The following is a 57,671-nucleotide window of genomic DNA, read 5'->3' as shown; positions in this document are numbered from 1 at the left end:
GAAGCTATGTGCCGGGAAGACGCGGTCATCCGTGTCGGCGGTCGTAACGAGCGTCGCGGGATACTTGGCGCCCGCTTTGACGTTGTGAAGAGGGGAGTAACTGTAAAGAACCTTAAATTCATCGGGCTTTTTCGGGTCGCCGTAGTCGGACTTCCAGAACGCTCCGACTGTAAATTCGGTAAAGCGGACCATGTCCATCACACCGACCGCGGGAAGCGCCGCTCCGAATAGTTCAGGCCTCTGATTGAGCACCGCACCGACGAGCAAGCCGCCGTTCGAACCGCCCTGGATGGCAAGCTTCGGCGAGCTTGTGTATTTATTGTCGATGAGGAATTCCGCCGCGGCAATGAAGTCGTCAAACGTGTTCTGCTTTTTCAGAACTGCTCCGTTCGCCCACCATTCTTTGCCGTATTCGGCACCGCCGCGGATGTTCGCGAGGGCAAAGATGCCGCCCATTTCCATCCAAACTGCACGCGTGACCGAAAAGCCCGGCGTCTGATTGATGTTGAAACCGCCGTAGCCGTAAAGGATCGTCGGGTTGGTGCCGTCGAGTTTTAAGCCTTTCTTGTGAGCGATGAACATCGGGACGCGTGTGCCGTCCTTGCTGTTGAAAAAGACCTGCTTAACCTCGTACTGTGAACCGTCAAACTTCACCGGGGTCTTGCGGAACACAGTGCTCTTTCCCGCCTTCATGTCGTAATGATAGATCGTTGCCGGGGCGTTGAAGCTCGAGAAGCTGTAGAAGGTCTCGGTCGCGTCCTGTTTGCCGCCAAAGCCGCCCGCAGAGCCGATGCCGGGCAGTTCGACGTCGCGAACGTGTCTGCCGCTCTTGTCGTAGATCTTGATGTTCGTGTAGGCGTCCTTTAAGTAATTTGCGACAAACTGATTGTTGATCATCTGCACGCCATTCAGCGTGTACGCCGACTGCGGGATCACATCTTTCCAAACACGCTCACGAGCCAAGACGTTTACGCTGACCAGCTTGCCGCGTTCGGCATCCTTATCCGTACGAAAGTAAAATACAGGCCCATCGTTACCAACAAATCCCCAGCTATTCGTACGCTCGCTTATTAGCGGGATGATCGGCGAATCGGGCTTCGATAGGTCCTTGAAATGAACCTCGTTCATCCGCTGCGTTCCTTTCGAGGTCGAGATAACGTAAAACCTGCCGTCCTCAGTTACACCGCCGCCGGACGTCAGTTCGCCATCGTCGTTTCGTTCGTAGACTACTCTGTCTTCGGAGATCGGGGTGCCGAGTTTGTGAAAATAGATCTTCGGAAACCGGTTTGCGGCACGAAGTTCCGCACCCGATTCAGGTGCAGGATACCGTTGGTAATAAAAACCGGAATTATCCTTTGCCCACGAGACGCCGCCCTGCCGATTTGGCGGAAGCGTGTCGGCAAGGTGCTCACCCGTCTCCGTGTTCATTATCCGCCACTCGGTACGGTCTGAGCCTGAGCGAGAAACGCCGTAGGCCCATAGCTTGCCGTCGTCGGTAAACGATGAACCGCTAAGGGCGGCTGTTCCATCGGCCGAGAGCTTGTTGGGGTCGAAGAAAACTTTACCTTCATCTTTGATCGAGGAAGCCCGGTAAAGCACACTCTGATTCTGCAATCCGTCATTTCGCGAATAGATATAGAACCCGTCGGCAACTTTTGACGGGGCCGAGATCCGCTCGAAATTCCAGATCTCTGTTAAGCGTTCGCGGATGCGGGCTCGCTGCGGGATGGTCTCAAAGTATGAGTTGGTAAGCTTGTTTTGTGCTTCGATCCAGCTTTGGGTTTCGGCAGAGCCGGTGTCTTCCATCCAGCGATACGGGTCAGCGACTTTTGTACCGTGGAAGTCATCGACCTGATCAGCCTTACGGGCCTTCGGGTATTCGAAATTCTTCTGGGCCGGAATAGTGAGGACAAGAACCGAAAGAAGGGTTACAAAGGAAAGTGCTTTTCTGAACATTTTGAACGTTCGAACCTCCGAGATGATTTATATCTCGAAATTATAGTTCGTACGCCCGGTGGAAACAATCAGCGGGCTAGAAAAGAGGTATGTGCGGCTGCGTGTCCGAGTCCGAGTGAAGCTCGATGGCTGCATCTTTCTGCGAGGGAAGCCAAGAGTGGCGTGCGTAAAGAAGCTTCTCCATTTCCTCCGCCGGTTTTGGCTTGGAGAACAAATAGCCTTGGCCGAAATCGCAGCCAAGATTCCGGAGCGTCGCAAGTTGGGTTTCGGTCTCGATACCCTCGGCGACCATTCGCATCTTGAGGTTGGTACCGAGTGAAACTATGGTTTGCAGAATCCCGGAGTTCTCGCCCCGCTCGCCCGCTCCGCTTACGAAACTGCGGTCGATCTTGAGCGTGTCGAAAGGTAGCCGGTGGAGATAGCTGAGCGATGAATAGCCTGTGCCGAAGTCGTCGATGCTGAGCTTGACGCCAAGCGACTTGAGCCGATTAAGCAGCAATATGGAACGCTCGGCGTTTTCCATCGCCGTGCTTTCTGTGATCTCGAGCTTTAGCGTTTCCGGCCGAATGCCCGAGTTTTCCAGAGCGTCCTCGACCTGGTCAGAGAGGTCGTCGCTCGAAAGATGCCGACCAGCTATATTCACGCTCATTTCGAGATCTCCGTAATCAGGCGAGATAGCCTGCCACGCGGCGAGCTGTTTTGTCGTCTCACGCAAGATCCAATATGTGATCGGCTGGATAAGGTCTGAGCTTTCGGCGATCGGGATGAATTTGTTTGGCGGGATCATTCCAAACTCGGGATGATGCCAGCGAAGGAGAGCCTCAAACCCGGCTAGACGGCCGTCGATCAGCGAGACGATCGGCTGGTAGTGCATTGACAGCTCGTTCCGCTCGACTGCGTGGCGAAGGTCCATCTCGAACCGAACCCTTTCGAGGAAGCGATGCCTGAGCTCCTTGGTAAAGACCGCGGGCCCGTCCTTTCGCTCCTTGGCGTAGTGCATCGCAATGTCAGCATCACGGAGTATTTCTTCAGGCGAGTCGTACTCAGTATCGCACGGGGCAATGCCGATGTTTACGTCGATCGAAACGCGGTTGCCGGCGAGCGAAAAAGGCTGGGTGATATTGCGATGTATCTTGCGGGCGACCTTTTGAGCCTTGCCGGCGGTCGCAAGGCCTCGAAGCACGATGGCGAATTCGTCCCCGCCAATACGGGCGACCGTGTCTTCCGCATTAACAACTCTCGAAAAACGCTTTGCGGCGACGGAGAGTACCTTGTCGCCGATCGAATGGCCAAGAGTATCGTTGATGTTCTTAAAGCTTCGTATATCTAGAAACAGGACCTGAAAAGTAGCTGCGGAGTCTTGTTTGTATGCGGCGATCAGTTCGCGAAGTACATCGCCCAGATGCTTCCGGTTGGACAGGCCTGTGAGCGAATCGTGGCTTGCTGCGTGCTGAAGTTCCCGTTCGCTTTTCCTTAAGGCATCATTTGCCCGAGCTTCTTTCTCCAGCGATCGGCAGAGTTCCTCGGCGTAGCTTTCAGCTTCTTTTCGACGTGTTTTTTCGACCTCAGCCCGCTGACGCTCGGCATCGGCTTTTTGCCGCTCCGCCTCTTCGACGCTCGCGATCGAACGGTTTATATCGTTTATGAGTGTCCGGTAGTTAATGTAGGCGACCGCAACGACAACGAATGAGATCACCCCAAGAGCTACATCACCGTAGTTGAATACCTTGTAAGTGGCTCCGGCAACGCCGGCACCGGTGAAGTGGGTCAACGCTGACGAAACGCAATGTGTTTTCCAGATCTCAAGAAAGCTTCCATGTGTCCGGAGCTTTTGATAAAACGCCGCAAAAGCCGATGAGAAGAAGAAGTGCGTGAGGGCGATGAGTCCGAGGACGGCCGCAAGGGTACGAGTATCGGTGAGCCTTAGGTCGATAAAGGCCGAGCCGTAAACCGCCCGGGAGAATAATTCAACGACGCCATAGGTTGCCGCAACGATGAGTGCCGACAGCGACGCATTGAAGAGAACGAAAAACTTCGGCGATTCCTTTCTGCGCCTTTTTAGATAGACGCAGTTCGCGAAGGTCTCGACGAACGCGGTTATCACGGCAAGTTCGCCGCCATACACGATGAACGTGAAGAAAACCACCGCGTCCGAAAAACTGAGAGTGAGATTCGACCCCGAAAGTTGAAGCGTCATCCGCGGAGCGACAAAGACCGCGAACGCGAGAACAAATACATATCCGACACCGATCGGCGTGAACGGAGCTGCCGCCAACGCGCCGGCAAGCGCGATAAGCCCCAGTGCGGAAACCGCGATCTTAACCCTATAGGGGAGCGCGGTGCCGGAGGGCCCTTCGGCCGATGTAGTCAAGGAATTCTCCATCCGGGAACGTGGAAGACTCGGATTCTCGATAATGCTCGATTCGGGAAGGTCAGGAAAACGACCATAGGAATACTAGCATTCAGCGACAAAAAAATCCAGCAAAATTTACTTGGCAAGAGTTTGTTGTGGATACCTGCTAAACACATCGACTGCGTATACAGAATATACAGTGCCGTAACTGTTGCAATAACAATGAGTTGCGGCGAATGCCCGCCTCGATGTGTATTAGGTATCCATTCTTTAAGCCGAACTAATGTAATGATCCCATTGATTCGCTGTCGCCCCAACTCTAATTCTCGCAACGACTTACACTTACTCGGGACCTTAGATAAAGCTGTGGCACATCGGTTGTACTAAGAAGAGCATCGAGAGACAGGGACTCTCAGAAAAAGTTAGGAGAAAAGAGAGGATAAAATGAAAAACTTTAAGAACATCGCAGCAACGATCGCACTCGCAGGAATGATCATGATCGGTAGCTCAGTAGCAAACGCCGGCATCATCATCGACAACGGGATAATCATCGATAACGGAATCGGTAAAGAAACCAAGACCAGCCAGCAGTGTTCAGAGAAGTCTGAAAAGCCGGATTGGGGCATCATTATCGACAACATAGTCGGCATCATCATTGACAATTTCGGCGGCATCATCATCGACAACGCGGCCGAGCGTCAGGATTGCGGCATCATCATCGACAACGGGATCATAATAATGGACTAGGTTGTTGATGAGAAGGGCTTAAATCCCACACCTTGAGGCGGCCGTTTTCCCGCGACGGTCGCCTCACCTCTATTTGGGGGCGAGTCCTGCAGAGAGCGACCGAAGGGTTTCGACCGAACGAGGGAGCGCGGCTAGGAGCCTTTCGATGTCTTCGGCAGTAGTGAATCTGGAAAAGCTGAATCTGACGGCCCCGCGGGCATACTCATCATCTCTGCCAAGTGCAACGATTACCGGTGACGGTTCAATTGAGCCGCTCGAACACGCCGCTCCGGTCGAAACAGCAAACCCTTGCATATCAAGGTTTATCAACAGCCCCTCGCCCTCAACTCCACTAAAAGAGAGGTTTGAGATATTCGCCACACGCCGGCTGCGATCGCCATTTACCAGCGTTCCCGGAATGATCTCCAGCACTTGGTCCTCGAATGCGTCCCTCAGCTTTTGAAGACGGTTTGCTGTTGCCGTCACTTCTCCGGCAGCTAATTCAGCGGCGGCTCCAAAACCAACTATCTGAGCTACCGGTTCGGTACCGCCTCGATTTCCGCGCTCCTGACGGCCACCAATGTTCTGCGGATGTAGGCGAACGCCGCGGCGAATGTAGAGCGCTCCGATACCTTTAGGGCCGTGGATCTTGTGTGCTGAAAGCGAAAGCAGGTCACAGCCAAACTCTTCGATATCGACCGGTATCTTTCCCGCGGCCTGCACGGAATCAGTATGAAACCAGATACGACGTCCATTCTCGCGAATTTCACGGACGGCTTTTCCGATCTCGGCAATCGGTTGTATCGTCCCGATCTCATTATTCACAGCCATTACTGAAACGAGTATCGTGTTCTCACGAATGCCATCGATCACACGCCGGTGATCGAGAACCCCGCTCTCATCGACCGGCACGACCGTGATCTCGCATCGTCCGGCGAGGTCGTCGCATACCATCTTCACTGCGGGATGTTCGATCGCAGAAATAATGATGTGAGGTAGCGATTCACCGGCGACGCGGGGCTTTCGTAATTCAGACTCGATGAGCCCTCGTATTGCGAGATTGTTTGATTCGGTTCCGCCCGATGTAAAGACGATTTCTGCCGGGCGTGCGTTGATCAGGCTTGCGACTTGATGCCGTGCACGATCGACCGCCGCCCGTGCTGTCTGGCCGAAAGAATGAATACTCGAGGCGTTACCGTAGTCGTCGGCCAGAAACGGCAACATTTCTTCCAGCACAGCTGGGTCAAGCCGGGTGGTCGCGGCATTATCAAGATAAACTCGCTCGAACATAGAGCCAGTCTAAAACTTTTTGTGCCGGATGTGCAGTTGTAAGAGATCGAGTTTATGGGACCGGATCAGAACTGATCGTCTTCGCCAATAAAGACGATATCCGTGACATCTGTCATGACCTCAATAACATAGGCTGGGAAGGCAAATAGGTATTTCCTATGTTGGACGGAAACTACATAGGTTTCATTCGGCGCTACATCATGGAAGGCAAATTGTCCGAAGGTACCGGTGCGGGCATACCGAAGGCCGTTTTCGTCATCCATTAGAATGACGACAGAGTTCGCTATCGGAGCTCCATTTGCGTCAGTTACGCGGCCGGCAACTAGTACATTGTTGCCGATAGGAGCAAACATTGAAAGTATCTTGCCTATCGGCTTTTTGAACTTGGTCCGAGCAGCGGGGAACTTTTCAGATCTCTCCGCGGTTTGCGCGGCAATTTGGGCCGTAAAGAAAACAGTCGAAAAGATAACGATCATCGACGCCAAGGACACTGCCGATGGGATATGAAGTTTTAATAATTCAGACCGCATACAGGATATGAGCCGCGATTGATACCGCGATCAGCGACCGAACCAAAGACCGAATAAAAGGAACTTTCAGAAAAACGTGAGACAAACGACGCTAAATTAACCGAATAATAACACTTTTAGGTTTCAATGCAAGATATTTTTATTGCTTCTTGTGACGGAATAGGGGCCGAATTGATTTCCTTTGTTCGACGAATAAGATAAATTAGAGATGGACGGCCTTTAGGAAATTGCCGCTGGCCGTCGGAGTGTGTACAAAACATGGACTTTACGACTAAAGAGATTTTCAAGCGGTACGCGAGTATTTTGGTAGGGAAGCCGATCTCGCCGATATTTTTAAACATACTTGTTACGAGTGTGTGCGATATGCGTTGCACGCATTGTTTTTTTACCGAGGAACTCGATGATCGCCCGCGCAAGAAGCTCCAGATGAAAACGGACGAGATCGCGCGGATATCCGAAACGCTCGGCGGAAACCTTGGCGTGCTGGTTCTTGCCGGCGGCGAGCCTTTTACAAGGAAAGACCTTCCGGAGATCGTTCGCGGGTTTTACGAAAACAACAAGCTCGATTCGGTTTACCTGATGTCGAACGGACAGATCCATCCGCGGATCTTTCCGGACGTCACTAAGATCATGGATGAGTGTCCCGATCTAAACGTAACCGTCGCGCTTGGCATCGACGGGATGAAGGAATCTCACGAGAAGATCCGTGGGAAAGAGGGAAGCTGGGATAAGGCGATCCATACGGCTCGAACGCTTCAGCAGATGAAGCGTGAGCAATACCCGCGATTGGATATCCAGACCTGTACCTGTGTGATGCGTTCGAACCAAGACACGATTTTTGACTGGTACGACTTTCTGAAGCATGACTTGAAGCCGGATAAGGTGAACATCAACTATATCCGCCCGCCCTCGGCTGATCCGACGGAGCTCGAATTCGACCCCGAAAGGTATACTCAGCTTTCTCATATGATCCTTGAAGACACGAAGAACGCTGCGCTCAAGAACATGTATGGCGGAAAGTCCGGTGTCTTCAAGGCGGCTGTCGATATCTACATGCACGACGTCATCACAAAGACCAAAGAGGAGAACAAGGCACAGCTTAAATGCTACGCCGGGAGCGCAGGTGCGGTGATTTACGATAACGGCGCTTTGTCATCGTGTGAAAATAAGCCTGACGTGCTGAATCTGCGTGATTACGATTGGAACTTCCAGACGGCCTGGCAAACAGACCTAATGAAGGCTCGGAGGAAAGAAGCGGGGGCAGGCTGCTACTGCACTCACGAGTCGAATTGTTTTTATCCTTCGTTGCCATTCAACGCCGGGCATCTCATTAAGATCAAGAAGCTTGAGCGAGACATTCGAAAAGCCGCAAAGGAGTCCGGCTTCTCGGTCGGGCGTGAGGTCGCTCTCAAGGCTTAACGACCGCGGCCTTACTACCTGCAATGCAGTCAACGGCTCCAAAGATCCTAATAATATCGTCTGACACGGGCGGCGGACATCGCTCCGCCGCTAAAGCGTTGGTCGACGGCGTGGAACGTTTTTGGCATGGCGAATCGGCCGTGGTCCGGGTGATCAAGGCGGTAGAAGACAGCCATCACATCACCGAAAAGCTTGTTAACACATATAACTGGGTACTGCGGCACAGGCAGAGTTGGATGAAATATGTTTACTGGGCGGTCAATCGGTTCCGCCCGGAGACGCGTGAGTTTTTCCAGCGGCGTTGCATGATCTACCTTCGTGACGTTTTTGAGAAGTGGTGTCCGCACATAGTTGTTAGTGTCCATCCTCTGACCCAGCACATCTTCGCGCGAATTCTTAAAGAGCTGAACTTGCTTGGGCAGATACCGCTCGTTACGGTCGTAACCGATCCTGGCTACGGCTTCTGGAAAGGATGGGCCTGCAACGACGTGTCTTTGTATCTGGTTGCGAATGACGACGCAAGGCGGCAGTTGATCGACTACGGAGTTGAACCCACGCGTATCAAGGTCTCAGGGATGCCGGTCCACTCGAAATTCAGGGAAGTGAATGAGGCCGATGCACAGACAGCTCGGAAGGCCTTTGGGCTGGACCCTGAAAAGTTTACCGTCTTTGTCAACGCCGGTTGGGTCGGGGGCGGCAATATACCCGCCATCTTTAAGGAGCTCGTCCGCGGCGAACTTGATGTTCAAGCGATATTCTTGGCCGGAAGGAATGAAACTCTCAGAGCCGAAGCGGAAGAGATCGCCAAGCACGCCAAATTCCCGGTGAAGGTGATCGGTTACTCCGATGAGATCGAGAAGCTGATGCAGTCGGCTAACGTCATGGTCTCAAAACTCGGCGGGTTGACGACCTTTGAGGCTCTCGCTTGTCGCTTGCCGATCATTGCCGACGCGACAACGCCGCCGATGCCTCAAGAGGCTGGGACGTTCGACCTTGTTGCAAATAACGGAGCCGGTATCATTCTTGAACGCTCAGCCGACATTGTTCCCGCGATACGCTCGCTTATCGAGGACGAGACAAAATATCGCCGAATGAAGGATGCAACAGCCAATGTCACTCTACCGGATTCGACCGAGCGGATAGTCCGTGAGATAGCTGCATTGCTTCCGGCACAATTTGCCGAGCAGCCCGAACTTGCGGCCGCTTAGTCTTCTCGCCCTCATTTCACACCTACGCTTGCCAGATAATCTGCGGTAATTTAACCTTATGTTTTTGCATCGAGTACTTGTTTTTGAGGAGATCCCTGCTTGACCCTGTTATTGGAAGGAAGAACGGCGTTCGTATCCGGCGGCACACGCGGCATCGGCGCCGCATTGTGTGAAATTTTCGCACGCGAGGGCGCGGACGTCGCTTTCAATTATCACACGAGCGATGAACTCGCCGAGACGGTGAAAGCCAAGATCGAGGCCTTTGGCCGCAAGGCTGCGGCCTTCAAGGTATCAGTTACCGATCGAGTGGGAATGAAGCGTGTGGCAAGAGAGGTTGTAGAGGCCTTTGGACACATCGATATTCTTGTCAACAACGCTGCTGTAAACAAGGCGGATAATTTTGCTACAACCACGGACCGCTCGTGGGACTGGGTCGTAGATACCAACGTCAACAGTCTCTTTGCCGTCACAAAACCCTTCTACAAGCAGATGATACGCCGCCGGAGCGGAGGCACGATACTCAACATCACGAGCATCGGTGCGATCCGGGCTTTGCCGACCGCAGTGCATTATGCAACCTCGAAAGCGGCGATGATCGGGTTTACGAAGTGCCTTTCACGCGAGGCGGCGAACTTTGGCATCACTGTTAACGCGATCGCGGCCGGTATCTTCGACACAGATCTCGGAAACACGCTTCCGGCTCGATTGCTTGAGGCTCATGAAAACTGGGTCTCGCTCCGAAGGCTCGGGCGGCCGGAAGAACTCGCAGAATTTGCCGCTTTCATCGTCAGTTCGCGAAATTCCTATATGAACGGCGAGATAATCACCGTTGACGGCGGAACGATAACCTAAGGCCGGTTGAGCTTCTTCTCCTCCTATCTTCGATCAGCAAATGAAATTGCAATTCAATACTAACTGTTGCAAATAAACGAGTTAGTTTGACAGTTGGGGGCATCGCCGCTAAACTCTCGAATAAGGGTTAAACCCAAAGGAGAGATATGGGACGACAAGAATTGATCGAAAATCTGAATAAGGCGTTGGCCTGCGAACTCGCCGGCGTTATCCAGTATTCTCAACACAGCTATTTGGTAACGGGTACGGACCGGGAAGTCTTCAAGGGCTTTTTCCGGGATCAGGCCGAAGAGGCTCAGGACCACGCGGAGGTGCTCGGCGATAAGATCGTTGCTCTCGGCGGCATTCCATCGGTCGAACCGGCAATGATCCGCCAATCGGTCGAACTCAAGGAAATGCTCTCGCAGGCACTTGAACTTGAGAGGGAAGCGATGGCGGCTTACATGGCGGCTTGGGCCGCTTGCGACGACAACGACCTGCCGCAGAAGTTCTGGCTCGAGGGGCAGATCTCTGATGAGCAGATGCACATCGAGGAACTCGAAAAGCTGACATCTGAACGAACGGCAAAGGCCGGTACCGAGCGGATAGTGCTTCGCGAAGTCAGCTAGGCTTCGTTAGATCAAACGAAAAATAGCCGGGCTCTTTCGGGCCCGGCTTTAGTTTTTTCAGGGGGAAGAAACTATGATGCGGACGGGAAACTCAGGACACGAGCGGAACTATCCGACTCCTGTAAACTTTCAGCAGAACGAAGGCGAACCCGAGCACTGGCTAATGCACGATGCAGATCTTCGACAAGTTCCGTTTCAAGGGCCATCGTCTTTTGCGTGCTCCAACCGAGTCCGTCGATCCATGTGGCCATTTTGATCACTGCTCTGCCATCTTCGAGAGAAACGTCAATTCGTTTCTCATCGTTGGCTATAGGTGCGAACTGTTGTCTTAATTGGGTCTGCATTTATTTGCGAAACTGAAAGCCAATTTCAATAAGAGATTACTTCAAAAAAAGTATCCCGTCAATTCTAAAGACGCAAGAATTGACGGGATACGGCAAAAGGTTAAAATGAGCGGCTAGTTAGTGCCTCTCCACCCCTTTATTTGATTCTCAAGGGCGGTCAAGGCATTCTGGCTTGCAGGAGGCGTCGATGCCCGGCCTGCGGCAAGCGCGGCCTCACCGGCTGCGATCGCATCCGGTCTGCGGCCCATCTCGGCAAGCAACCGAGCCTTGAGTGAGAGAACACCGAAGGTCTTATTCGTTCGCTCAGCTTCCTCTACCCAAGAAAGAGCATCTGCGTAGCTTCCGGTCATTTTCTGCGAGAGGACGTAGCTTGCCAGCGTCATTCGCTCGTTCAACGTTCGGCGGCGATTGTCATTTACCCAACGGGCATTGAAATCGCCGACGTCGACAGTGAACGGCACGGCTACGTTTTCCCAACGTATATTGACCTCAGCGGTGCTGCCTACTACCTTTTCGAACTCGATGGCCATGGTTTCATGAAACTCCGATTGCCGCGGGGTTACCTCGACCTTCAACACATCGTCCTTGGGTTCGTGGGTAAAGGCCCCCCACTGGTTCCAGTTCTTGTTAAAGATAACGGTCCAGTTACCGGTGGTCGGCAGGGTGAACAGGGCATATTTGCCCTTGGCAAGCTTTTGACCGTTGATCATAACATCGACCGGCGTTTCGAAGACGGTGGCATTATTTGCACCCGTTCTCCATACCTCATTGTACGGAACGAGTTCTCCCCATATCTTGCGTCCCTTGACGTTAGGCCGATGATAAGAGATCGAGATCTTCGCGTCCCCGATGATCTGCGAGGTCTCCTGGAAATTGCTTTCTCGCGGAATTGTGACCTGTGCGGAAACAGCAACCGCGAAAGCGGCTACAAGCATAAAAAATAGCAACCCTTTTGTTCTCATTTTTCTAGTTTCTCCTTTGCTCGAGTTATGAATGTTTGGATCATTTCCGTCACCCGGCGAGTCATTTCATTGCTGATGATTGTCTCACCGGCGAGGCCGGCAAGCGTGTGCAGGTCGCGGGCATTCTGGCGCCGCATTTCGACCATTTGAGTAAATTGAACCATCGTACGAACCGAGGACCGCGCGAGGAAATCGGCCGAGAAGCGAAGAAAATTCCGCGTCTCTTCCCGGATTGGGAACCACTCGATGCGATCTTCCGTGTCCTCGGCGAGTTCGAGCATGAACCGCTGCCGCATCGAACCGACGACCGGTATCATCGTTTCGATATCCCAATGGGCGATTCCTTTGCGGTCAATAACAACCTGAGAAACGCCCGGCATGAGGGCCGCAAAGTTCGTCAGGTCTGCAAAGAACTCTCGGACACGCTCGAGCGGAGCCTCAAGCTCGATCTGATCGCTGTAACCTGCCTTGATAGTGAACATAAAACCTTACATCAAAAGATACCATTGAAGAGTATTGAGTTAAAAAACTGCCGCGTCGTCGAGCGCGTCATTCCTCGATAAAACGGGTCTTCAGCGAAGAGTACGACCCGCCCGCCGCCCAAAGATTCGTCAATGATGTAGGACGTGCCCTTGAGCAGGCGTTCGGTGTTTCCTTCCCAAACAAAACCCGAAATGGTGATCGGCTTGGCCGGGTTAGTGTCGAAAACCACAGCGTTCGTGCCTTCCTTTGAGTAACGGAAGAAGTAGCCCGTTTGGAGCAGCACCGGAATCTCATTTTGGCTGACTCCGTAGTTTATGTAGTTAGTTCGGTCGACCGTTGCCCGGAACATCGCACCGGCGAGTGCCTCGGGAACCTTATTCGCATTGGCCGAGGGCGAGGCAATAGGCGGAAGCGGCTGGCCTACCTCCGGCATTTGATCGTTCGGCGTTGGAGCCGGTGTCGGTGAAGGTGACGCGGAGGCGGAGGTCGCCGGCTTTTCTTCCGGTATTTTGCCCTTTTGTTCATCTTCTTCAGAACCGACCATCTTGGACGATGTCAGTCCGACGTCCTTGAGAGTTGCCCAAACGGCCGAGCCGGAAATCGTAACGACCGTCCCGCCCTGCTGGGCAAACTGCTTGACGGCGTTCACGCCGCCGGGGCCTAGGTTTGAAAATATCGCTCCCGGGTTTCCTGAGGGGATAATGAGGACGTTGTAGTTTCGGAGTGCCCCGCGGGAAATGGCGGCAAAAGGCATCGGCGTGAACTTAACGCCGTACTTTTCGAATGTCCACCAGATAGCTCCGTACGATTCCTGCGTGATGCCCTCATCTGCCGCGATCGCGATCTTCGTTTGGCGAAGAGCGTTGACGTTTTCACCGCCAACTCCGGTGTCGCCCTCGTCAAAATATCCGGTGTTCACGGCCGTTACATTCACACCCATCTCGCGTGCGTATTGGCTGACCGTGTCGTGGATCGACTCGGGGTTTCGTGAAATGCGAATTACGAACGTGCCCGACGGGTAGTTGCGTCCGCCGGCATTCAGCGGGCGATTTGCGACATTGACCTTGTAGCCCTTTTGAAGAAGCCGCATCATCATCGCGCTCGTAGTATCCGTTTCATAAGGAATGATGTAGGCGATCGCGGCCCGGCCGGAAACGGTTCCTTGGCGGGCGTTGTCGAGATAAGCCTGATCGACCATCGAGCTTTGGATGGACGAGTTTTCTTCGGTCCAGTGGGCCGTTACGCCAAAGCCGAGCGGCAGCGACCATGCGGTCACATCGTAGAAGCCATACTGCTCCTTCGGCTGGCCGGGTCCGCGCATCTGATTGCGGCGGAAACGGGCCATGTTGTCCTCGACGAATGCCTTGTCCTGCGGTGTATCGGGCTCGAGGATGGCCTTGATCAGGATCCGCTGCGGCTGGTCGAGGTCGATGACGTACGAGCCCGCAGGGAATGTCCGCCTCATCGGCCTGGAGCTCTTATCCATGTAGGTGTGCGCGGTGTTCGATGTAAACGGGGCGGTGGCGACCTTTACTTCGATATTCGAGAGCCGAAGTATCTCAACAAGGTCGGCGGTCTTTACGCGATCGGCGGCCGGTTCGAGCACGATCCGCTTCATCTTCGCATTGGCGTGGTCGGCCATTCCTCGCGAGCGGAAATCGTAGAAGTCTTTGATGCGTTCGGTGCGGTTCTTCGCCGTTGTCTCGAGCGTCGTCAGCGACGCGACGTAGTGCTTCGCGATCGATGATCGAAAGGTAACGATGGTGCCGTCCTCGCGAGTGTAGTTAAGACCCTTCGGGCCGCCGCCATCGGTCTCGTAGGTCATGCCGGAGGCTCCGTTGAGCGACGGATACATATCCCAGTATCCCGGATAGAACGCGTCGAAAATATCGCGGACGTAGTAGTCCCATTTGTTACCGTCAAAGGCGGCCGCATTTGCCCGGCCATAAACATCGAGCCATTTATTGTATTGCGGCTGCGGAAGGTTCGGGTTGATCGGTAGTGCGACGGGCGGGAAAAAGTACTGTTCAGGCTGGCCGTGGAGGTCAACAGCGACCTGAGGGTTCCACTCCATGAATGCCTTTTGCATATTCCGGCTTTCCTTTTGGGTGAAGGCGAGCGTATCGCGGTTGAGATTGAACCGGTAATGGTTAACGCGACCCCAGATGGACCAGGGCTCGCGTTTCTCGATTGCAAATCGGTCCGGGCTGCCGACGTTGACGGAGTTGTACCAGGTGACAAATCGCTCGTGGCCATCCGGGTTTTCCCCGGCGATGACGACGGTTACGACGTTCTTGAGGACGTCAAGCGTTGCGGGGTCGTCGGACGCCGCAAGCTGATAGACGACCTGCATCATTGCCTCGAACGAAGATGATTCGTTGCCGTGGATCGTATATGCCATCCAGGCGATAGCCGGGTTATTTGCAGCGATCTGATCGGCCTCGGCCTTTGATATTTTTCGCGGATCCGTGAGGCGGTTATTTGCCGCGCGTATCTCGTCGAGCCGCTGCATATTCTCGGGTGCCGAGATCGCGATCGCGTATTGCATCCGGTGCTCCGGCGTGGTCCCTATCTCGAATATCTTAACGCGCTCGGGAGCTGCCTTGGCGATGGCGAATATGACCTGCTCCATTTGTCCGTAGGTCGTGTGGTGCGTTCCGACGTCAAAGCGAAGTATCGACTGCGGCCTCGGAACATTGTCCCGATAGGGGCCGCGAGCGTAAAAATCATATGGGGCTTCAACCTGGGCACTAGCTGCGAGACCCGCAACGAGAACGACGACGGCAGCGAGCAAGACGAACGATTTTTTCATTTTAAGTTTTCCGGTAAATAATTGATTTGGTGGAGCGAATTACCTAGATATTAAACCTAAACGACTTAAACGTAAATTTCGCACTTTCAGTTTCATGCGTGAAGCCGAGAAGAAGTCGCGGAGCCGCCCAAGAAAAATACGGCCGGAGCCAGTGGTTTTTGATATGCTGAGTTTCGAAGTATGACAGAAAATGGAACCGACGAGAGGCGATGTCCTAGTTGCGAGAGCCTACGGCTCCGGCTTCGCTCCGAACTCGATGCAGAGGAAAAGCTGATCTTTGACCGAATGCCGGCCTCAGCCGAATACACAAAAAAAGAGCGTGAACAGCATCTCTACTGTTCACGCTGTGGTTTTGAATCGTCCGGCTGGCAGCCGTCCGCGGCCTGAACGTTACTTCTTGCCTTCCTCTTTGAGATCGCTGACTTCAACGCCTTTTGCTTTGAATTCGGCGACGATCTGTCGGTGGTTGTTGGTCCCAAGCCGCAAAACAGCGAAATCATTCTCAGTCTGAATCACGGCCCAGTGACGCTTTTTCTTAATGAAAAGAAACGGCAGGGCAAAAATGAAGCCCACGAGCAGAGCGGTTGCGACCGCGCCGCCGCCCGAAAGCATCGGCTTTTTCGCGAACGAATAGTCAATATTCTTGATGTCCGAATAGGCAAACTCCTTTGCCGATTCACGCATGCTTTGTTTATCAGGAACGATGGAAACCGTTGTTTCGTTGAAAGTAAGATCAGCGTCCGTTTCGACGGACTTTTTGCCTTGCGAGACGGCCATCTCGATCGAGTACACGGTCGGCTGCTGGGCCTGTACGGTTGAGACGATCGTCAACGAAAAAACGACAAGAAACGCGCATGTGCGCTGCAAAATGTATCGGGAAGCGTGGGTCTTTCTCATAAAAGTTTTTCTCCAAGTGGGCTCAGGTCAGCGAAAGTGTAAATCCGTCTGCGATACAAGTCAACACCTAGGCCAGGGCTTGGCTATATTAAATCGAATGCCCATGGAAGCGCTCGATCAATTGTCACGTATCTTCACAAGCGAGCGGGAAATGTGGCGGGCCAGGTTATCGGCGAGCGAGCCCCAGGATGTCGTTTCGCCTGCGGCTAGCACCGCTCCGGAACGGCGGTCAAAGATGCGGTAAACATAACGGTGCGTCAGCCACGAGCCGGAGACAAAACCGATCTCGACAAAAATATCGGCTTCTTCTTTATAGCGAAGGATCGTGAGATTCAGTTTGTTGAAGTTCGCGTTCTTGAGCAATGCCTTTTCGAGATTCTGCCGCGAAGGATGTGCCGAGGATTTTTTGAAGGCGATGGTGCGGGCCATTCGGATAGCTTCCTTCGGATCCGGTGCCGGCCGCTCGGTCGGGTAGCTTTCCGGCTTTGGTTCTGTGTTCGGATCGACGTTCTCCGAATATGAAACCGGGGTCGCTGCTTGCCGCGGCGGAGTACCCGGGAGAACCGCGTCCGCCCGTTCAAGCATCAATGCAATGATGTCGTCCGCAACGCCGTTCTCTTTCAGTTCGATCAACGCTTTTGCCGTTACGTCAAAGCTCGTATCCGAGCGAAGGATCTTCGAACGAATGATCTCCGGCGAAAGCCCGGAACGCGACATTTCGATGACCGATCCATTCGTTACCACCTCGCCTTGGGCCTGAATCGATGGCAAGAGAGCAAAGATCAGGCTCGCCAAACAAAGAGCAACAGTTTTGCTGAGAGATTTAGCACGCATACTATTTATCCTCCCCAACAGCGATCACTTCCACCCGCGAACGCGTCTCGAATGCCGGAATGAAAAGCTTTCGCTCGGCTTTGCTGAGTTTCAGCACGGCAAAGTCGCTGTCCGTAACCACCGTGAACCAGTGCCGTCGATGCTTCGAAAACCCGAGCGGCAGTGCGATAAGCCAAAGCGGCGGCAGAATGACGCCGGCGAGCCCGAGCCCGAGGCCCGTTTTCCATCGGGGCACTTTGCTGTAGGAATATTCAGCTCGGCGGATGTCGGTGTATCGGATCGTGCGAATCAATGAGCCATCCTTTCGCGATAGAACCTCAAGGGCGTCGTCACCAAAGTTCACTCTAACGTCACGGGTCTCGGTCCGGTCGCCGACTCGCTCGATCATCTGGACCTTGTGGAACGAATACTGGCTCGCCGGCGGTAGTGCCCGAAGCGGAGCGGCCGCAATAATGATCATGGTGATGAGAACTGCAATTCGAAGCATCGGGTCAACTCTAACTGCCTTACGGAGGTTGCGGCGGGACAATGTCACACTTTTTGAAAGTGAAACAGTGAGTGCGGGCAAGGCGGTCGACGACCACAGAACTGCTGTGGCGATGTCTGGCAAGGTGGCTGAGGGCTAACCAAGGATTTGATCGAAAGCTGCTCTGATCGCTAGGCGATGTGCGGTCAAGGCTTTCGAAAGCTCGGACGGGCCTTCAAGTTCGAGTCGCCGGGCGATCACCTCGAGTGCTTTCTTGTTGGCATGCGGGAGCCGCGTCGTGCGGCCGACCGTTAGGCGGATCTCGTGGTCGAGCCGTGAAAGGAAGTCGTAACCGGCTGAGAGCGTCCCGAAAAGATCCTGGTCGAGCGAGCCGCGGTCGAGCAGCCGACGTAGCGTTTGTCCGGTCGATCGGTGGCCGTCTTTATCCGGCACATTGTCCCGCAACTGCAGAAAACGGATGGCGAAATAGATATCTAGCATTCCGCCCTCGCCGTATTTGATGTCGATATCGCGTGAGGTTCGGCGGTCTGCTCTTTCCGATTCGAGTCCCCAAGCGGATGCGGCGTGTTTCGGCGGCAAATTCGCGAGGCTCGAGCTCCGAACCTCGGACGTGAATGATATCGCGGATTGTTTGCTCTGTAACGCGTGCGAGTTCCGCATCACCACCAACGCCGCGGAGCTTTACGAACGCAAGCAGTTCCCAAATGGCCGCCTCGCGACGAAAATAGTCGGCAAAGGTATCGACTGGCGTTGCCAGCGGGCCGTCCTTACCAAAGGGACGAAGCCGCAGATCGACACGGTAAAGCGAGCCCTCACGCGTCATTCCCGAAAGAGCGTTGATAAAGCCCTCGGCCAGTTTCGCCGAGGCGACGCGAAGATCGCCCCGATCGCCTTGAGCGGGTTCGGGATGCGTAACGCCATCGTAAACAACTATCAGGTCCAGGTCTGAATCCAGGTCGAGCCCGCCGCTTCCGAGCTTGCCGAGGCCAAGGATCGCGGGGCGGAGTTCGCTCAGGGCGTCGGGGAACTTCGACACCATTTGCCGTTCGGCGATCTTCAAAGCCGAGGCTATGCTCGATTCGGCAAGAGCTGTCTGCAACCGCTTCGAATCAGCCATTGGAAGCAGTCCAGCGGCGTCCTGATAAATGATGCGGGTGATCTGCCGCTGCCATTCGCGTCGGAGGTTGGCGAGTTGGTCTCGCAGCGCATCGGATTCCGAGGCGGCCATAGAGATCGCATTCGCGATCGTTTCCTCGCTGATCGATTCGTTTAGATCAACGGTTTGGGGGCCGATAGCTCGCATTGCCGCAGCGAGTTCGGCAAGACGGGGAAATTCCGAGAAGATCCTGTTCTCCGTATCCGTAGTCGAGTTGCGACCAGTGTTTGCTTCCGATGATGAAACGGCACCGTCTATATCAGCAACCGTAGACTCCGCGCCGCCGTCCAAGGTTGGGTTCGGCTGCTGTGAAAATACTCGTTCGAAGACGGAATGAACGCCGCCCGTGTGATGCTCTAACGCTGACTCGAATTGGCTAGTATCGGCAAACCGCATTTTGCGGGCGAGCAGCGACCGTTTATCGGGTTCATTCGGAACGGTGTGGGTCTGCAGGCCGTTCTCCATCTGCAGGGTGTGCTCCGTGTGGCGCAGAAAAGTATATGCCTCGGTGAGCGACGTTATTTCAGCATCGGAAATATGCTTTCGGTCATGAAGGCGGTCGAGTGTGATCAGGGTGTGCGGCGAGCGGATCCATTCGTCGCGGCCGCCGTGTGCGAGCTGCAAGGCTTGGGCGATGAATTCGATTTCGCGGATCCCGCCGCGGCCGAGCTTTACGTCAAAGCCCCGTGAAAGGATCTGCTCGAGGTCGATGCTCTGTTTCGAAAGAAGGACGTTCTGAAGTGCCTCGGAGACATCCTGCTCGGCGACGAAAACGAAGGGCTCGAGCCGTTCGGAAAACTCCCTGTAGATCTGAGCGTCGCCCGCACTCGAACGCGACCTGATAAGGACCTGCCGTTCCCACGGTCGTGCGGTCGATTCGTAATATCGAACCGTCTCTTCAAGGCTTAATGCGAGCGGGCCGACGCGGCCGTTCGGTCGAAGCCTGAGATCGACGCGATAGGCCGAACCCTCGCCCGAGGCCTCGCCGACCAGCTTTATCACCCGTTCGGCGAGCTTTACGAAATACTCGCGGTTGGTGACCGAACCCCGCGAGCCGCTCCCGGAGGTCGTTCCGTCAGCTGAGTATATGAAGAGAAGGTCGATATCTGACGCGTAGTTGAGTTCGCGAGAGCCCAGCTTGCCGAGCGAGACAATGCAGAAATCTGCCGGAATATCCCGGCCGCGGGCATCGGTCGCCAGGGGCTGGCCAAAGCGGTTGTCGAGGTCCTGCCGGGCAAGCCGAAGTGCGTGTTCGAGTATCGCATCGGCAAGCGTCGAGATCTCATCGGTAATTTCGGCGATGGTTGCGAGTCGGCGAATATCGCGAAGAAATATCCGCATCAGCTCGCGGCGGCGGAAGCGGGCGAGCTGAACGTGCGGCTCGAGCTGCGAGTTGGTCAGCGAAAAGCGGGCGAGCGATTCGAGCATTTCGTCTTTATCGCGAATGGCCGCTTCCGAACGCCGCCGTCGCAGCCACGCAACGTGCTCCGGGCTCTGGAGAAGTGTTTGTGCGATCAGCGGACTAAACGACGCAAGGGCGAGAACGTCGGCGAGGATCGCGTCATCGGCGGTCAATTTGCGGTGCTCCCGCGGATGGAGTTCGGAAAATCGGTCAAGAAACCGGCTTGCGCTTTCCGGGTCGGGAAGATCATTCAGGATCGTATCTAACTTTTTCACGTTCGAAAGCGTCTCGGGTCAATGCCGTATTTCTTGATCTTGTAGCCGACAATGCGTTCGGTCGAACCGAGTGATGTCGCGGCCTGCGTTATGTTTCCGCCGGTCGATTTCAGTGCATCCTGGATCATATCTCGTTCAAACGCGGCGACGGCCGATTCGAGCGAGAGATCGACCGTTGTGTTCGTATTCTCGGCGGTCTGCAGCGTCGGCGGCAAGTGGTGGCCGTGGATGACGTTCGTGTCACAAACAAGCACAGCACGCTCGATAGCATTTTCGAGTTCGCGGACGTTTCCAGGATAATGATACGCCATAAGCATATCGATCGCGGGCGTTGATATCCGCCGGATCCTCTTGCCGTGTTCCTGTTCGTATTTTTCCAGAAAATGCTCGGCGAGCAGAAGGATGTCTGCCCTCCTTTCACGAAGCGGCGGCAGAAAGATCGTAAAAACATTTATGCGGTAATATATATCCTCGCGGAACGAACCCTCGGCGATGGCCGCCTCAAGGTCCTTATTGGTGGCTGCTATCAGGCGAATGTTCGACTTGATCGTCTCGCTCCCGCCGACCCGCTGAAACTCCCTTTCCTGTAGAACGCGAAGGAGCTTTACCTGTGTCTGCGGCGGTATCTCACCGATCTCGTCCAGAAAAAGCGTGCCGCCCTCGGCAAGTTCGAAACGGCCTTTTCGAGCTTTATCCGCCCCTGTGAAAGCCCCTTTCTCATGGCCGAATAGCTCAGACTCAATGAGATTTTCCGGCAAAGCACCGCAATTTACGGCAACAAATGGCCGCTTGCTTCGGAGGCTGTTGTAATGGATCGCACGGGCGATCATCTCTTTCCCCGTGCCGCTTTCGCCGCGGAGCAGGACCGTCGCGTTCGAACGGGCGACCTGCGTCACCTGCTCATAGACCTGCCGCATCGCGTTGGAATTGCCGATGATGTGAGAGAAATCATATTTCTCTTTCAGCTCATGGCGGAGCAGGTCATTTTCCTCTCGAAGCCGCTGCCGCTCGCCCTTTATCGTATGCTCAATGCGATAAGCCTGTCCGATCATTGCGGCGATGACGGGAAATGCGTCGCGGATCATTTCCGACGGGGAACCGTCAAACGCCGCACCGAGCAGGCCAAATGGCCGGCCGGCGACTATTATCGGCGAGAGCAACAAGAAAAACTCTGAGCGAAAGTCGGTAACGTGATCGAGCCCCGCGACGTCGCGAATGTGATCAAACGACGAAGTTACCTCTTCGCGAGCTATCTCGGGCAGTTGCCCGCGGTTCGCCGCCGCCGCAAGCCGGCGGAACTCGGCCGCACTCAGCCCGACCGCATCGCTCAGATTCAGAAGCCCTGTTTCCTCATCTAGTTCGAGCAGGAACAGGTGGTCGCATCGAGCAGCCTCAGAGAGCGTCTCTAGTACTCTGCGGAGCCCGCCACGGACGTCTCGCGATTCAGCAAGACGAGCATTCACAGCGGCGAAAAGACCGATGGGATCTATCGATGTCTGCTCAGAGGGCATGGTTCTAAACCACGGGATGATAGCAGAATTCGAACGCGGATTCGACACTTGCCAACAAATTTGTTTGGGCGTTAAATCTAGGCCGACAATTTTGTAGGAGTCGTTTTCGGCTTACGTGCCGATAGTAGATCAATAAGTTAGAATCGCTATCAGATGAGTCAACGGGTCGAAATTGTGGTTCCGAACGAGATCGTAAGAATGCGGCTCGACGAATTCCTGTTCCGCCATTTCGGTGGGCTGAGCAAGATGTATCTCCGCAATATTGTCCGCGACCATGGCTGCGAGGTGAATGGACGCGACGAGAATCTTGGGTACAAGGTCCGCTCGGGTGATCTCATCGAGATCGAACTAGACTTAACTCGCGAAACCGCGATGCAGCCGCAGGAAATGCCGCTCGACATCGTTTACGAGGACTTTGACCTTCTGGTCGTCAACAAAGCTGCCGGAATGCTCGTCCACCCGAATAACCGCGATAAGAACGGAACACTGCTGAACGCTCTGGCGTTCTATCTGAATCGCAAAGCAACCGACGAAAACGGTGCCGAGCCGGCCATCAGGCCCGGCCTCGTGCATAGGCTAGACAAAGACACTTCGGGGCTGATGGTGATATCAAAAAACACGAATGCTCAGAAGAAGCTGATGAAGAGCTTTAGCCGCAAGTACGTGCACAAGCGTTACCTTGCAATGGTTGATGGCGAGGTGGCTCAGGATAGTGGGCTGATCGATCTCGCGGTCGGACGGTTCGCAGAGCTCAAAATTTGGGATGTGAAAGAGGACGGGAAGCCGGCGGAAACGCGGTTTGAGGTTTTCGAACGGCTCAGCGGGCGAACGCTGCTGAAACTCGAGCCCGTCACAGGCAGAACGAATCAATTACGGATACACTGTGCCGCCATCGGTCATCCCATCGTCGGCGACGTTCAACGCGGCGGAAGCGAGCACACAAGGCTATGCCTTCACGCTGCCGAGCTCGGCTTTCGCCATCCGGCGACCCGAGAGGATGTGATCTTCTATTCCGAGCCTGAAGGCTTCACAACGTAGCCCGGCCCGCGGATAGCCTTGCCGGTCATTGTGCCGGTCATTTTTTCGCCGTCGAAAACTACTCCGCCGCTGACTATTACGGTCGAAAACCCAACGGCGTATTGGTGCGGCTGTTCGAAGGTGGCCTTGTCGGTGACGGTCTTTTCGTCGAAGATGACGATGTCCGCGACGAAGCCTTCTCGTATCTGGCCGCGGTCGCGCATTCCGAAGACGTTGGCTGGCAGCGACGTCATCTTGCGTATCGCATCTTCCAAACTGATTATTTTCAGATCGCGGACGTATGGCCCGAGCACGCGTGCGTTGTTGCCGTAACCGCGCGGATGCGGCACGCCCGAGCCGAATTCGCGGACTCCGCTGTCTGAGGCAAACATCGTGAACGGTGCGGCCATGATGCGCTTCACGTCGTCCTCGCTCATCACGCGATAGACCATCTGCGCACCGCCTTTGTCGTACATTTCAAAGATCTGCTCGAGCTGCGTATCGAGGTCGTCCTTCCCCCGGACCTGCATCGTTATCTGTTTGATGTTCTTGCCGTTGAATTCGGGATTGGGCCTGTAACTCGCGACGTAGGCATCGGAAAAATCAGGGAAACCGGCCTCGGCACGCGTCCTTTTCATATCGGCGATCACCTTGGCGCGTTTCGGGATCGGCCAGCCGCTTGCGGCCTTCGTCGCGTCCGCCGGCGATCGCCCAACTCGGCATCCTCGCATCAAGCGAGGTCGACGAAGCCGGATATGCGTATTGATCAACTGTCACGGACATACCCCGCTGCCGGGCGTCGGTCACGAGCTTCAGCGTCTCGTCTGTCCGTCCCCATAGCGATTTCGCCGAGATCTTGAAGTGCGAGATCTGTACCGGCATGTTCGCCTGCTCGCCGATGTTTATCGCTTCCTTTATCGCATCAAACACACCGACGCCTTCATTGCGGATGTGGCTCGCGTATGTGCCGCCAAATTTCGCCGAGGCCTTCGCGAGTTCGACGACCTCATCGGTTTTTGCGAACGTGCCGGGAAGATATATCAGCCCGGTCGAGAGCCCGACCGCGCCATCTTTCATCGCCTGTTCGACAAGTTCATTCATCTTCTTCTGCTCTTCGGCGGTCGGTGCACGATTGTCGAGGCCCATTACGGACTGACGTACGGAGTTATGCCCGATCAACGTTGAAATATTTATCGCCAGCGGCTTTTCGTTGATCGTGCCGAGAAACGTGCTGACGTCAACGTGCGAACCGCCGCAGTTCCCGGTGATCAGCGTCGTCACACCCATGCGAATAAAATTCTCGGCCATGGGCTGCTCGAAGATGTTCTCCGTGTGTGCGTGGACGTCGATGAATCCCGGAGCAACGATCTGGCCTTTTGCGTCAATGATCTGTTTCGCACCCGCGTGATCGAACCAGCCGACGCGAGCAATTCGACCGTCCTTTACCGCAACCGAGCCGCGAAACCACGGATTGCCCGTGCCGTCAACAATTCGGGCATTCGTAATTACGAGATCGAAAGCGGGCGAGCTTTGTCCGTAGGAAATCGGAACCGACGAGAGAAACAACGCAACAAGCAGAAGAAAGGATTTGATTCGCATTGAACAAAAATGCCGTCAAATGCTGAACTAGTCAACATTGACGGCACTTTTTAATGTGATCAGCAAGCGTTATACCGCTTCCAGCGTAGTCGGCGGTGGCCCGTCGCCTTCTTGATATGGGTTCTTGAGCTCCACGGGATCCTTTGCCTTCTTGCGTAGCTTCATATTTAGGACCTCGACCAAAATCGAGAACGCCATCGCGAAGTAAATGTAGCCCTTCGGTATCTTTTGATGAAACCCTTCCGCGACGAGCATCACGCCGATAAGGATCAGGAACGACAGAGCGAGCATCTTCAGCGTAGGATGCCTATGGACAAATTCGCCGATCGGGCCGGCGAAGGCCATCATCGCACCGATCGAGATAAGCACCGCTAGTATCATGATCCAGATACCGTTCGGCCCGTACTGATCGCCGATCATTCCGACGGCTGTGATGACAGAATCAAGCGAAAACACGATATCGAGAAGGACGATCTGAACGATCACGCCTGTGAAACTGGCAAAGCCCTTTTTAACGGCCGTGCCTTCTTCGCCCTCGAGCGAGTTGTGTATCTCATGCGTCGCTTTTGCTATCAGGAACAGGCCGCCGATCAGCAAGACCAGGTCCTTGCCCGAAACGGTTTGCCCCCAGATTGTGAAGAGCGGAGCCACGAGGCCGATGACCCAGCTTAAGGAAAAGAGCAGAATGACACGCATCAAGAAAGCGAGCCCAAGGCCGATATATCTTGCCTTTGCCCGCTGTTCCGGCGGCAGTTTGCCCGACAGGATCGAGATAAAGACGACGTTGTCGATGCCGAGCACGAGCTCAAGCAGCGTAAGGGTGGCAAAGGCGATCCAAACATTAGGATCAAGAAGGAGTTCCATTTGAAAAAGCCGCTCCGAAATATAGAAATTGAACTATGCAGTTGTACATTCGACCGGGCTCCAAATGCAAGGCCGCAGGGTTGGGAATTCAGATGGAGATAACTAATCGGCGATCTTGCATTGCGTATTTGCGGCCCGGTCAGCCGCCTTTCTTGCGTCGGCGTTCTGGGTTCGCGAAGGTCTAATGATCTCGGTCACGCACGCAAGCATCGGGGAAACCTTCGCGACGATCAGGTATGATGTAGTTTTTGACGCATCCTCGACGTCTTCACTGACGTTAAATCGGAAGATAAGAGCGAGGGGCGTTTTTCCCTTCATTCGCCATTCTGCCTTCGGCCCGACCGCCGAGAAAGCTCCGAAATGTTCCCAAAGCCGAAGCTGGTGCTCCTTGCCGCCGGGTGCGATCACATTGACCGACTGCCGAAGGTCGCCTTCGAGCACATGCAGCTTGTACCCGCCGACGCCGGCACACTCGCCCTTGTAGGAACCGCCGCCTTCCTCATCGAGATCAAGCGTCTTGCACTTGCGGTCGTCAAGATCGGTGTACCGGCTCGTCATCTGTGCTGAAGCATGAACCCCACAGCCGCGTACATTGACGTTTGCTTTCTCTCGATCCCACGATATCGGCAATCTTGCGTTGTCGCGGTCGAATCTGGAATCCCGCTTCTTTCAGAATGGCTTTGAAGCCTCCACTTGGCTCGTCCTCTAAGAAATAAGGCGCTCGTGCCGATCTGTACCTGCGACCAAGACCGTCAATGTCTGACCTGCCCGCGCTCTAACGACGAATCTAGCGACTTTATCGCCAACAGACTTTCCATTGGGAGTAGCAAACACTTCACTTGAGTAGCGACCTTTGGAAAAACGAATCCGCTCAACATTATGCAATGGTCGTCTAGTCTCACCGACTCCAGGGCTTTCGGTCCTCGAAACTACCGAACTGAACTGGGCAACATGCCGAACCGTCCAGCGAGTCCAAACAACTCCCGAACCACCCCCCCCCCGCCTAGGGGCCCCGCACCATCAAACCAACAACACCTTAAAGCCGTGGACGTCTCGTCTGAGCGACTGCCGATGCCGAGAGGAGGATGCAAGCGAATGAAAACAGAAAGAAATCCCTCATACCAACATCTCCTAAAACATTGAGGTGCAAATCGTTAATTAGTTTAGCGCAACCTTGGAACTCGCGGGATTAATTCTCTCTAACGGAATAAACAATTCGGCCGCCGACAATTGTTGCGACGGCACGGCCGGTGAATTCCCATTCATCGAAGGGGCAATTTCGCGATTTCGAGCGTGATTCGGCGTTGCGATATGTCCATTTGTGATCGGGGTCGATCAATGTAACATCGGCGATCGAGCCGGGCATCAGCGTGCCGCGGCCGGCGAGCTTGAAGATGCGTGCCGGATTGGTAGAGCAAAGCTCAACGAGGCGTTCGAGGTTGATGATGCCTTTGTGGACGAGCTCATTGAACGCCAGACCGACGCCGGTCTCGAGCCCGGTGATGCCCATCGGTGCACGGTCGAATTCGAGGGCCTTTTCGTCGTGGTGATGCGGGGCGTGGTCGGTGGCGATCGCGTCGATCGTTCCGTCCTTTATACCCTCGATCACGGCCTCTAGGTGCTCTTCGCTGCGGAGAGGCGGGGCCATTTTATAGTTAGTGTCGTAGCCCTCGACGGATCGATCGGTAAGCGTGAAGTGGTGCGGCGTGACCTCGCAGGTGACGTTGATGCCTTCGTTCTTCGCCCGGCGTACGGCCTCTACCGCACCTTTGGTTGAAACGTGGGCGATGTGGATGTGGGCCCCGGTGTCCTTTGCGAGGATGATGTCGCGAACGGCGTCGATGTCTTCGGCGAGGGCGGGCATGCCCTTCAGGCCGAGCAGCAGCGACATCTTGCCTTCGTTCATTACGCCGCCGGCGGAGAGCGATTTGTCCTCGCAATGATCGATGACCGGTAGGTCGAAATCCTTGGCGTACTGCATCGCCCGACGCATTATGCCCGCGTTCGGCACTGGCCGGCCGTCATCCGAAACAGCGACCGCACCCGCGGCTTTCATCTCACCCATCTCGGCAAGCTCGCCGCCTTCGGACGATTTTGTGATCGCCCCAATAGGGAAGACGTTGGCGAGGCCGGCATGCTCGGCCTGTTCGATCATGTACCGCGTGATTGCTGCATTGTCGTTGACCGGATTTGTATTGGGCATCGGGCAAACGGACGTCCAGCCACCTGCGACCGCCGCAGCACAGCCCGACGCGATGGTCTCCTTGTGCTCCTGTCCCGGCTCACGCAGATGAACATGAAGGTCGATAAAACCCGGAGCCACAAGCAGCCCACTCGCGTCAAAGACCTCCGCACCCTCCGGCACGCCGTCCGAAGCCTTCAGCCACGCGGCAACCTTGCCGTCCTCGATGAGGACGTTCATCCCCGTGTTCTCATTCGCGGCCGTATCAATTAGATGGCCATTGGAAATAAGTAATCTCATTCGTCGTCTTCGAAAATATTTGCGCTAAAGACATCTGTTACCGGACCGATGCCTGTCAATTTCATCGCAGCATTGAGGTGATTGGGCACATGAGCAACAAACTTATAGACAAAGTCGAGGATGTCATCGTTCGACAGATCTTCGATATTTGAATAAACTCTCTGCAATTCCTCAATATCGCCCAACCAATCGGTCATGTGGAAACTGATATCATATGAATTACTTTCGGAGTAGCCGGACTCCTCGAACGCTTTCTGAATGCGTTTTTGAATTTTTGTTTCGTTCTCAGCTATTCCCATAACACAAATACTTACGGTTTCGTGAATTCGTCCTCGCCTTTGTCGGATCACAAAATTCCCGGTGGAAGATCAGTAAACTCATTCGTCAATCAGGAAAGTTTCGGTAATTACTACGTTGCCCTTCTTGTCGATCTTCTCGAGGCTTGAAATGCAAAATGGATAGATATGGTAGCCACAGTGTTCCGTGAAGACCGCAACTTCGCGTTTCGACTCATCGGCGATAAAAAATGCCCATTTGAAGAACGCATTTGAACCGTCTTCGAAGGTTATTCGGAGATCATGCGTGAAGTCCGCCAGTGAAAGTTCACTAAATCTCGAACCGTTACTTCGCAAATATTCCCTGACATTATCTTGCCAATGCTCGGGCAAATATTCCAACCACTTCATCTCGGATCACGATCTCCTAAATTACTCCCCTTTGAATTCAGCAATGACCTCTATCAGACCGATTATATTCTCGTTGAATTCCGCAAGTTCTTCCGCCGGTACCCAGTATTCCTCATGTTCGCTGCCTCCCACCACCTTGGGTTCGTATTTGTCGAGAAACGACCTTGCCACCTTAAATCTCGTGACGAATCCGGCACGGTCGGCGTTGAGCTTCGTATTCCAATCGCGTGCGATCTGGGTCGCATATTCTTCATTAGTCACCGGATAAAATATTGGCTGTTCCGGGAGTCGCGGAGGAAACTCTTTGAAGCCGTTCTGTTCTATGAGGGCGAGCTCTTTTGCTCCGACAGGTCTGAATAGGATCACTACTTCATCCACTAACCATATTTCCTCCTGTTGAAAGGTAGAGCACGGCCATTCTGACGGCGACGCCATATTTTACTTGGTCGAGGATCAGCGAGCGCGAACTGTCGGCGACTTCGGAGGCGATCTCGATGCCGCGGTTCATCGGGCCGGGATGTAGGACGATGGCGTCCTTCTTCGCTAGATCGAGCCGGTCGTTGGTCAGGCCGTAATGGACCGCGTATTCGCGGAGCGTCGGGAAATAAGCGGAATCCTGCCGTTCGCGCTGAATGCGAAGGATCATCACGACATCGGCACCTTCGATGGCGTCCTCAACATGGTCGCAAACCTGCAAGGCGGAATCCCGGCCCGCATCGACTGAGCGCCGCATGTCCGCAGCCTCACTTTCGCTCGGATTTCTGTTTTCCGTATCGATAAAAAATTCAAAGTCCCTTGGAACCAAGGTTCCCGGGCCGGCGACGCGAACTTTTGCTCCAAGCTTTGTCAGCAGATGGATGTTCGAGCGGGCGACGCGGCTGTGCAGAATATCGCCGACGATCGCCACCTCAAGGCCGCTTATCTTTTTCTTGTGCTCGCGAATCGTCATCGCGTCGAGCAATGCCTGTGTCGGATGTTCGTTTGAGCCGTCGCCGGCGTTCACGACGGCCGCCCGCGAAACCTTCGCGAGCTGATGCGGAACGCCCGCAGAGCCGTGCCGGACGACGATACAGTCCGGGTCCATCGCATCGAGGTTTAACGCGGTATCGACAAGCGTTTCACCTTTGCTGACGCTAGACGAAGAGACACTGATATTGACGGCATCTGCTGAGAGGCGTTTGGCTGCGAGTTCGAATGAAGTTCGGGTGCGGGTGGAGTTCTCGAAAAAGAGATTAATGACGGTCTTGCCGCGGAGCGTCGGCACCTTTTTGATCTCGCGGGTATTGATCTCACGAAAATTCTCGGCGGTGTCGAGAATACCGCGAATCTCCGCCTCTGAAAGTTCGCGGATACCCAACAGGTCCCGTCTTCTATAAGGCTTTTCCATCGCTCGGTACCCAAATCGGTTAAAAAATAGGCTCAAAAAAAGCAAGGCCGCAAGCCTTGCTCTTGATCATTTACCTGTACCTGGCATTTCAAAAATGCCGACGCCTTCTACGTCGTCGTATTCCTTTAGCATCACCCGGATTATCTCTGATTGCTTGGTCGGCACGGTCTTTCCGACAAAATCCGCTTGGATCGGTAGTTCGCGGTGTTCACGTCCACGGTCGATCAAGACCGCAAGTTGGACCTTACGCGGCCGCCCGAAGTCCATCAGCTGATCCATCGCGGCTCGGATCGTCCGGCCTGTGTAAAGCACGTCGTCAACGAGGACGATGATCTTACCGTCAATATCGGCGTCGAGTTCGGTACGGTTCACTATCGGGCTTGCACCGACAGTCGAAAGATCATCGCGGTAAAGCGTGATGTCGATAATGCCAAAGAGCGGCATTTCGCCTTCGATCTCGGCGATCTTATCGACGATCCGCTCTGCCAGGGGCACGCCACGGCGACGAATGCCGACGATGTAAACGTCCTTCGCCCCCTGATTCTCTTCAACTATCTCAGAGGCAAGCCGCGAGATCGCCCGCTTCATTCGGGCAGAGTCCATTATTCGGGATTTTTCTGTCAGGCTGTTCTCGTCCGGCATTCGTAGCAAATGCTATCAGAGCGTCGGGCAAAGTTCAATTGACAGCCCGCCTCGCTAATTATCTGCGGGGCCGCGGTTTATCAATTATTGCCGCTCGGATAATATGGGCGTTAAGAAATGAGCGGCGTTTTCAACAAATTGATCCGGCCGATGCTTTTTCGGCTACCGGCCGAAACGGCACACGACCTCGGTATGTGGGTGCTAAAGATTGGCTTGGCCGATGGGCCGGGCACCATCGAATTGCCGTTGCTGCGGACTTTTGAATTTGGCCTCGATTTCCCGAATCCGCTCGGAATTGCGGCGGGATTCGATAAAAATGGGCTCGTGATCCAACACCTTGCCAGTCTAGGCTTTGGTTTTGTCGAAGTTGGCACCATAACTTACAAGCCGCAACCCGGAAACCCAAAACCTCGGATCTTTCGGCTTCCGGAGGACGGAGCGCTGATAAATCGGCTCGGTTTCAATAACGACGGGGCCGAAGCTGTCGCAAAACGGCTGCAGAAGGCCGAGCACAAATGCGTCATCGGCATTAATATAGGAAAAAATAAAGATGTTCCAAACGAGGAAGCGGTCGAGAATTACATCGCCGCATTCGAACTGCTTCAGCCGCTGGCCGATTTTGTTGCGGTCAATATCTCCTCACCGAATACACCAAACCTTCGCGAACTGCAGAAGAGTGAAAGCCTCGACGAATTGCTCGCGGCGTTGCAAAAGCGAAACTCGGAAATCGGGGCAAAGCCGCTTTTGGTCAAGCTGGCACCCGATCTTTCTGATGGCGAGATCGAAGACGCCGTCACGGTGTGCCGTGAGCGTGGGATCGCCGGCATCATCGCCACAAATACGACCATTTCTCGCGACGGGCTTCAGTCTAAGAATGTTTCCGCCATCGGAGCAGGCGGCTTGAGCGGCCGGCCATTGCTTCAAAGGTCGAACGAAGTGATAAAAAAGATCTATCGCTTTTCTGACGGTGCGATCCCGATCATTGGCGTTGGCGGGATATTCTCGGCAGAGGATGCGTTTGCAAAGGTCGCCGCCGGGGCGTCATTGCTGCAGGCGTACACAGGGTTTGTCTATGGCGGGCCGTCTTTTGCATCAGGTGTTTTGCTCGGGCTCGCCCGGATACTGGGAGAGCAAGGGATTCAGAACCTTTCCGATGCGGTCGGCAGGGATGCTTAATGGGACGAAGTTCGTTTGACACTGTTGCACGTCCCGCTATAATTAAGGGTTTGTCCCTCGGGGTGCTTATTTTGAGTCATTCTATAGGGTGCTCTTTGATTTGATGCAGATCGAAGAGTCGATGCTTGGGCCTGTGCCGCTTAATATTCGAGAGGAGATCTCTGCCGAAGCGTTAGGGCTTGACGAAGACTCGGGGCTCGAGTTTCTCGGTCTTGCGTTCGAAGGTACGGCGGTCAAGTTTGGCCGCGGCATTCGGATCGAAGGAACTATTGCCGGCAAGGCCAATGGGCCATGTGCCCGATGTCTTGAGCCCTTCGAACGGGAGATTTCCGTCAAGTTTCGGTCGGATTTTATTGACGCTGAGCACTTTGTATCGAGAGCAGAGTCGGAAGTTGGGCTCGATGAATTGGACGCCGACGTCGTGCCGGAAGGGCCGATCGAGTTGGTTGAAATTGTAAGAGAGCAGATCTATCTTGCGGAGCCTGAAAGGGAAATTTGCAGTCCGGATTGCCATGGGCTTTGCAGTAAGTGCGGTGCGAATCTCAATAACGGGGACTGCGGCTGCACGGACGATGCGATCGACCCCAGATGGGAAGCACTGAAGAAGCTTAAAGATTAAGATTGAGACAAGTTACTTATTGAGGAAGTTATGCCTAATCCAAAACGACGACATTCAAAATCACGTACACGTCAGCGCCGAGCTCACGATGCCATTGTGACCCCGCAGTTTCAGACCGATAAGGAAACCGGCGAGGCCCGTATGCCGCATCGCATTGACCCGGCGACGGGAATGTACAAGGGGCGTCAGATCATCGATGTCAAAGACTCCGAATAGCCTTTGAAGTTTCCTGAATTTTACGTTCTAATTCTTGCCAATGTCTGAAATCAACGCGGGCATTCTCGGGATGGGTCACGCTTATCCGGAAGGTGTTTTAACGAACGCCGATCTGGAAAAGATCGTTGAAACCTCCGATGAATGGATCACCAGCCGAACCGGCATCAAGCAGCGCCATAAGGCCAAAGAGAACGAATATACTTCGATGTTTGGCACAGCGGCGGCGAAGCAGGCTTTGGAGCGCGCCGGACTCGAACCGACGGACATCGACATTATTGTCTGCGCAACGACCACGCCGGACCAAATAATGCCCTCGACCGGTGCATTGATCCAGGCTCAAATTGGAGCAACGAATGCCGCGGGAATGGATATATTTGCGGCGTGTTCCGGTTTCATCTACGGCCTTACGATGGTCGAATCGATGATTCGGACGGGGCAAATAAAATATGCTCTCGTGATCGGTGCCGAGGTCCTTACCAAATACGTTGACTATACAGATCGCGGGACATGCGTGATCTTTGGCGATGGCGCCGGGGCGGCGGTCGTTGGGCCGGTCGAAGCTCCGAAAGGAATTCTCGCTACAAAGATCCGGTCGGACGGCCGCTATGAAGAGCAGCTTTATGCTCCGGGTGGAGGAACCAAGATGGGAACGACCCATCAGACGATCGACGACGGCCAGCACTTCTTTAAAATGAAGGGCAACGAGCTTTTCAAGGTTGCTGTCCGGTCAATGGCGGAGATCTCGGCGGAAATGCTTGCAAAGGCGGGTTACACGGTGGACGATGTCGCGATTGTCATTCCGCATCAGGCAAACCAGCGGATCACCGATGCTGTCGCTTCTCGCCTCGGCGTTCCGGACGAAAAAGTTTATTCGAATATTGCCGAACTCGGGAATACTTCCTCGGCTTCGATACCTATTGCAATGGACGAGTGCATCCAATCGGGCCGTATCAAGGAAGGCGATCTCGTTTTGCTCACCGCGTTTGGCGGCGGCGTTACGTGGGGAGCGACGGTCATTAGGTTCTAGTTTGCTGATCTCTGAAGTGATGGCGAAGGTCGCGTTCATATTTCCCGGGCAGGGAAGCCAAACGATCGGAATGGGCAAGGACCTGTTCGATAATTTTGCGGCTGCCCGCGAGATCTTTGAACAGGCCGATGAGGCTCTAGGCTTTTCGCTTTCCGAAATGTGTTTTTCGGGGACTGAAGAAGACCTCGCGATGACGGCGAATACGCAGCCCGCTATCCTGACGACCTCGGTTGCCGCCTTTCGAGCGATGGAGGCAGAGGGCTTTGACGCACCGGACTTTGTTGCAGGCCATAGCTTGGGAGAGTATTCGGCTCTGGTCGCAGCGGGCGTCTTGGATTTTGCCGATGCCGTGCGGACCGTTCGCAAACGCGGGACGTATATGCAAGAAGCTGTGCCGGTCGGAGTTGGTGCGATGGCCGCTATCTTGGGCTCGGATGTCGAAACCGTTGAAGTTGCATGTGCGGACGCAGCCCAAGGCCAAGTCTGCAGCCCGGCGAACATCAATTCGCCCTCGCAGATAGTAATCGCGGGCGATTCGGACGCAGTAGATCGAGCATGCGAACTGCTGAAAGAACGTGGAGCAAAGAGGGCAGTCAAGCTTAATGTTTCCGCACCTTTCCATTGCTCGCTGATGATGCCGGCACAGGAAAGATTGGAACAGGACCTCAAGGCCCTGGAATATGCCGAATTCCGATTCCCGATAGTGCATAATGTCGATGCGGCAGTTAACTCGGATGAAACGAGGGTTTGCGATGCTCTGACGCGGCAGGTTTCCGCACCGGTCAAGTGGCTGCAATCGGTCCGCGAGTTGAGATCGAATGGGGTGGAAACAGTCATCGAGGTCGGTGCCGGCAAAGTGCTATCTGGTCTGGTAAGGCAGATCGACCGCGACGTTCGCTGTTTGAACGTTGAGAATTCGGAGAGTTTAAGAAATACTAAGGAATCGCTATAAAAGGAGAAAATATGTCAGAAGTTCAGGATAAGATCAAACAGATCATCGTTGATGAATTGGGTGTAGATGAAGCCGAAGTTACGGAGAATGCCCGCTTCATCGAAGACCTCGGCGCGGACTCGCTCGACCTGGTCGAGCTAGTGATGCGGTTCGAAGAAGAGTTTGACATCGAGATCCCTGACGAAGATGCTGAAAAGATCCAGAGCGTCCGGGATGCTTACGCTTACGTCGAGCAGCACAAGGGATAGTTCTCAGTTGTCGGTGGCCGGTTTTCAGTTCGTTCCGGCCGCCGACGCTTTTTTTGTTTGAGCCATATTTCGTGGCGAGGCCGCGCCTTGGAAAAGTTTAGAGGCCGGCACTTTGGTCAATGGATTCGGTAAATGCGTGGGCATTCAGGCCTGACGGCCGGCCACTGACCCCTGACCACTGAAAAATATGAAACGTCGAGTTGTAGTAACCGGAGTTGGTCTCGTTACGCCGATCGGTAACGACGTTCCAACCACCTGGAACGGCTTGATGAGCGGCGTCAACGGCGCCGACGATATCAAGCGTTTCGACACCGAGAAGTTCTCGGTCAAGTTTGCCTGCGAGGTGAAGGGTTTCGATCCGCTCAGCTTTCTCGATAAGAAGGAAGCCCGCCGGATGGGAGCCTTTACGCATTTCGCCCTTGCCGCCTCAGATGAGGCGATGAAGCACAGCGGGTTGGTCATCGACGAGTCGAACGCTGACATGGTCGGTACCTATATCAGCTCGGGCATCGGTGATTTCTGGGCGATCGAGCGCGAGCACGAAAAGCTGCTCAACTCGGGTCCGGACCGCGTTTCGCCTTTCTTTATCGTTTCGGCGATCGTCAATCTTGCAGCCGGAAATGTATCTATTCGGCACGGGGCGAAAGGGCCGAATTCGGCGACCGCAACTGCATGTTCCGCCGGCGCCCATGCGATCGGCGACAGCTTTAGGATCATCGAACGCGGAGATGCGGATGCAATGATCTGTGGCGGAGCGGAAAGTGCGATCACTCCGATGTCGGTCGCCGGCTTTGCCTCCATGCGGGCGCTATCGACCAGAAACGATGATCCGAAGCGGGCATCTCGCCCGTTTGATGCCGAACGCGATGGATTCGTCATCGGCGAAGGTTCTGGCATCATGATCCTCGAAGAGCTCGAGTTCGCAAAGGCCCGCGGGGCAAACATCCTGGCCGAGATAGTCGGCTACGGAATGAGCGGCGATGCGTTCCACGTTACGATGCCGGACGAAACCGGATCTGGGGCGATCCGCGTGATGGAGAAAGCGATCAAGGACGCGGGCATCTCGCCCGAACAGATCGGCTACGTAAATGCCCACGGAACTTCGACGCCCTACAACGATAAATTTGAGTCGCTGGCGATCAAGAAGGTATTTGGCGAGCATGCCAAGAATGGGCTAGCGGTCAGTTCGACCAAATCGATGACCGGGCATGCCCTTGGGGCCGCCGGCGGTATCGAGGCCGTTTTCTCGGTGCTCGCGATCAAGGAAGGGAAACTGCCGCCGACGATCAATTACGAGTTCCCGGATCCGGAATGCGACCTCGACTATATTCCAAATGAAGCTCGCGAAACTCAGGTTGAATACGCACTCTCGAACAGCTTCGGCTTTGGCGGAACCAACGCGTGTTTGATATTCAAACGTTATTCGGAGTAACGACAATGAGGACTCTTGAATTTACATATTGGCAAGATGGCGAGTTCTTCGTCGGACATTTGAACTCGTTTCCGGATTACGAAACACAGGGCACCTCCAAGGAAGAACTTGTTGAAAATTTGGCAGATCTCCTCAAAGATCTAGAGTCGGGTGAGGTGCCGTTCGTCAGACGTGTTGAGGAACTTGTCATCGCATAGTGAAACGCCGAGATCTGATCAGAAGGCTTGAACAAATGGGATGCGTGTTGACCCGGCATGGCGGGAAGCATGACTGGTACACCAACACTGAAACGAAGCAATCCCAACCTGTTCCGAGACACTCGGAAATCAACGAGAACCTTGCTAAGTCGATAATCAAGAAGCTTTCGGATAAGTAGGCTGTTACTGAATGAGTATTCATTCAGTGTGTGATAATTTAATAGTATGAAGATCATAGTTTTAATGAAACAGGTTGCGAATAAGGACGCCGTCCTTCGCATCGGACCTGACGAAAAATGGATCAACGAGACGGACGTCGCGATGCAGACGAACGAATCGGACGGCTACGCCCTCGAAGAGGCTCTTCGGCTCAAGGAAGCCAAGGGTGAGGGCGAAGTGATCGTCTGCACGCTCGGGCCGCAATCGGCGAAATCGGTTATCAAAGATGCCCTCGCTCGCGGTGCCGATCGTGCGATCCACGTGGTCGCCGACGACGCCAACAAGCTTTCGCCTTACCAGATCGCGAAGGCCATCGCCGATGCGATCCGCGAAGAAAATGCCGAACTCGTTTTCGCCGGGCTGCAATCTGACGACGCGAGCTATGGCCAAACGGGCGTGGTGCTCGCCGAGCTGCTCGGCATACCGCACGGCACCATCGTCATCGAGGTCGACCGCGAAAGCCTCGGCGAGAGCCTCCGCATCAAGCGCGAGCTTGAGAGTGGCTGGTACCAATGGTTCAGCTATAAACTCCCTGCACTCTTCACCATTCAATCCGGCATCTCGCAGATCCGCTACGCCTCGCTGAAGGGCATCATGGCGGCGAAGAAGAAGGAGATCCGCGAGGTCACAGCCGCGATTGAGGCATTCGCTGCAGGGCAGTCTATCTCGAAAGTTTACATGCCGCTCAAGACCAAACAGACCCAGATGCTCGGCAATGGCGATGCCAAGGCCGGTGCGGTCGAGCTGGTCGAGAAACTCAAAACGGAGGTGCGGGCAATATGATCCTCGTATTCATCGAACACAAAAATTGCGTATTGAACAAAACCTCGCTTGAGGCGATCGCGGCGGCACAGGCCATCGGAGAAGACCTCGGGATGAAGGCAACCGCAGTAATACCGTGCACCGGCGAATGTCCGCTCGTTCAGGAGATCGCAGGTTACGACCTCGAGAAGGTGATCGTTGCCAAGAGCGACAAACTCGGCACCTATACGCCCGATGCATATGCAGACGCCTGGGAGCAGGTGATCAAGGCGACGAATCCGCAGTACATCGTGATGTCGCATACCTACCAGGTGCGCGATTTTGCTCCGAAGGTGGCGACCCGCTTTGGCCGCGAATTGGTCGGCGACGTCATCCGCTATCGTGCCGAGGGCGGCAAGCTCGTCCTGACTCGACGCATCTTTCTCGGAAAGCTCGATGCTGACCTGACCGTCGGCGGCGATGCTCCGTATTTCGTCACGTTCCAATCGGGCGCTTACCGCGGCGATAGTGCCGCGAAGGGAAGTGCAGCCGTCGAAACGATGGACGTGAATATCGGCGAGGTTCGGATGACCGCCGAAGAGCCGTTCCAGGAAGCTAAGGCGTCGGTTGACCTGACCAAGAGCGAGGTAATAGTCGCGGTCGGACGCGGCATCAAGTCGGAAGAAAACCTCGCACTTGCACAGCAGCTCGCGGATGCTCTCGGTGCCGACCTTGCAGCGTCGCGTCCGATCTGCGACAGCGAGTGGCTGCCCATCGACCGCCAGATCGGTTCTTCGGGCCAGACCGTTGCGCCGAAACTCTACGTCGCTCTCGGCATCTCGGGCGCTATTCAGCACATCGTCGGGATGAAGAACTCCGGAACGATCGTCGCTATCAACAAGGACAGCGAGGCACCGATCTTTGACATCGCCGATTACGGCATCGTCGGCGACCTCTTCGAGGCCGTGCCCGTCCTGATCGAAGAGATCAAGAAGGCGAAAGGCTAAGCTCTTTGGGAGTAAGAAGGTTGGATTAAAGGCCCGGAACCCGCTTCCGGGCCTTTTGTTTTGCTACGGCCGTTCGCGGCAGATTCCGGCCGCCGGATTTGCCGAGCAAAATAGTTTTGTTAGAGCCTCGATCTGCGCCTGTTGCCGACGGTTGGCCTCAAGCAACTCTTCGATCTGGCGAGATTTGTTTTCGGAGTCGGCCTTGAGCCGCTCGATCTCGGATTGCTGTTCGTTGACGGCGTTTACAAGCACGACGCCGATGCGTTCGTAGTTCACGCCCTGGATCTCGCCATCTTTATTGGTCGTAGCAAGAAGCGGTTCGACCGCCGCGACCTCCTCGGCGACGAGTCCAAAATCACGCACGCCGTTGTGCTTCCAATCGAAATAAACAGGCCGAAGCCGACGGATCAGATCCATTCCACTCCGATAATCAGAAATGTTTTCCTTATATCGAATCGATGAGGAACAGGTCGTCACTTCCAAAGTAGCAACGGTGTAGCACAGCGTGGTCGCGGATGCCGACCCAAAGGTCCCAAGCCGAAGCCGGCCGTAGATTTTTACCGTGTCAGACCCATTTGAACGACCAAGAGCGATCGTGTTGCTGGTTGAAACAGTCGATTCCGCACCAATAGCGGTCGCATAAGATAAGCTGTTACTAACGGAACTATCAAATCCAAGTAATGTGTTCTTTGATCCGGCCGAGGTTGCACCACCGGCGGCTCCCCCGATAAACGTATTGCGATCGCCAGACGATGCACTCGATGCCGCAAACGATCCGACATAAGTGTTGTAAACGCCCGTCAAATTTCCGCCACCTGATGATGCGCCGAGAATCACATTGTCCGATCCCGAGAAATTAGCGGTTCCTGCGGTATCGCCGACGAACGTATTTCGATTGCCTGATGTGGTTTGCCTACCGGCATCGTCTCCGATGAACGTGTTGAATGAACCTGATACTAGTTCAAAACCGCTGAACGCTCCAAATAACGAGTTGTCGGTCCCGTTCTCGATCTGGTTCCCGGCTTGTGCGCCGAAAAACGAATTGCGCGAACCCGTATATAAACTGCCAATGCGCCCGGCACCCGAGCCGGCGAAAACTGTAAAGGCTCCAGGGGTCGAGAGAACTCGATTGCTGCCGATCGAAAAATGCGTAAACGTTTCGACCACATTTGCTCGTGTTGTTCCGGGAATGCTCACGAGATCCTGCCCACCAGATCGGCCGAGGACGATGATGTTGCTGGCAGATGCGGTCGCCCCGGCTCCGATCGCGGTCGCGTACGAAAGGTTTCCGGACGCTACGTTGGTGCTGTTCCCGAGAAGCGTGTTGTTGTTGCCGGTCGAATTGTTCGAACCCGTTTGGGCACCGAGGAACGTGTTTGCTCCTCCCGTAGTGTTGTTGAAGCCGGCTTCGTCACCGATAAAGGTGTTCTGGATCCCTGTCGAATTATTTTGACCACTGCTTGCTCCAAAGAAGGAATTTCGATCGCCGGAAGTGTTTGCGTTTCCCGACATTGAACCGAAGAACGAATTGTTTACTCCTGCGTTCACACTTCCCGAGCCGATTCCGGCAAAAAGGTTTGCTGTGCCGGGATTGCCGAGGATCCGGTTTCCGCCAATATTGAATTGACTCCCTGCGTTGACCATCGCGGCCGTTAGATTGCCGGCTGCCTGGAGCGGACCCGGGATCAGAACCGTGTCTTCACCACCGGATCTTCCGAGCGCAATGGTGTTGTTCGAAGAGACCGTCGCGTTCGATCCGATCGCAGTTGCGAATGTCAGACCGTCAACCGTCGTCTGTGCGAATGAGCCGATCAGCGTTAGATTGTCACCCGAGCGTCCGAAACCAGCGGCGTGTCCGAAAAATGAATTTCGGGTTCCTGTCGAGGCGTTTTTCCCGGCGAAGGATCCGAAGTACGAATTCTCATTACCGGTCGTCATCGTTAATGCTGCTTCGTAGCCAAAGAACGAGTTTGAGAGGCCGTTGGTCAGGTTCAGTGCCGCCGTACTGCCGAAGATTGAGTTGCCCGCTCCTATGTTCTGAAAGCCGGCAAAGTATCCGAAATGAGAATTATTGCTTCCGACTGTGTTTGCCTGTCCTGAGGCGGTACCAACGAAAGAATTTCGGTTGCCGGTTGTATTGTTGGAGCCGCTCCCGGCACCGAAAAATGAGTTGTCGTTTCCAGTCGTATTCGAAGCTCCAGAATTGTAGCCAAAGTATGCACCGCTGGTACCAGTGGTGTTGTTTCTCCCTGACTCGCTTCCTAAGAAAGAGTTGCTCGTACCGGTTGTATTCGAATTTCCCGCAAGGTTTCCGACAAACGTATTCGCACTCCCGGGGGCACCAGCCGGTCCCGCACCAATGCCAACAAAGAGATTCTGTGATCCAGGGACAGCGAACGCCCGATTGCCGTTGATTCGGAACGTATTGATCGCTTCTAGATTCCTGGCTCGCCCGTCACCCAAAATATTGAAGTTCGCAGGCGACTGTTCGACGGTCGTATTTTGAATATAGCTATTGCTGCCGGCTGTCGGCGTTCTCGGGTCGGACATTCTTGGGTCGGTGGTCAGTACATATTGGTTGGCGGCGACTCCGCCGAGATTAAGCGCGTTCGTTGCAGTTGCGGCGGTCGTTGCGTTGGTCGCGTTGACCGCATTGGTAGCATTTGTTGCGGTCGTGGCCGTGTCAGCAGTTCCCGCTGAAACGCTTCGAACTGCGTAGGGCGAGCTGCCTATCCGCTGGCGCGGATCGAGAATTGTAAAACCGCCGCCGCCCGCCTGGCGGACCCGGATCTCAAGGAACCGCTCCGGGCCGGTGAAGATCGCACCGAAATCGAGCGAGACCGTGAATCGGCCGTCGGCGACCGCGACATTTGACCGAGCGGCGGTCGTCCCGATCTGCGTGCCGCCCGAAGCGGCATCGAATAAAAGGAACTCAAGGTCAAAATTCCCGTTCGCGGGCTGACCGTTGAATTTAAGTTCACCTTGATAGTTGAATGATGTTGACTGTCCGATTACGTCGAATGTCGCAAGCAGAAAAAAACTCAGAACGAAAATTGTTCGCGCACGGTTAAACATTTTGAAACCTCTCCTTCATCCGCCGTCCGTTAGTTACAACGGTTACGTTCAGTGATCTGGGTCGATCGGCCAACGATCTCGCCCCATGTCGGTTAAGTACCTGAACCGTCATATTCCGGGCTCCGATTTTTTTCTGCGCGCCCTACTTCTTACTCGGACAGAACTCCGCGTTCGGGTTGTCCAAGCAAAAGATCTTGGTAAGAACTTCGATCTGCGCTTGCTGGCGTCGGTTCGCGTCGAGCAGTTCATTGATCTGCCGTTGCTGTGATTCGATCCGCGTCTGCTGTTCGTTGACGGCGTTTACAAGCACCACTCCGATGCGTTCATAATTCACACCTTGTATCTCGCCGTCTTTGTTGGTCGTTGCAAGAAGCGGTTCGACGGCCGCAACCTCTTCGGCAACTAGTCCGAAATCGCGCACTCCGCTGTGCTTCCAATCAAAGTAAACAGGCCGAAGCCGGCGGACAAGCCCGAGACCCAAAGTGTAATCTGAAATATTCTCCTTATACCGAATTGATGATGAACAGGTCGTGACCTCTAGGTTTCCGCCGTCGATGCAAAGATTAGTCGCTGACGGAGCCGAAAAAACACCCAAGCGGAGCCGCCCAGGAATGCGGACGAGATCGGCACCGTTTGATCTGCCGAGGGCGATGGTATTGCTTGTCGAGACAGTGGCCTCTGCTCCTATCGCTGTCGCGTTGGTAAGGCCCGGAGCCCCGACATCCGCTAAGGCTCCGATCAGTGTGTTTCGGATGCCGGTCGTGTTCGCCTGACCGGCGTTGTAGCCGATCATTGTGTTTAGGTTGGCGTTCGTGTTGCGGCCTGCGTTTCGCCCGAAGAATGAGTTCTGATTCCCGGCGATATTCTCAAGGCCCGCACTGCGTCCGAAGATAGAATTTTCAGAACCGGTCGTGTTATTTATTCCCGCGGCACGGCCGAAAAACGAATTCTCGATCCCGGTGGTATTGAGCTCGCCGGCTCCCGTTCCGAAGAATGAATTTGCTGAGCCGGTGTTCACGTTCCCGGCAAAGCGGCCGGCGAACGTATTGTCCGTACCTGCGACGCTCAAAACGCGATTGCCGGCGATGTTGTATTGGGTCGTCGCGTTGACAATGTTGCCCGTCAAGGTGCCGCCCGCGGTGCCGTTGCCGGAGATGTTGAAATTGGTCGTAGCCTGCTGCGTTGTCCGATTCTGAACATAGTTCGTGCTGCCGCTGGGGATGTTTCCGGTGAACGTTCCGACAACATTCAGATTTCCGGGGATGTTGACCGTGTCTGCACCATTCGAACGGCCGAGGGCGATCGTGTTGCTGGTGCTTACTGTGGAATTCGCACCTATGGCAGTTGCGAAGGTAAGACCGCTGTTGGAAACATTCGCCTGCCAACCAATAAGAGTATTGCCAGAGCCGAGAACGTTTGTGGCCCCAGCTCGAGCGCCGATGAAAACATTCGCCTCACTTGCGGTCGAGGCCGCGCCGGCACCGACGCCTGCATATATATTTTCCAATGCGGCCGCAGTGCTCGAAACTCCGGAACCGTTTCCGAGAAACAGATTGTCGTTGCCGAAACCGGTGATCACCCGCATAGTGCCGACGTTATATTGAGGTGCACGAATGGAAGTATCGATCCTGAGTGATCCTCTCACGCGGACTTCATCCTCCGGGCGGCCTAACACGACCGTGTTATTTGCATCAGCCAATGAACCGGATCCGATCGCGGTCGCGAAAGTGAGCGACGGGCCGCCGAGAGACGCTCCGTATCCGAGTGTTGTGTTTCTGGAACCGTCGACATTTAGAATCCCTGAACTCGTACCGATAAATGTATTAAATTCGCCTGTCGTATTTGCTCCGCCCGCATTAGCTCCAAAGAACGCGTTATCGCGTCCCGTAGTATTTACGTCACCTGTTTCTGAGCCTACGAAGGTATTGTAAAGACCGGTAGTATTCGCAAAGGCGGTTCGGAAGCCGACAAATGTGTTGTGTGCGCCGGCGTTTGACGGTCCTGCCGAAGTGCCTACGAACGTGTTCTCCTGAATTGAACCCGTCGAACTGCCTCCTGTCCCTGGGCCGATATACAGATTGTTGACGCCGCCTGTCCTTAGCACGTTTACTCCGTTTAGCTGAAACAAGCTTGTTGCATTGAACACGGCAGCCCTGCCGGTGCTGCTTATTGCGAAGTTGCCTGTCTGTCCTACATTGCTGTTCTGGATGTAATCGGCGCTTCCGGCGGTCGGCGTTCGGGCATCGGTCATTCGTGGATCGGTTGTTACGACATACTGGTTAGCCGCGACACCGCCGAGATTGAGTGCGTTTGTTGCGGTGGCGGCCGTTGTCGCATTTGTTGCATTGACAGCGTTGGTGGCATTTACGGCATTGGTCGCGTTGGTTGCGGAATCGGCGGTCGTTGCCGTGTTTGCCGAGATGCTTCGGATTGCATAAGGCGAACTGCCAATGCGTTGCCTTGGGTCAAGAATCGTAAAGCCGCCGCCGCCCGCCTGCCGGACGCGAATCTCAAGAAAGCGTTCCGGGCCGGTGAAGTTTGCTCCGAAGTCGAGAGATACGGTAAAACGCCCATCGGTGACGGCCACATTCGATCTCGTCTGTGTCGTCCCGATCTGCGTGCCGGCGGTCGCGGCATCGTAGAGCAGAAACTCAAGATCAAAATTTCCATTCGCGGGCTGGCCGCTGAATTGAAGTTCGCCCTGGTAGGTGAACGACGTGGACTGGGCAATTGATTGCCCGAGAAAGATGCCAAGAAGTAAAAACAAGAATCCTAGCCGACGAATATTCATATCGATCTCCTCACTAAGTTTGTTCCGATGGGTATAGTAGTTGGGTAGATTGCCCGATTGTGGACTACGAGAAGCGAAAAAGTCCTTTGATTTTTCGTTAGAAATGCTTAGAATTTGTTAGTCCCAACGGAAAAACCCTTTATGAATCGGACCTACGAATTCGGTGAATTCAGGTTAGACGCCTCGAAGCGAATGTTGATTCGAGGCGGCGACGAAGTACAGGTCTCACCAAAAGCCATCGAATTGCTTTTGCTTTTGGTGGAATCTGGTGACCGGGTCGTGACCCGCACGGAGATAATGGACCGGCTCTGGCAGGATACTTTCGTTGAGGAAGGGAACATTAATTTCCACATCTCGAATCTCCGACGGGCGCTCGGGCAGAACGGGAAGCCGGAATCGCAGTACATCCGAACGGTCCCGCGAAAAGGATATAAATTCATTGCGGACATCCGGCAACCGGACGAAGATGCCCTGAAATCGCCAGATAATCGGCCGAGCATCCGCAGCCGGCCTCGCCGTTGGCAACCGTTTGCACTTGCGGGGGCGATGATTGCGATCGTCGGGGTAGTGTTCGCAACGATCCTCGGATCTGGGATTCGCGGCGAACAAGTTCGAGCAAACAATACGGCGGCCGATGTGCCAGCAGAGGCGGTCGCTCTTTATAAGAAGGGCAAGCGGGTTTGGGAGAGCCGGGTTTTCACGGAACAAGATCCCGGCGAACTTTTCCGGCAGGCGATCGCGATCGCACCCAATTATTTGGACGCCCACGTCGCCCTGGCCGATACGCATGCATTCGATGCAACGCCTGAGAAGGCGGAGCAGGTAATAGCGACTGCTCGTAAGATCGGCGGGGATTCGGCGGATCTGCTTGCGACCGAAGCTTTCATACGAATGTTCCATTATTGGGACTGGGCGGGTGCCGAATCCGGGTTCCGGAACGCGATCGCCATCGAACCGGAGAATGCCAAGTCAAGGCACTGGTATGGCGTGCTGCTTTTATTGACAGGGCGCTTAGATGAAGCAAGGGCCGAGATGCGGCGGGCACGGGAGCTTTCACCGGATTCGCTGATCATCGCTTCCGACCTCGGCCAGCTTGAGTATTTTGCCGGCGATCTTTCAGCCGCCGCGACAGAACTCGAGAACGTGCTACGGATCGAACCGCGGTTCACGATGGCCCGGCGATATCTTGCCGACGTTCGCGAGGCCCGAGGCGAGGAATCGGAGGCGTTTGAAGAGCGGTTGAAAAGCGTTGTCCGGACGTCGGATTCGGTCGTCGAATCGCAACGGGTTTTCGAGTCAAGCGGGCTGCGGGGTATATGGACGCAATCGGTCGGAAGCGGCCGATGCGGTGCGGACGCCGCAAATCCTTACGATTGCGCTCGCACCTTTGCGAAACTTGGGGATGATGAGAAGGCACTCGATCAGCTTGAGATCGCCGTTCAGAAGCGGGTCTTTCATTCGCCGTTCGTCTCGGTCGATCCGGTTTTCAGACGGCTGAGGGACAACGACCGATTCCGCGGGGTGGTCGACGCAATCGCCTCGGGGAATGCGATCGCCCGTAAATAAGGACAACACTCTATACAAAAAGGAAAGGGCCCGTACCTTTCGAGCACGAGCCACTTATTTTTTCCTTAAACCCTATCTACGATCAAGAGCAAATGTGCCGACAAGATCCTCAAAGGTGTTCCCAATTTCCGTAGTCCAAATGCTAATTTCCGAGCCGGATTTCACAAATTGGCGGTAACCGAGCCGGGAGCCTACCTACAAACTCCCTGTTTTTGTACAACGCGTTATGTCTATAGAGAATAAGCGAGAAAGCGCGAAAAGTCAAGACTTTTTTTCGGCTGGCACTCAACTTTTTTAAGTGCTAATTCTCCTGGTATTTTGCCTACGCAGAAGCCATGATGGCTTCGTCAAAAATCTCCAGAGCGACGTCCGCGTTTTCTTTGGTCAGGATGAGCGGCGGCGACCATCGGATGGTGCTGGTGCCGCAGCCGAGGATGACCAAGCCTTTGTTGAAGCAGGCCATCTCGATGCGGTCGCGGAGCTCGGGGTCAGGCTTGCGCGAGGCCTTGTCGGTCACGAACTCGACGCCGAGCATCAATCCCATTCCGCGGACATCGCCGATGCATTCGTATTTTTCTTTCAGCTTTTCGAGCCCGGCTTTGAGATGGCCGCCGACCTCGGCCGAATTTGCGACCAGGCCGCCTTCGAGAAGTTCAATCGTCTTGAGTGCCGAGGCGATAGCAACCGGGTTGCCGCCAAAGGTCGAGGCGTGTGCACCTTTGTGCCAATCCATGATGTCAGCCTTAGCGGTACAAACGCCGATCGGCATTCCTGAACCGATGCCTTTTGCCATACAGACGATGTCGGCCTTGACGCCTTCGTGGTGATCGAGGGCAAACATCTTGCCGGTGCGGCCCATTCCGGATTGGACCTCATCGACGATGAGCATAATTCCATGCTTATCGCAGATCTGGCGGATGGCCTTGACGACCTCGGTCGGAGCGGGGACATAACCGCCCTCGCCCTGTACGACCTCGAGCACAATACCGGCGACCTCTTCCGGCGGCGTGGTCGTATTAAAGAGGCGATCCTCGATCCAGCTTACTGTGCCCATACAGCACGAGCCGTCGTCGCATTTGCCGAGGTTGAACGGGCACTGGTAACAATTCGGGTAAGGCACGTGGACGACGTCCAGAGCCTGGCGGGCAAAGCCAAGCCGCTGTGCTTTTTTCGACGACGTAAGCGAGAGAGCACCGAGCGTCCGGCCATGGAACGAGCCGAAGAACGAGATGAACTTCTGCCGCTTGGTGTGATACATCGCGAGCTTGAGCGCGGTTTCGACCGCCTCGGCGCCGCTGTTGGCAAAGTGCGTTTTGGTCGGGCCATCGATCGGCACGATCTCATCGAGCTTACGCCCAAGCTCGGGCATGTGTTTGTAGTAATAGTCCGTGCCGCAGAGGTGGATGAGCTTCGCCGCCTGGTCGCTGATCGCCTTGACGATATCGGGATGGCAGTGGCCGGTCGAGCAGACGGCGACGCCGGCGTTGCAGTCTAGAAAGATATTGCCATCCGGGTCTTCGATCCAAACGCCGTAAGCCCGTTCGGCGACGAGTTTGTAATCCGGCCGCGGATAGCTCGGGGTAACGTATTTTGCGTCGGCTTCGACGATGGCACGTGCGTTCGGGCCCGGAAGCTCGGTCTTGATGATCGGTCGCTGCAATTCAGTTGTCGGTGTCATTTTGTTCTCCTAAATATGTCTAGAGTCCACGCCTTAGCGTGCCAAATCAGCAACAATGTCAGGTCTGTTGCTCTGAACAAATTGGAGATATTAGTCGCCACCAAAAAGGTGGGCTCGTTGCCATGCGGGTCGAAGACTTGCGATAGATCGCGGCGTCATAAGATGCCGTCATATTATCAGAAGGCCGTCGAGCCTTCAACTCATGATCGGCAAACCGTTAACACTACTATTCGAGTTTGATCGAGGCGAGAAGCTGTTCAAATTCGGGATCGTTTTTCAGGAAGCGATATTCGGGATCGTGAAGCACCTGAAGGAGCCACGGGTCGCGGACGCGTTCGGCCTCGAGCAACCATTTGATCGTTTGATCCCGGTCCTTGGCAAGTGCCGCTACGAGAGCAATATTCGAAGGCGGAAAATAGCTTTTCGCGTAACGTTTTTCGAGGTCCTCACGCCATTGGCGAAGTGCATCAGCTCGCGAACTATTGGCCATGATCGCGCGGACCTTATCGATCTGCTCCGAGTTGCCTTCATCGATAGAGAACGCCGCGAAGTATTCTTCCAGCGATTCCTCCCGCCTATTCTGCATAAAATAGACCGTTGCGAGGTACCAGTTGGCCAAACTGAAGTTCGGCGCATTCGTCTTTAGTTGCTGAAGCCGCGTTTCAGCTTCACTTAGTTTGCCCGAAACCATCAGATTATAGGCGATGTTCGCCTGGCCGATGTTTGATGTCGGGTCGAGCTTTTCAGCGGCCAGAAGTTGCCCGAGGCCTTCGTCGGTTCGGCCCATTACGGAGAGCATCCAGCCGAATCGCAGTTTCGGGGTTGGATCATTTGGGGCAAGTTCGATCGCACGTTTGAAGTCAGCTTCCGTCGCCTTCCAATCTCGATTGTATAAAAATTCGATCGATGCCCGCGTCGAATAGGCCTCGGATTGCGTCGGGTCGAGCTGCATCGCCTGGTTCACGGACGCGAGTGCAAAGGGTATCGATTCGCGGGCCGGCTTGTAGCCATAATCGTAGTAACCAAGATGGACGTCAGCAAGACCGTTGTGTGCTTCGGCAAATTTTGGATCGAGCGTGATCGCTTGCTCGAAAAAGCCGCGGGCCGTGTTGAATCCCTCGAGCGTCCGCTGGTTCCAGTGATACCGCCCGCGGAGATATGCCTGATATGCCTCGTTATTCTCCGTTGGCCGATCATGGAGCCGATTGCTTTCCGCGACTGATAGATTTGCGACCAGGGCGCGTGCGGTCAATTCGGAGACGGTGTCCTGCACTTTGAAAAGATCAGCCTCAGTGTAATCAAACGACTCGTTCCACAATTGACGTCCGTCGGCGACGTTGATGAGCCGTGCGTTCACCCGAAACCGATCCTCGACCGTTTGCAGATTCCATTCAACGACCGTATCGACACCCAGCTTTCTGCCTATCGCCAGCGGATCCGGATCGGCCGTGGATGCAGCGATGGTAGAAGATAGCGGCCTGATCACCAGATCGCTGGAGCGGCCCAGTTGAGAAATGAGCGCATAGGTCATCCCTAAAAGGAGCGAGCGGTCAATCTCGGCGTCACTGATATCTTCAAGCGGAATCACGGCAACTGAACGGATCGGTGGGGGCTTTGAACCTCTGGTCATGACCCAAACCGCGCCGATGGTTCCGAATGCGATGACCACGATAATACCAATCGCAAGAAGCCGATTGATGCTTTCGCGTCCCGCGGCGGGAAGGGCGAGCGGCGGGCGAACGGAAAGTTCGGCAGGTCGATCTTCCGCGACCTCTTCGATCCAAGTCTCTTCGACGGTCTGTTTTTCAACGATCAGATCGAGCGGCTTCCGCTCCATTAATGCGGTTTCGGCTTCCTGTATATCGGCAACAAAGCGAAAGCCGCGGCGGGAGACAGTTTCGATAAAAGTTGTCTCGGGTTCGTAGGCTGCGAGTGACTTTCGGAGCTTTGAGATGGTGTACGAGAGAGCGTTGTCCTCAACAAATGTATCCTGCCAGACCTCTTCAAAAATCTCGTTCTTGGAAACTATTCGGTCGCGGTTCTCGATAAGGTAAACGAGAAGCTGATGGACCTTTGGAGCAAGCTTGACCGTCTCGTTCAAATGGGTCAAGAGGCCCGAGGCTGTATCAAGCGAGAATCCCGCAAAAGCGTATAAACGCCCTGCTGTCAGATCTTTACCGTTGCCTTCACTATTACTCACAAATTGCTAAGGTTTTCCTCAAGACTTGGAAGTTGGATTCCCCTAATATACCAGAGTTCGCCGACAGCAGAAAAAAAGATGAGCCCGATAAGAAGAATTTACAGACGTGTAACAACTACCAAACGGATAAGGGTCGAGCAGGCAACGGTTGACACACCAGCGACCTCGTTCAGCGGCGAAACTTTCACCGTCGAGATCTATAGGGAAGAGCCCACCGGGCAAGAGCGGATCTATTCCCGGCAGCACACCGGAAAGGTCGAGGTAGAAGAGTTGCTCGATGGCGAGTTTAGACTGACGGGCCATCGATAGCAAAAGCCGATGGATAGACCAGGGAAATTTTCTTACAGGATTCATGGAGTTCAACAAACATATGTTCAGTCCGAAATCGAAGACGATTCTCACAGTCATTTTTATCGTGGTTCTTGTAGCACTCTTTCACAACGGCTTGCTCCAGACGGCCGGAGCTGTGGGAGTTTCAGCACTGCAAGCTCCGATAGCTTTTTTCACCGTTTCGCCGGAAGCAGAACCGGCGAGCGATGCGGCGAACGAACCGGCCATCGAAACGGTGAACGAACCTGCCAACGCATTGGCGACGATAACGTGGGACGGTGGCGGAACGACGAACAACTGGTCGGAACCGGCAAACTGGTCGAACGATACGGTTCCGGGATTTGGCGACTCTGTTATTTTTGACGGCACCAGTACAAAGAACTCATTGATCGATCTTGATATCACGATATTGACGCTCAGCATCAACAGCGGTTACACCGGGACGATCTCAAGCGGAACGGCAAATTTGACGGTCAGATCGGCATCTACACAAGGCGATGGAGCATTTACCGGCGGCAGTGGAAATATCACTTTCGAAACGACGTTCACACAGTCAGGCGGAACATTTGACGGAAATAATTCGACAGTACAATTCGGAAATGTATTTACAGTTTCAGGCGGCACATTCACGGCGTCGAGTGGAAACACGAACTTCAATACAAGTTTTAACGTCAACGGCACGGGCGTGTTTGAGCACAACAACGGTACGGTCAGATTTATCGGCGGAGGCGGTTCGGCATTCAATGTCAACAATATTGAGGAATTCAACAATGTCGAGATAAACAAAACGAATCCCAATGCGGCGGTCGTGATCGCGATAAACGATGTTATGAGCGTTAGCGGCACAGTCAATTTGATCGCCGGACAGCTCTCATCGGAAGGAATCAATGCCCGACTCGAAGCATTTGGCGACGTGAATATCACCAGCGCATTTAACGGCTTATCCGGAAATCTTCACATTCTCGGGAACGCCACACGCACGATCACGATCCCTTCACCTGCGCGATTAATGAATCTTACGATCAACGCTCCGAGCACCGACATCAATACGACCGGTTCTGGAGTTGTTGAGTTTAGCAGCAGAACGATCATTCAGAATGTCAATTCAATGACCAATGGATCGGCTGAATTTGTCTTTGGTGCGCAATACGAACAAACCGGCGGAGCCTTTACCGTCGGCAGCGGAAATATTACGTTCGGCGGCACATTTACGCAATCGGGTGGCACGTTTACGGGCAGTAGTTCGACATTCGAAGTAGTCAGTGTCTTTACCTTATCGGGCGGAACGTTCACGGCGTCGAGCGGCAATACGAACTTTAATACAACCTTCAACGTCAGCGGCACGGGCGTGTTTGAGCACAACAACGGTACGGTCAGATTTATCGGCGGAAGCGGTTCGTCATTTAATATCAACAATATCGAGGAATTCAACAATGTAGAGATAAACAAATCAAGTCCCTTTGCGGCGGTCGTGATAGCGATAAACGATATTATGAGCGTTAGCGGCACAACGAGTTTGATCGGCGGACAGATCTCATCGGAAGGAATCGATGCCCGACTCGAAGCGTTCGGCGATGTTTCGATCGCGACGACGTTCAACGGCGGCACCGGAAATCTGCATATTCTTGGAGACGAGACCCGAACGATCACGATTCCGACTCCGGCATCTTTGCCGAATCTGACGGTCAACGCTCCGAATGTGGACATCAACACAAGCGGCAACGGAATTGTGGATCTTGGCAGCCGGACTATTGTTCAAAACGTCAATTTGATGACCAACGGTGCGGCTGAATTTGTTTTCAGCACGTCCGATCAATACCAGCAGTCCGGCGGAACTTTTAATGTCGGCAGCGGAAACATCACATTCGGTTCGCTCTTCACACTTTCGGGCGGAACTTTTACAGGAAGTGACTCGACCCTGCAGTTCACCAATGTGTTTACAGTCTCGGGCGGAACTTTTACGGCCTCAAGCGGAAACACTAATTTTGTTCAAAGTTTGAACATCACGGGAACGGGCATTTTCGAGCATAATAACGGAACGGTTCGATTTATTAGTTCGACGGGAACGGTTGATGTTAATAATTCTTTGGATTTGAACAATGTCGAGGTTGATAAATCTAGCACCTTTACTGCGTTGGGTTTGGGATCGAATGACATTTTGCGGATTCGCGGAAATCTTTTGCTGACGAACGGACAGATCAGCACTCCTTTCGGAAATGCCAGGTTCGAGGCTTATGGCGACGTGACCATTTCTTCAACTTTTGCCGGCGGAAGCGGAAATTTGCATTACGTTGGAACCAGTGATCAAACCTACATCAACAACGGCGGAAATAATCCTTCGTCGATCTTTAGAGTTGATAAGCCTGCCGGTGTTTTAACCGCAGCGACCGATCTGATATTGCCGTCAAATACGGGAATGGTCATCAACCGCGGAACGCTTTATCTGGCAAATGGTAGCGATCTAACGGCCGGCGGTGCGGTTACCGGATTATTGATCCTCGCCAACGGACGACTGGTCAGCGACTCCGCGACGACAATCACGCTCGGTGGAAATATCAGCAACGGCGGAGTGGTTGATCTACGCGGCGGCGGAACCTGTCCGGCGGACGACACGATCTTGATCCGTTCAACTGGTGGACAAAGAAGCTGGACCGGACTCGGCACAAATCGCCTCGTCAATGTTGATGTCCAGAATATGGGCGGAACGGGAACGAAAACCGTTTTCAGCGGCACAGACAGCGGCGGCAACAACACAAGCTGGGTTTTCGACAGCGGATGCCCGACCGGGCTGACGCTCTCGCCTCTGACCGCCTCGGTTCAAACCGGCGGAACGCAAAGCTTCACGGCAAGCGGCGGATTTGCCCCCTATACTTACAGCATTTCTGATAAATAACTCGGGCGGTTCAATTGATCCTTTCTCGGGACTTTACACCGCAGGAGAGAACGCCGGAGTAGCTGATACGATCCGCGTTACGGATTCTTTCGGCGAATCAACGGATGCGACCGTCAACACGTTCGGGGCCGCGGATAGGATCGTATTCACGGTTCAGCCGACGAACACGACCGCCGGTGAAAATATTTCTGCGATCCAGGTCACGGTTCAAGACCAGCTCGGCAACACGGTCACAAATTCGACCGCCTCGATCACTCTTTCAATTGCAAACAATCCGAATTCGGGTACTTTAGGCGGAACGGCAACGAAAAACGCGGTCAATGGAGTCGCCACTTTTAGCGATCTGAGCATTAACCGGGCAGGAGTGGGTTACACCTTGCAAGCCGCCTCAGGCGGTCTCGCTTCGGCAACGAGCAATGCATTTGACATCAATGTCGGTGCGGCGACGCAGATAGCATTTACTGTCCAACCGACGGACACAAGTCCAACTGCCACGATCGCTCCACCGGTTCAGGTTACCATTTTAGACGCTTTGGGCAATACGGTTTCTACGGCAACCGATCCTATAACTCTCGCCATCGGCAACAATCCGAACTCGGGAACTCTCAGCGGAAATTTGATCAGAAACGCCGTAAACGGAATCGCAATTTTCGACGATCTGAGCATCGACAACCCCGGTGTCGGCTACACACTCAATGCGTCTTCCGGCGGTTTAACCGGAGCGGCGAGCGATTCGTTCAACGTTTCTAATCCTTTTGAAGTTACCAATACCAACGACTCGGGGACCGGTTCGCTGCGGCAATCGATCTTGAACGCCAACGCAACTGCGGGACAGCAGACGATCACATTTAATATTCCGGGTTCTGCACCGTTCATTATTTCCCCGACGTCTGCTATGCCGGACATCACCGATTCGGTCATTCTAGACGCAACGACACAAACAGGTTTTTCGGGTTCGCCGATCGTCGTTTTAACGGGAACAAACATTCCTGCGGGCAATGGAATAACGCTTCGCACGGGCAACAATACTGTTAAGGGTTTTGTGATCGGCGGATTTTCCGGCGGCATCGTAATTCCGTCGGGAAACAACGGAAACACGATTCAGACAAACTATATCGGCACGGTTTCAAACGGACTCGGTGCAAATCCGAATGATGTCGGAATTGCGATATTCGGAAGCTCCAACAATGTGATCGGCGGAAATTCTCCTGCCGAAAGAAATCTGATTTCGGGCAACCGCGACCAAGGCGTTCTTTTGACGACAGCCGGATTCGGAAACAATCAAATCCGCGGAAACTACATCGGCACAAACGCCAACGGAACTTCGGCGATTCCGAACAGACAAGGAATTTCCGTCAGAACTTCGGATAATACCATCGCCGGAAATTTGATTTCGGGAAATACTTTGGAAGGAATAGCTCTGATCGCCGCTACCGCATCACCCGAACAACCGAATCAGATTCAAGGAAATTTGATCGGCACGAGAGCGGACGGTTTGACCGCACTTCCGAACGGAGTCGGAATCTTAATAAAACGTAGTCAAACCAATATCGGCGGCGTTGCGATGAACGAAGCGAACACCATTGCCTTTAACACTGGTCGTGGCATCCTCGGTCAGGGCGGCCCATTTATCAACAATACAATTCGCGGGAATTCGATCCATTCGAACGGCGGACGCGATATTGATTTCGGCGGAACTTCAAACGATCCTAACGATCCCGATCTTGGGTTTAACAAGCAGCAAAATTATCCCGTCTTAACTTCGTCCGTTTCTTCAACCGGAAATACGCAGATCAAGGGCAGTCTCAGCAGTGCTCCTTCGCAGAATTTTACGCTTGATTTTTATTCAAATCCGGCGTGTGATGCTTCCGGTTTCGGTGCGGGGCAAACATATCTTGGATCCGCGAACGTATCGACCGATGCGGGCGGGCTGAAAGGTTTCACGGCGAATTTGCCCTTAGCGGTCACGCCAGGCTCATTTGTCAGTTCGACGGCGACCGACGCGGACGGAAACACTTCGGAATTTTCAGCGTGTCAATTGACATCGAGCGGAGTTGTAACCATTTCCGGCACGATGCTCGACACGAACGGAGATCCTATCCCGAACGCGTTTTTCTTATAGAAACTATTCCGACACGGGGAAGGATTACAGTCCGCGATAGCACCGGAAGATACCATTTCAGCAATTTGCCGATCGGACGCGATTATACCTTTCGTTCCTTCCGCACGAAACTTCCTCTTTTCGCCGACCAGTCATTGGACATTTACTAATCTTTATTCCGATCCAAGGCAATCAGAATTTTACGGGCAGTAATTCGGGCGGGAGGATCAGCGGTCAAATAACGATTCCGCGTGGCGATGCCAATGTTCCCGTCGAAAACGTAACCGTAAATCTGACGGGTGCATCAACTCAAACGACAACGACGGATAAATTCGGAAATTACACATTCGAGGCTCTAACGCCGAACGTCGGTTATCAGGTTCGCCGGTAAAAAGTGAACTTTCAATTTTCGCCGTATCGGTTTCCAGACGTTTAGCACATCTCGAGCCGATAAGATTGCTGATTTTTCTGGAGCAACGACGCTAGCCTGTAGGCAGAATTGCCTTCGTGACATCCGGATGCGAAAAGCATTCTTGCAATGAACGGCGACGGCACGGGTAAAACTATTTTGTTCACAACGACGAACGGCGGCACGGTTTCGAGTCCGTCATTTTCGCCCGACGGACGGCGAATAGCTGGTTTTCAGCTGAAAACGAATCAGCACGGTCACCGGAATTTTCATCGCGAGTTTGATGGATTTGACGGTGCGAATCCGACCGACCTGTCACTAAGAGCAAATCATCCTCGCTTTTCGCCCGACGGTACAAAGATAGTATTTGATCAGAGGTAACCTTGATCCGCAATAAATGACAGGACGGCAGCGGTTTAACGACTATTTTCAACAGGTTCAAGCTTGACAACGGGATTCTCAAAGTCTTGATTTCTCGCCCGACGGAACAAAGATCGTTTTTAGCAACACCCATCAGGAAAATCTTCTTGATCAATCAGCTGACGGGACGAACTTGACCGAATTGAATCTCGGCAGGTTTCAGTTGCATCCAAGATTTTCGCCGGACGGCTCTAGGATCGCATTTCTCAAACGCCCGAACTTCGCGAGTCCGATCGGTGATCTTTTTGGATGAGTCTTGACGGCAGTAATCAAATTCAGATTACTAATGACACCGAATTCATCACATTCAGTTGGTCGCCCGACGGCACGAAATTCGGTCTTGACAGCGTTAATTTTCCGCCGATTACTCCGTTTTTGGAACTGAAGAGATTGACTCACCGCAACTTTGGAAGCAGTTACCAGCGATGCGTGAACCCGACCTTGCACCGGCGAATTTGCCGTCGCCACCCCTACCGGAACATCGGGTGCACAATAAGTTTGGTGCGGTAGACTTTACTTTCGGTAATGTTTCCGGCGGGCGGACAAACAACCGTTATTCCAATCCGCGAATTCAACCGGCACGCTGACGGATTTTTCAAATTCTTGCCGGTCAAGCATACGAAATTTCAACGACGGCGATATGTTTGGTGCCGATCACGGTTTGTTTTACGGTTCAGGGTCAGTAACTTTTTCGCAGTTTGACAATATGAAAATTCTGCACGGCGAAGGCGGAAGTTTGGTTGACCGCACGATCAGCCGTGATTTCTCGACCAAGAAAATCTGTGCATCGGTTTCGTCGCTTTCGCCGTTCGTTTTGGCGGAACAGATCGACACTAATTTGCCGTCAATTTCGGGATTGATTCTGGACGACAGCGGCAATCCGCTGAGCGGTGTTTCGGTCGGCTTGACCGGAACGGAAGAGCGGCAGACGGAAACGAATTCGGACGGATCGTTCAAGTTCGTCAATCTTACGCCCAACGGAAATTACAATGTTTCGCCGAAGAGCGTCGGGTATATATTTGAGGAATACAACACGAACTTCATCGATCTCACGGGCGAAGAGACAGTGTTTTTCGAAGGCACGGCGGCGGACTTTCAGATCACAGGGACCGTTCGAGATGGCCTGGGCAATCCTCTCGCCGGTGTTTCAATGGAGCTGGATGGATCGGAACAGGGCGTTGTTGATACCGACGCCAACGGCGAATACACATTTGCCGGGCTTCCGGCGGATGGGTCATATTTCGTCACTCCGCGGTTATCCGGTTTGGCGTTTCAGCCTGAGGTGCTTTCGGTTTCGGCACTGACGTCGAATGTTTCGGGGGCTGACTTTCAGGGGTTTGCTCCGACAGCGGCAGCCGTGACGATCGCGGGCCGCGTGATGACCGCGGACGGCAATGGGATCGGCCTTACCGCTGTGACCCTCAACGGATCGAACGGCGTCATCGGACGAGTGATCACAAATCCTTTCGGCTACTACCAATTCGACGCCGAAGCGGGTGGCAGTTACATCGTTTCAGTTTCACATCGAGCGTTTACATTCGCCGAACCGTCACGAGTGATCAACCCTCTAGACAATATTAACGACCTGAACT

50 protein-coding genes and 1 pseudogene (2 of these 51 cut by a window edge) are annotated in these 57,671 nt (G+C 54.1%); 25 read left to right on the top strand and 26 right to left on the bottom strand.

The window, feature by feature from the left end; genetic code table 11:
- Both IPM21_00910 and IPM21_00905 read right to left on the bottom strand, forming a co-directional pair.
- Positions 1-1,956: the 5' portion of a S9 family peptidase gene (locus IPM21_00910; protein ID MBK9162476.1), read on the bottom strand. It extends 162 nt beyond the left edge of the window; the window shows 1,956 of its 2,118 coding nt (coding positions 1-1,956); it begins with the start codon at positions 1,954-1,956; the stop codon falls past the left edge of the window.
- A 76-nt stretch (positions 1,957-2,032) separates the two neighbouring features.
- Complete coding sequence (locus IPM21_00905) at positions 2,033-4,339, bottom strand: EAL domain-containing protein (protein ID MBK9162475.1); 2,307 nt, start codon at positions 4,337-4,339, stop codon at positions 2,033-2,035.
- Between the two features lie 414 nt (positions 4,340-4,753).
- On the opposite strand from IPM21_00905, the gene IPM21_00900 reads away from it, so the two are divergent.
- Complete coding sequence (locus IPM21_00900) at positions 4,754-5,056, top strand: hypothetical protein (GenBank protein MBK9162474.1); 303 nt, start codon at positions 4,754-4,756, stop codon at positions 5,054-5,056.
- A 69-nt stretch (positions 5,057-5,125) separates the two neighbouring features.
- Here IPM21_00900 and IPM21_00895 read toward each other — a convergent pair whose 3' ends face one another.
- Complete coding sequence (locus IPM21_00895; protein MBK9162473.1) at positions 5,126-6,325, bottom strand: cysteine desulfurase; 1,200 nt, start codon at positions 6,323-6,325, stop codon at positions 5,126-5,128.
- Positions 6,326-6,390: 65 nt separating this feature from the next.
- Positions 6,391-6,855 (bottom strand): carboxypeptidase regulatory-like domain-containing protein, encoded by a 465-nt coding sequence (locus tag IPM21_00890; protein ID MBK9162472.1) that lies wholly within the window; start codon positions 6,853-6,855, stop codon positions 6,391-6,393.
- A 258-nt stretch (positions 6,856-7,113) separates the two neighbouring features.
- Here IPM21_00890 and IPM21_00885 point away from each other — a divergent pair, with 258 nt between their 5' ends.
- The 4 genes from IPM21_00885 (at position 7,114) to IPM21_00870 (ending at position 10,942) form a co-directional block, all read left to right on the top strand.
- Complete coding sequence (locus IPM21_00885; GenBank protein MBK9162471.1) at positions 7,114-8,274, top strand: radical SAM protein; 1,161 nt, start codon at positions 7,114-7,116, stop codon at positions 8,272-8,274.
- Positions 8,275-8,297: 23 nt separating this feature from the next.
- Positions 8,298-9,482 carry a glycosyltransferase gene (locus IPM21_00880; protein MBK9162470.1) on the top strand — a complete coding sequence of 395 codons (1,185 nt, stop codon included), beginning with the start codon at positions 8,298-8,300 and terminating at the stop codon, positions 9,480-9,482.
- Positions 9,483-9,581: 99 nt separating this feature from the next.
- A complete protein-coding gene (locus tag IPM21_00875) occupies positions 9,582-10,334 on the top strand; it encodes an SDR family oxidoreductase (GenBank protein MBK9162469.1) in 753 nt (250 codons plus the stop codon).
- 146 nt (positions 10,335-10,480) lie between these two features.
- Entirely contained in the window at positions 10,481-10,942 is a 462-nt protein-coding gene (locus IPM21_00870) for a ferritin-like domain-containing protein (protein ID MBK9162468.1), read from the top strand.
- A gap of 457 nt (positions 10,943-11,399) precedes the next feature.
- Here the strand turns inward: IPM21_00870 and IPM21_00865 are convergent, their stop codons facing one another.
- The 3 genes from IPM21_00865 to IPM21_00855 are packed head-to-tail and all read right to left on the bottom strand — an operon-like array spanning position 11,400 to position 15,543.
- Entirely contained in the window at positions 11,400-12,221 is an 822-nt protein-coding gene (locus IPM21_00865; GenBank protein MBK9162467.1) for a DUF2911 domain-containing protein, read from the bottom strand.
- A 23-nt stretch (positions 12,222-12,244) separates the two neighbouring features.
- Positions 12,245-12,730, bottom strand: a complete 486-nt coding sequence (locus IPM21_00860; GenBank protein ID MBK9162466.1) for a hypothetical protein — start codon at positions 12,728-12,730, stop codon at positions 12,245-12,247.
- An 11-nt stretch (positions 12,731-12,741) separates the two neighbouring features.
- Complete coding sequence (locus IPM21_00855) at positions 12,742-15,543, bottom strand: hypothetical protein (protein ID MBK9162465.1); 2,802 nt, start codon at positions 15,541-15,543, stop codon at positions 12,742-12,744.
- A 180-nt stretch (positions 15,544-15,723) separates the two neighbouring features.
- On the opposite strand from IPM21_00855, the gene IPM21_00850 reads away from it, so the two are divergent.
- The gene (locus IPM21_00850) at positions 15,724-15,930 is read left to right on the top strand and encodes a hypothetical protein (protein MBK9162464.1); all 207 of its coding nucleotides are present in this window, start codon (positions 15,724-15,726) and stop codon (positions 15,928-15,930) included.
- 3 nt (positions 15,931-15,933) lie between these two features.
- Here IPM21_00850 and IPM21_00845 read toward each other — a convergent pair whose 3' ends face one another.
- From IPM21_00845 to IPM21_00820, 6 genes are all read right to left on the bottom strand, one after another.
- Complete coding sequence (locus IPM21_00845; GenBank protein MBK9162463.1) at positions 15,934-16,440, bottom strand: hypothetical protein; 507 nt, start codon at positions 16,438-16,440, stop codon at positions 15,934-15,936.
- Positions 16,441-16,557: 117 nt separating this feature from the next.
- Positions 16,558-17,274 carry a hypothetical protein gene (locus IPM21_00840; protein MBK9162462.1) on the bottom strand — a complete coding sequence of 239 codons (717 nt, stop codon included), beginning with the start codon at positions 17,272-17,274 and terminating at the stop codon, positions 16,558-16,560.
- A gap of 1 nt (position 17,275) precedes the next feature.
- Positions 17,276-17,761, bottom strand: coding sequence for a hypothetical protein (locus IPM21_00835; GenBank protein MBK9162461.1), 486 nt, complete (start codon positions 17,759-17,761; stop codon positions 17,276-17,278).
- Positions 17,762-17,896: 135 nt separating this feature from the next.
- Positions 17,897-18,241: a hypothetical protein gene (locus tag IPM21_00830; protein ID MBK9162460.1), complete on the bottom strand. Its 345-nt coding sequence runs from the start codon at positions 18,239-18,241 to the stop codon at positions 17,897-17,899.
- Positions 18,183-20,594 carry a hypothetical protein gene (locus IPM21_00825; GenBank protein ID MBK9162459.1) on the bottom strand — a complete coding sequence of 804 codons (2,412 nt, stop codon included), beginning with the start codon at positions 20,592-20,594 and terminating at the stop codon, positions 18,183-18,185. Before IPM21_00825 ends, IPM21_00830 begins: the two co-directional genes overlap by 59 nt.
- Complete coding sequence (locus IPM21_00820; GenBank protein MBK9162458.1) at positions 20,591-22,105, bottom strand: sigma 54-interacting transcriptional regulator; 1,515 nt, start codon at positions 22,103-22,105, stop codon at positions 20,591-20,593. The genes IPM21_00825 and IPM21_00820 overlap by 4 nt, the downstream gene beginning before the upstream one ends.
- 153 nt (positions 22,106-22,258) lie before the next feature.
- Between IPM21_00820 and IPM21_00815 the strand changes: the two genes are divergently transcribed.
- Positions 22,259-23,143, top strand: a complete 885-nt coding sequence (locus IPM21_00815; protein MBK9162457.1) for an RluA family pseudouridine synthase — start codon at positions 22,259-22,261, stop codon at positions 23,141-23,143.
- Here IPM21_00815 and IPM21_00810 read toward each other — a convergent pair.
- From IPM21_00810 to pyrR, 9 genes and pseudogenes are all read right to left on the bottom strand, one after another.
- Positions 23,113-24,721, bottom strand: a pseudogene (locus IPM21_00810) (D-aminoacylase). The gene IPM21_00815 and the pseudogene IPM21_00810 sit on opposite strands and share 31 nt — an antisense overlap.
- Positions 24,722-24,790: 69 nt before the next feature.
- Entirely contained in the window at positions 24,791-25,585 is a 795-nt protein-coding gene (locus IPM21_00805; GenBank protein MBK9162456.1) for a TerC family protein, read from the bottom strand.
- A gap of 102 nt (positions 25,586-25,687) precedes the next feature.
- Positions 25,688-26,143, bottom strand: coding sequence for a hypothetical protein (locus IPM21_00800; protein MBK9162455.1), 456 nt, complete (start codon positions 26,141-26,143; stop codon positions 25,688-25,690).
- A gap of 631 nt (positions 26,144-26,774) precedes the next feature.
- Positions 26,775-28,067, bottom strand: a complete 1,293-nt coding sequence (locus IPM21_00795; protein ID MBK9162454.1) for a dihydroorotase — start codon at positions 28,065-28,067, stop codon at positions 26,775-26,777.
- Complete coding sequence (locus IPM21_00790; GenBank protein ID MBK9162453.1) at positions 28,064-28,366, bottom strand: hypothetical protein; 303 nt, start codon at positions 28,364-28,366, stop codon at positions 28,064-28,066. The genes IPM21_00795 and IPM21_00790 overlap by 4 nt, the downstream gene beginning before the upstream one ends.
- 78 nt (positions 28,367-28,444) lie before the next feature.
- Complete coding sequence (locus IPM21_00785; GenBank protein MBK9162452.1) at positions 28,445-28,753, bottom strand: hypothetical protein; 309 nt, start codon at positions 28,751-28,753, stop codon at positions 28,445-28,447.
- Positions 28,754-28,774: 21 nt separating this feature from the next.
- Complete coding sequence (locus IPM21_00780) at positions 28,775-29,131, bottom strand: hypothetical protein (GenBank protein MBK9162451.1); 357 nt, start codon at positions 29,129-29,131, stop codon at positions 28,775-28,777.
- The gene (locus tag IPM21_00775; GenBank protein MBK9162450.1) at positions 29,124-30,140 is read right to left on the bottom strand and encodes an aspartate carbamoyltransferase catalytic subunit; all 1,017 of its coding nucleotides are present in this window, start codon (positions 30,138-30,140) and stop codon (positions 29,124-29,126) included. Before IPM21_00775 ends, IPM21_00780 begins: the two co-directional genes overlap by 8 nt.
- 66 nt (positions 30,141-30,206) lie before the next feature.
- Entirely contained in the window at positions 30,207-30,764 is a 558-nt protein-coding gene (pyrR, locus tag IPM21_00770) for a bifunctional pyr operon transcriptional regulator/uracil phosphoribosyltransferase PyrR (protein ID MBK9162449.1), read from the bottom strand.
- 135 nt (positions 30,765-30,899) lie between these two features.
- Between pyrR and IPM21_00765 the strand changes: the two genes are divergently transcribed.
- The 11 genes from IPM21_00765 (at position 30,900) to IPM21_00715 (ending at position 38,616) form a co-directional block, all read left to right on the top strand.
- A complete protein-coding gene (locus tag IPM21_00765) occupies positions 30,900-31,958 on the top strand; it encodes a quinone-dependent dihydroorotate dehydrogenase (GenBank protein MBK9162448.1) in 1,059 nt (352 codons plus the stop codon).
- 103 nt (positions 31,959-32,061) lie between these two features.
- Positions 32,062-32,577: a DUF177 domain-containing protein gene (locus tag IPM21_00760; GenBank protein ID MBK9162447.1), complete on the top strand. Its 516-nt coding sequence runs from the start codon at positions 32,062-32,064 to the stop codon at positions 32,575-32,577.
- Between the two features lie 30 nt (positions 32,578-32,607).
- Positions 32,608-32,793 carry a 50S ribosomal protein L32 gene (gene rpmF / locus IPM21_00755; GenBank protein ID MBK9162446.1) on the top strand — a complete coding sequence of 62 codons (186 nt, stop codon included), beginning with the start codon at positions 32,608-32,610 and terminating at the stop codon, positions 32,791-32,793.
- Between the two features lie 40 nt (positions 32,794-32,833).
- Complete coding sequence (locus IPM21_00750) at positions 32,834-33,820, top strand: ketoacyl-ACP synthase III (GenBank protein MBK9162445.1); 987 nt, start codon at positions 32,834-32,836, stop codon at positions 33,818-33,820.
- A 19-nt stretch (positions 33,821-33,839) separates the two neighbouring features.
- The gene (gene fabD, locus IPM21_00745; protein ID MBK9162444.1) at positions 33,840-34,772 is read left to right on the top strand and encodes an ACP S-malonyltransferase; all 933 of its coding nucleotides are present in this window, start codon (positions 33,840-33,842) and stop codon (positions 34,770-34,772) included.
- A gap of 11 nt (positions 34,773-34,783) precedes the next feature.
- Complete coding sequence (locus IPM21_00740) at positions 34,784-35,020, top strand: acyl carrier protein (GenBank protein ID MBK9162443.1); 237 nt, start codon at positions 34,784-34,786, stop codon at positions 35,018-35,020.
- A gap of 187 nt (positions 35,021-35,207) precedes the next feature.
- Positions 35,208-36,452, top strand: coding sequence for a beta-ketoacyl-ACP synthase II (fabF, locus tag IPM21_00735; GenBank protein ID MBK9162442.1), 1,245 nt, complete (start codon positions 35,208-35,210; stop codon positions 36,450-36,452).
- Between the two features lie 5 nt (positions 36,453-36,457).
- Positions 36,458-36,649, top strand: coding sequence for a type II toxin-antitoxin system HicB family antitoxin (locus IPM21_00730; GenBank protein MBK9162441.1), 192 nt, complete (start codon positions 36,458-36,460; stop codon positions 36,647-36,649).
- Positions 36,649-36,828: a type II toxin-antitoxin system HicA family toxin gene (locus IPM21_00725; GenBank protein ID MBK9162440.1), complete on the top strand. Its 180-nt coding sequence runs from the start codon at positions 36,649-36,651 to the stop codon at positions 36,826-36,828. The genes IPM21_00730 and IPM21_00725 overlap by 1 nt, the downstream gene beginning before the upstream one ends.
- 46 nt (positions 36,829-36,874) lie before the next feature.
- Positions 36,875-37,651, top strand: a complete 777-nt coding sequence (locus IPM21_00720) for an electron transfer flavoprotein subunit beta/FixA family protein (protein MBK9162439.1) — start codon at positions 36,875-36,877, stop codon at positions 37,649-37,651.
- Entirely contained in the window at positions 37,648-38,616 is a 969-nt protein-coding gene (locus tag IPM21_00715; protein ID MBK9162438.1) for an electron transfer flavoprotein subunit alpha/FixB family protein, read from the top strand. Before IPM21_00720 ends, IPM21_00715 begins: the two co-directional genes overlap by 4 nt.
- Before the next feature lie 63 nt (positions 38,617-38,679).
- Here IPM21_00715 and IPM21_00710 read toward each other — a convergent pair whose 3' ends face one another.
- Together IPM21_00710 and IPM21_00705 are read right to left on the bottom strand one after the other, a co-directional pair.
- Positions 38,680-41,691, bottom strand: a complete 3,012-nt coding sequence (locus IPM21_00710; protein ID MBK9162437.1) for a tail fiber domain-containing protein — start codon at positions 41,689-41,691, stop codon at positions 38,680-38,682.
- A 142-nt stretch (positions 41,692-41,833) separates the two neighbouring features.
- Positions 41,834-44,482 carry a tail fiber domain-containing protein gene (locus IPM21_00705; GenBank protein ID MBK9162436.1) on the bottom strand — a complete coding sequence of 883 codons (2,649 nt, stop codon included), beginning with the start codon at positions 44,480-44,482 and terminating at the stop codon, positions 41,834-41,836.
- Positions 44,483-44,674: 192 nt separating this feature from the next.
- Between IPM21_00705 and IPM21_00700 the strand changes: the two genes are divergently transcribed.
- Positions 44,675-46,048 carry a winged helix-turn-helix domain-containing protein gene (locus IPM21_00700; GenBank protein ID MBK9162435.1) on the top strand — a complete coding sequence of 458 codons (1,374 nt, stop codon included), beginning with the start codon at positions 44,675-44,677 and terminating at the stop codon, positions 46,046-46,048.
- 322 nt (positions 46,049-46,370) lie between these two features.
- On the opposite strand, the gene IPM21_00695 is transcribed toward IPM21_00700, so the two are convergent.
- Together IPM21_00695 and IPM21_00690 are read right to left on the bottom strand one after the other, a co-directional pair.
- On the bottom strand, positions 46,371-47,726 hold the full coding sequence (locus IPM21_00695) for an acetyl ornithine aminotransferase family protein (protein MBK9162434.1): 1,356 nt from the start codon (positions 47,724-47,726) through the stop codon (positions 46,371-46,373).
- A 226-nt stretch (positions 47,727-47,952) separates the two neighbouring features.
- On the bottom strand, positions 47,953-49,926 hold the full coding sequence (locus IPM21_00690) for a winged helix-turn-helix domain-containing protein (GenBank protein ID MBK9162433.1): 1,974 nt from the start codon (positions 49,924-49,926) through the stop codon (positions 47,953-47,955).
- Positions 49,927-50,004: 78 nt separating this feature from the next.
- Between IPM21_00690 and IPM21_00685 the strand changes: the two genes are divergently transcribed.
- The 6 genes from IPM21_00685 to IPM21_00660 all read left to right on the top strand — a co-directional run.
- Positions 50,005-50,235, top strand: coding sequence for a hypothetical protein (locus tag IPM21_00685; protein MBK9162432.1), 231 nt, complete (start codon positions 50,005-50,007; stop codon positions 50,233-50,235).
- A 61-nt stretch (positions 50,236-50,296) separates the two neighbouring features.
- Entirely contained in the window at positions 50,297-53,149 is a 2,853-nt protein-coding gene (locus tag IPM21_00680; protein MBK9162431.1) for a hypothetical protein, read from the top strand.
- A complete protein-coding gene (locus IPM21_00675) occupies positions 53,115-55,271 on the top strand; it encodes a right-handed parallel beta-helix repeat-containing protein (GenBank protein MBK9162430.1) in 2,157 nt (718 codons plus the stop codon). Before IPM21_00680 ends, IPM21_00675 begins: the two co-directional genes overlap by 35 nt.
- A gap of 517 nt (positions 55,272-55,788) precedes the next feature.
- Positions 55,789-56,040 carry a PD40 domain-containing protein gene (locus IPM21_00670; protein ID MBK9162429.1) on the top strand — a complete coding sequence of 84 codons (252 nt, stop codon included), beginning with the start codon at positions 55,789-55,791 and terminating at the stop codon, positions 56,038-56,040.
- Positions 56,041-56,212: 172 nt separating this feature from the next.
- Positions 56,213-56,332 carry a PD40 domain-containing protein gene (locus tag IPM21_00665; GenBank protein MBK9162428.1) on the top strand — a complete coding sequence of 40 codons (120 nt, stop codon included), beginning with the start codon at positions 56,213-56,215 and terminating at the stop codon, positions 56,330-56,332.
- Between the two features lie 453 nt (positions 56,333-56,785).
- On the top strand, positions 56,786-57,671 hold the 5' portion of the coding sequence (locus tag IPM21_00660) for a carboxypeptidase regulatory-like domain-containing protein (GenBank protein MBK9162427.1). It continues 20 nt past the right edge of the window; the window shows 886 of its 906 coding nt (coding positions 1-886); it begins with the start codon at positions 56,786-56,788; its stop codon lies beyond the right edge, outside the window.

Source organism: Acidobacteriota bacterium (assembly GCA_016716435.1).
Classification (GTDB): domain Bacteria; phylum Acidobacteriota; class Blastocatellia; order Pyrinomonadales; family Pyrinomonadaceae; genus OLB17.
Note: the sequence above shows the minus strand (reverse complement) of the source record. Positions and strands in the feature narration are given on the sequence as shown.

Coding starts and splice junctions, on each gene's coding strand:
- IPM21_00685 (MBK9162432.1), top strand. CDS start 50,005: ATGAGCCCGATAAGAAGAATTTACAGACGTGTAACAACTACCAAACGG.
- IPM21_00670 (MBK9162429.1), top strand. CDS start 55,789: ATGAACGGCGACGGCACGGGTAAAACTATTTTGTTCACAACGACGAAC.
- IPM21_00680 (MBK9162431.1), top strand. CDS start 50,297: ATGTTCAGTCCGAAATCGAAGACGATTCTCACAGTCATTTTTATCGTG.
- IPM21_00890 (MBK9162472.1), bottom strand. CDS start 6,855: ATGCGGTCTGAATTATTAAAACTTCATATCCCATCGGCAGTGTCCTTG.
- IPM21_00895 (MBK9162473.1), bottom strand. CDS start 6,325: ATGTTCGAGCGAGTTTATCTTGATAATGCCGCGACCACCCGGCTTGAC.
- IPM21_00715 (MBK9162438.1), top strand. CDS start 37,648: ATGATCCTCGTATTCATCGAACACAAAAATTGCGTATTGAACAAAACC.
- IPM21_00765 (MBK9162448.1), top strand. CDS start 30,900: ATGAGCGGCGTTTTCAACAAATTGATCCGGCCGATGCTTTTTCGGCTA.
- IPM21_00900 (MBK9162474.1), top strand. CDS start 4,754: ATGAAAAACTTTAAGAACATCGCAGCAACGATCGCACTCGCAGGAATG.
- IPM21_00695 (MBK9162434.1), bottom strand. CDS start 47,726: ATGACACCGACAACTGAATTGCAGCGACCGATCATCAAGACCGAGCTT.
- IPM21_00840 (MBK9162462.1), bottom strand. CDS start 17,274: ATGCGTGCTAAATCTCTCAGCAAAACTGTTGCTCTTTGTTTGGCGAGC.
- IPM21_00720 (MBK9162439.1), top strand. CDS start 36,875: ATGAAGATCATAGTTTTAATGAAACAGGTTGCGAATAAGGACGCCGTC.
- IPM21_00775 (MBK9162450.1), bottom strand. CDS start 30,140: ATGGAAAAGCCTTATAGAAGACGGGACCTGTTGGGTATCCGCGAACTT.
- IPM21_00750 (MBK9162445.1), top strand. CDS start 32,834: ATGTCTGAAATCAACGCGGGCATTCTCGGGATGGGTCACGCTTATCCG.
- IPM21_00785 (MBK9162452.1), bottom strand. CDS start 28,753: ATGAAGTGGTTGGAATATTTGCCCGAGCATTGGCAAGATAATGTCAGG.
- fabF (MBK9162442.1), top strand. CDS start 35,208: ATGAAACGTCGAGTTGTAGTAACCGGAGTTGGTCTCGTTACGCCGATC.
- IPM21_00885 (MBK9162471.1), top strand. CDS start 7,114: ATGGACTTTACGACTAAAGAGATTTTCAAGCGGTACGCGAGTATTTTG.
- IPM21_00730 (MBK9162441.1), top strand. CDS start 36,458: ATGAGGACTCTTGAATTTACATATTGGCAAGATGGCGAGTTCTTCGTC.
- IPM21_00710 (MBK9162437.1), bottom strand. CDS start 41,691: ATGTTTAACCGTGCGCGAACAATTTTCGTTCTGAGTTTTTTTCTGCTT.
- IPM21_00700 (MBK9162435.1), top strand. CDS start 44,675: ATGTTGATTCGAGGCGGCGACGAAGTACAGGTCTCACCAAAAGCCATC.
- IPM21_00815 (MBK9162457.1), top strand. CDS start 22,259: ATGAGTCAACGGGTCGAAATTGTGGTTCCGAACGAGATCGTAAGAATG.
- IPM21_00845 (MBK9162463.1), bottom strand. CDS start 16,440: ATGAGAAAGACCCACGCTTCCCGATACATTTTGCAGCGCACATGCGCG.
- IPM21_00705 (MBK9162436.1), bottom strand. CDS start 44,482: ATGAATATTCGTCGGCTAGGATTCTTGTTTTTACTTCTTGGCATCTTT.
- IPM21_00830 (MBK9162460.1), bottom strand. CDS start 18,241: ATGCTAGATATCTATTTCGCCATCCGTTTTCTGCAGTTGCGGGACAAT.
- IPM21_00790 (MBK9162453.1), bottom strand. CDS start 28,366: ATGGGAATAGCTGAGAACGAAACAAAAATTCAAAAACGCATTCAGAAA.
- IPM21_00820 (MBK9162458.1), bottom strand. CDS start 22,105: ATGCCCTCTGAGCAGACATCGATAGATCCCATCGGTCTTTTCGCCGCT.
- IPM21_00805 (MBK9162456.1), bottom strand. CDS start 25,585: ATGGAACTCCTTCTTGATCCTAATGTTTGGATCGCCTTTGCCACCCTT.
- IPM21_00865 (MBK9162467.1), bottom strand. CDS start 12,221: ATGCTTGTAGCCGCTTTCGCGGTTGCTGTTTCCGCACAGGTCACAATT.
- IPM21_00795 (MBK9162454.1), bottom strand. CDS start 28,067: ATGAGATTACTTATTTCCAATGGCCATCTAATTGATACGGCCGCGAAT.
- fabD (MBK9162444.1), top strand. CDS start 33,840: ATGGCGAAGGTCGCGTTCATATTTCCCGGGCAGGGAAGCCAAACGATC.
- IPM21_00835 (MBK9162461.1), bottom strand. CDS start 17,761: ATGCTTCGAATTGCAGTTCTCATCACCATGATCATTATTGCGGCCGCT.
- IPM21_00870 (MBK9162468.1), top strand. CDS start 10,481: ATGGGACGACAAGAATTGATCGAAAATCTGAATAAGGCGTTGGCCTGC.
- IPM21_00740 (MBK9162443.1), top strand. CDS start 34,784: ATGTCAGAAGTTCAGGATAAGATCAAACAGATCATCGTTGATGAATTG.
- IPM21_00800 (MBK9162455.1), bottom strand. CDS start 26,143: ATGACGAGCCGGTACACCGATCTTGACGACCGCAAGTGCAAGACGCTT.
- IPM21_00880 (MBK9162470.1), top strand. CDS start 8,298: ATGCAGTCAACGGCTCCAAAGATCCTAATAATATCGTCTGACACGGGC.
- IPM21_00905 (MBK9162475.1), bottom strand. CDS start 4,339: ATGGAGAATTCCTTGACTACATCGGCCGAAGGGCCCTCCGGCACCGCG.
- IPM21_00860 (MBK9162466.1), bottom strand. CDS start 12,730: ATGTTCACTATCAAGGCAGGTTACAGCGATCAGATCGAGCTTGAGGCT.
- IPM21_00855 (MBK9162465.1), bottom strand. CDS start 15,543: ATGAAAAAATCGTTCGTCTTGCTCGCTGCCGTCGTCGTTCTCGTTGCG.
- rpmF (MBK9162446.1), top strand. CDS start 32,608: ATGCCTAATCCAAAACGACGACATTCAAAATCACGTACACGTCAGCGC.
- IPM21_00850 (MBK9162464.1), top strand. CDS start 15,724: ATGACAGAAAATGGAACCGACGAGAGGCGATGTCCTAGTTGCGAGAGC.
- IPM21_00760 (MBK9162447.1), top strand. CDS start 32,062: ATGCAGATCGAAGAGTCGATGCTTGGGCCTGTGCCGCTTAATATTCGA.